Raw genomic sequence first — 57,671 nt, forward strand, 5'->3', positions numbered from 1 at the left:
AATATCTAATTCAGATCTACGTTTCGTATCCAGTTTTCAGGGAGTAAGACTTCCTGAACTGATTTTAGGCTGCATGTCCTTTCTAAGGATGGATATTTTGCTGGTGAGTAATCATTGAAGCAAGCGCAGCGCAAAAATCCTGTTTGGTGGCGATGGCGGAGGGGTTCCACGCGTACCCATCCCGAACACGACCGTTAAGCCCTCCAGCGCCGATGGTACTTGGACCGAAGGGTCCTGGGAGAGTAGGACGCCGCCAAGCAACACAAAGAGCACTGCCGATAACTCGGTAGTGTTTTTTTATATATGTAAACAAGTAGGGGGTACATTGCACCCCTACTTGTTTAGAATACTGGTACTACTTAGTTGCTTTGCGCCCGTACTTTATTGCCGATAGCTTGCAGCAGACTCTTGTCCAGATCGGTCGTATCTTGGGTCAGTTCCCAAATCATCACGCCGCCCAGATGATCGAGGGCATATTGCGTCTTGCGCTCAATTGTCGGAATGCCGTTATAATGGGCTTGCATTCCGTTAATCATTGAAACATCGGTGTTGTAAGCATTGGGGTTAGCTTGCAGGATATCTCGATAAGACGCCCAGGATGGACGTCCATAGAAAGGAACGCCCAGGACAACCTTCTCTGCAGGCATATTGCGAGTTTCTTTCCAGTACTTAGCCGATAAGACAGCAAAATCATAAGTGGAGTGGCGATCACCATCTCCTCCGTCATAAGCCATCACGTTAAACCAATCAACGGCATTGATGACCGCATTCGTATGAGCCGCCGCATCCCAATATATAATGCCTTCCGGCGTCACGCCGCTGAGCACGGCGGAGGTGAGCAGCATATTTTCCTTCTTCAGCTCTTGGCTCAAATATACCATCAAGCTTTCATATTGCTGTTTGCTGGATCCATCGCTTCTTGGATGCTCCCAGTCCATATCGACCCCGTCAAAGCCGTATTGCTTGGCCATCGCGATGATTGCATTGCCGAATTGCGTGACTTTTTGCGGTGTACTGGTGGCAGCCATGAACGTGTTCTCCAGCGGAGTTCCATTATATGACCAGCCTCCCACGGCAAGCAGAACCTTCACGTCTTTGGCATGGGCGGTTTGAATAATTTGAGTTGCCGCAGCGGGATTCTCCAGCGGTAACAACGATCCGTCACTGGTAGGAATCGCAAAGGCATAGTTGATATGCGTCAGATTCTGATATTGAATCGTTCCGATTTTGCCAGGCTCCCAACTTGGATAGTAACCAACTACCTTGAAATCGCCTGAAATCGGTGGATCGTCTGGCCCTCCTGGATTTGGATTCGGGTTGGGGTTCGGATTTGGATTCCCGGAGATCAGTTCCCAAACTGCAGCAATTCCCGGGATTTCCCCCAAGGTCCACCATTTTGCTTTGTAGAGCTGATCATTATATGAAACAATGTCGTTGCCGACATATGCCTTGCTGCTGCTCCATACGGGATATTCCCCGTTTGATGGAGGAACCAGTTCCCACACCTCGGTTTCTCCCGGAACATCTCCCTGAGTCCACCACTTGGCTCTGTATTCGTTTCCATTATAAGAGACAATATCATTAGCAAGGTAGACGGCATTGCTATCCCAAGCAGAATGAGCGGCTATAGTTACATTTTCACTGGCATCCAGAGCGATTGCTGCCTGTGTTGCTTGTGCATCGAACGGGAGCGGGGCAAACAGGGTGATTAATAGCGCCAAAATAGCCAAGATTGAAATTTTTCCTTTACGCTTCTGCATCATCAATTCATCCTCTCTTAAATGTAAATAATAGATTTGTAGAAGGCACGGTTAAAAATAAAAAGCAGCCTTCGAACGCCAAGACACCTCCCCTTGACAGAATAGTACAGGCGCCCGAATGACCTATCTTTATTTCTCTTAAATGTTAAATATAGGCACTCTATACAATTAATACTTTGATAGAGTTGTTAGATTTTGTCAATGACATTTTATAAATCTGTCGATTTATCTCGCTGTTTTGCAAAATAGTGAAAAAATGCGCATATCTCCTGAGTAATTCATGTAAAATAAGAGTTGTGGAATTTTCATAATTTGCACGGAAAATGATGTTGGAGGTAGCTTGCTGGAATGAAGCCAATTTTGGAAGTAGCCGGATCCTTCGGGATCGAGGAACAATATGTGGAAATGTACGGGCGCTATAAAGGTAAACTGGATTTGAGCATTAACCGTGATTTGCGAAACCGTCCTGATGGAAAATTAGTGCTGGTGACAGCAATGAATCCAACACCGGCCGGGGAAGGCAAGACTTTGACGACCATCGGACTGGCTCAAGCGCTGAATGCAATTGGGGAACCAACAATAGCTGCGCTAAGAGAGCCATCTCTAGGTCCTTGCTTTGGTATGAAGGGTGGAGCGACAGGAGACAACCGGGCTCAAATCGTACCTCCTGATGAGATTAACTTACATTTTACCGGGGACTTGCATGCTATTACCTCTGCGCATAATTTATTGGCTGCGATGATAGATAATCATATATTTCAAGGAAACTCTTTGCAGATTGATTTAAGTCGAATCGTGTGGAAACGCGCCATGGATATGAATGACCGGAGCCTGCGGCAAATCGTAGTCGGAATTGGCGAAGGGAACGGCAATGTTCACGAGTCTGGCTTTATGATTACTACTGCCTCAGAGGTTATGGCTGTCCTCTGTCTGAGTGAGGATCGGGATGATCTGAAGCAGAGGCTGGCACGGATGGTCGTGGCTTATACCATCTCTGGGGAGCCCGTTACAGCGGAGAGCATAGGAGCTGTTGATCCTATGACTGTCTTGCTGAAAGAAGCGATCAAACCTAATTTGGTTCAGACTATCGAAGGTACGCCGGTTATTGTACATGGAGGTCCTTTTGCGAATATTGCTCATGGCTGCAGCAGTGTGATTGGTACGAAAACCGCATTGAAGCTGGCAAAAATTGTAGTTACAGAAGCAGGATTTGGCGCCGACTTGGGTGCGGAGAAGTTCTTTGATATCAAATGCCGCCAAGCTGGACTAAGCCCGGATGCTGCGGTGCTGGTAGTGACTGTCAAGGCGCTTAAATACAATGGAGGAGCGCCAAAGACAGAGCTGGATCAGCCTAATCAACCCGCGCTTATATCAGGGCTGGCGAACATGCGGCGTCATCTTGAGAATCTCGTGAAATTCGGGGTTCCTGTCATGGTGGCGATTAACCACTTCAGCAATGATTATGATGATGAAGTAGCGCTTATTATTGAAGAGTGCGAGCGTCTGGGGATTCAGGCTGCAGTATCTGATGTATGGGCAAAGGGAAGCCAGGGCGGAGCGGAAATGGCAGAAGCGTTAAAAGAGATGCTTAACAGCAAGACTGCGAGCTATGCGCCACTATATCCCAATGATTTACCTCTGCTGGATAAAATTGAGACGATTGTACACGAGATTTATCGTGGAGCAGGGATCAAGCTTTCGGCCAAATCCGAAGCAAAGCTTAAGGAGTTGGAAAGCGGCGGTTACGGGACTCTGCCGGTTTGCATGGCAAAGACACCGTATTCCTTCTCGGATCAGCCAAGTCTACTTGGCGCGCCGGAGAATTTTACAGTGCAGGTTAAGGACGTAACCCTCTCGGCAGGAGCCGGCTTCGTAGTCATTCACACCGGCAATATTGTAACGATGCCGGGATTACCTAAGGCACCTGCGGCGCACCGAATTCATCTTGATGAGCAAGGACAAGTTGAAGGTTTATTGTAATATATAATATATAGAGGAATTCAGACGACGAAAAAATGCGAAGGAGGCGACATGATGAGTAACGCTCAGGAAATCCGGCAACTCACGCCGGAAGAGTTCGATGTAAGCATGGAATTATCCCAATATGCCTTTCAATATAAGGTGAAGCCAGAGGAGCTTGAAGAGCGGCGGACTAAATTCAAGGCCGAGCGCTTTTGGGGTGTATTTCAGGAAGACGAACTGCTGGCCAAGCTAACCTTACTGCCTCTTAATCTTTACATTCAAGGCGAGGCCGTTCCTATGGGCGGCATCGCGGGTGTAGCAACCTGGCCCGAGAATCGGCGCGAAGGCCTGGTCGGCCGGTTGCTTACGCATATGTTGGCACATATGAAGGAGCAGGGCCAAGTATTATCATGCCTGCATCCGTTTCTGATCCCTTTTTACCGGAAATTTGGCTGGGAAGTGTATACCGATTATAAGAAGTACACCATTGAGGTGGCTAACCTGCCCGTCAGAACAGAGCTTCGCGGCGGCACAGTGAAGAGAAATGTGAAGGATATAGCGTTACTCGACTCCGTCTACCATAGCTTTGCCCCAAGATATAACGGCACACTCGTAAGAGATAGCGAATGGTGGGAGCAGATGGTGCTGGGAGACGAGAGTCATACTGCAGTATTCTATTCTGACTCAGGAGTTGCCGAGGGATACATTCTGCATCAGATCAAAAATCAGCAATTCCTCATTGACGAATTCGTGTATTTGAATGAACATGCCCGCCAAGCGCTATGGACTTATGTAGGCAACCACGATTCCATGGTGAAGCAAGTTGTTGTCGATCATGTGCCGGCGGATGACCTATTACCGTTCTTGCTGCGTGATCCTCGCTGCAAGCAGGAGACGGTTCCCTATTTTATGGCACGAATTGTAGATGTGCCGTCCTTTTTGCAATATTATTGCTTTAACCCCGGGGCCTCAGAAATGAGACAACTTCGCTTCAGCATCAAGGACGAATATGCGCCTTGGAATGAGGGGGAATGGGACCTGAGTATATCTCCTGACGGATCAGCACGCATGGAACGTGCAGCAACTTCCGGGCCTGGGCAAGACCTGCTTATGATCGACATACAAGCCTGGACAGCAATGCTGCTTGGCTATAAAAGACCGCTTGAGATGCTTGCCTATGGGCGCCTGAATGGACCGCAGAAGGCTGCCGAGCTGCTGGAGCAATGGATTCCTGTGAGCAAGACCGCATTGCTTGATTTCTTTTAATCGCTTGATAACGTTATGGAGTATAAATTTATTCAATGGGCCAAGCCAAAGAAGACATCTTCCTCTTAGAGGTTGATGTCTTCTTTGCTTAACAATGCTGAATATTGGACGGCCCGTATCCAGAAAATTGACTTGTTACGGTATGCAGCAGATTATAGCCGGGACCATGCCCGATACAAAATAACTGCGGCCTCTGCTCGCGTAAGTGCGTCTTGCGGAGCAAGCTGGCGGTTCTTTCCGTTAATAATGCCGAGACTGATTAGTGCAGCTGCACTGTCCCGGGCATATTCCGGCACGCTTGCCGCATCGGAGTAAGTTGTCAATTGCGCGTCACTGCTCTGTTTAATACCTGCTGCAGCCAATGCTTGGGCTGTCAGGACGAACATATCCTGGCGCGTGATGACGGCATCGTTAGTCAGTGCAGTGAAGGCTTCTGCCTCTTGCGCATTCAACCCTAATGCATGGACCAGGGCTGCTGCGAATTCACTGCTGGTGACCGCTTGTGCCGGGGAGAAAGCCCCGCTGTTGTCATTCCCCGCAAGAACGCTGCGGGCTGTCATGGCTCCTATGGCTTGCCCGGCCCAATGCGCTGGCTGCACATCATTGAAAGCAGGGGATATATAGGCGGAAGCATAATTACCTAATTCGTCTGTCTCAAATACGATCTGGTCGGTGGCTTGATTAAAGCGGCCGTTCACAATAGGGATTGTCTGCATGTCTGCCTGCTGGTCAATGAACCAGACGACCAATCGTTCCGGATGCTCTTGGTCCGCAGCAGCAAGTGTATAAGGCAACTTCACAATGACGGGCCGCTCTAGCTTGCTTACAGTCTCGCCGCTATATTCAAGCATGAAGCCTATAGTTGGCCGGTCCCCAACGTAAGCACGGTCGGCTGCGGACAGACCGGATAATGTGGCACGGCTGATGTGAATACGGAGGGCTCCCTCAGAATCTGTGCCTGATTTCAGTAAATTTGCAGGGATATCCAACTCGGCATAATCCGTAATGATCAGAAGCTCAAAGTCTCCCAAGGCTTTCATGCTTTGTTCAGGAAGTTCTATTTCGTAGCTGTCTACATTGGCCTGTGCCGGGAACTCAATGGTCAGTGTCTTTGCTCCACTTATTTTGGCTTGTGCCATAGCCTTGTTTAGCAACGAGGAGGAAATTAGGGCTTTAGCCCGCTTGGCGGAGGTTGTAATTACTGGCTGAATAATCACATTTCCGTTTTGCAGAAGCACATCCTCCGATGATGAAGCTGAGGGATTGGAAGGGCTGGCCGCATTGTTATTGCCCCCGCTGCCCCCGTTACTGCCGCCGTTCCCGGGTGTGCTGCCAGGCTTGCCGATCAGAGTCAGTACTCCATAAACCGAGGTATCCTGATATCCATTGCCTGTCGTATCGTTCCAGGCTGCGACACTTTGGCGTGCGCCATCCTTGGCGTCGTTAATTTGAACATCAAAGCCAATCTTCATCTGATTCGCAGGCGACACTGTCTTGAACGGCAATTTCGCTTCAACAGTATAACTGCTGCCGCTAATCTTTGTTGCCGATACGAAGCCTTCTGACAGACTGTCAGGATTAAAGGAAACTTCATTATCGAAGTTGATTCTGTACTGTCCGTCATCTGCCTGATAGAACGTCGTTCTCGCCTTGTTTTCATCCAGGAAGATTTCAACAGAATCCTGCTCCCAGGCATTCGTATTTGTCTTATCCAGTTGAGCATCATTGACTTGGATCAGCACGTACAAATTTTCATCGTCCCATAATACCCTGGCCGTGCCGCTGGCTCCTTGCCAGGCCATCTGGTACTGATCAATCGGGACGGCCGGCGTATCATTCCAGATCGCATCGGCAGCGCCATCTATTACAGGCGTCGCGTACTTGGCGGTTGATTTGCGGGCTTCGGATGAATCGGGTTGATGCTCTGCTATAAATTTAGCCGGATCAATGACCGCGTAGTAGGCTGGCTTGGCTTGAAGATTCTTGTCAAACAACAGCGGATTAGAGGAAGCGCGCCAGCTTGTTCCGTCGTCCTGCCCCCAGAACGTTACGCGGCTGACCTGTTCACTATGCTCCTTGTACAGTTGCATTAGTTGGGCATACAAATATCCTTGTGCTTCGGCCTGCTTTTCAGATAATTGATAATCGCTTCCAGCCTGAATATCTAACTCGGTCACTCCGACCTCGACTCCTAATGAAATGAATTGCTCAAGGGATATTCTGACATTCTCAGGGTTCGTATTAATGCTGTAGTGACCTTGCATACCAATACCATCGACCAGCAGCTTGCCGGGATGTGTATCGGCATACTTCTCATTAAGTTCCTTGACCATGCTGTAGATTGCGGTTGCTTTGTTGCGGTTGTCATCATTGTAATCATTATAGTACAGCTTGATGTTCCAATCCGGATGGTCATCCAGCACCTCGCGGGCGGCAAGGAAGGCTTGCTCCAAATAATCAGGTCCGATGGCCTGATACCAAGGTGATTTGCGAAGAGCGTTCTCCCAATCGGCCGGATCGGATGGATTATCATTCATCGCTTCATTCACAACATCCCAAGAGATCACCCGATCACCAAAATGCTCCATGACAGTGCGAATATGTGTGCGCAGGTTATCCAACGCTTCTTCCCGCTGGAGCGGAGAACCGTCCGAATTCATATTTAGCCAGCTCGGAGATTGCTGGTGCCAGACGAGCACATGACCATGCATTTGCATGCCGGCATCCAGAACCTGATTCACCATGGCATCTGCGCTATCGAAGGTGAAGCTGCCTTTGATTTTTTGAAGCGCATCCGGCTTCATCGCATTGCCTGCGGTAACCAGTCCGTGATGCATCTTCAGCAGTTCAAATCGAATTCCCTCCAAGTCTTCCGCTGTGATCGCATTTCCAATTAAAAAGTCCGAGGCGTAGACATCTTTGATCGGTATCAGATCACGTTCGATATCAACGGAGCCTGAGCCCGTAGCTTCAAAGGAGATATCGTCAATATAGAACGAGGCGTCCTTGCTGCCGGAGCTTTCCACATAGAGCGTCAGGAATTCGTTCCCTACACTGTTATACCGATAGTTCCCTTCAAGCAGGACCCATCCATCATCAGCACGAATTGTTTTTGGCGCAAGGACAACATAATTGGCACTACTGCCTTCGCCGATTTGGGTGGATAATTGCAGCTGTGAGCTTTCAGGTGAAATCAGCTTGACCCAGGCGGAAATTTTATATTCATGCCCCTTGTCCACATATTTCTCCACTCTGATGGTTGGTCCATGCCAGGTATCGGAACGCCCCTCTACCTTCAAGGCGTAACCTCCGCCTTCCGTATGGTTGGCTTCGCTGGTGATGCTAAGCGTCTCTGAACCCGAACGGCCCGTAAATCCGCCTGTCAACTGATCCTCAAAGGTGATCGTGGGAAAAGGCAGGGCAGGGTCTCTAGAAGGATTCTCCTCACCTGAAGAGTTTGCGCCTGTAATATGGATATCTCCGATATAGAATGGCACTTCTGCTCCGGCGTCATTGGATTGTACTCTTATAGCCGAATCCTTGGCGGTATCAACAGTAAATTCCTTGGTCAGTGTAATCGCGCCGCCGCTAATTGCGTTTTTGCCATCCAGCCATCCATAGCTGTTAACGGTCTGCAGCGCAATTTGCGCGCCATTAGGCACGATGGTGTCAACGCCGATGTACACAGATACGGTTACAGTGTAGGTCTGACCATTCGTAAGCCCGATATCGGCGAAGCGAAAATCCGCGCCATCCCAATTATTCATCCGGTTGCTGACGTATAATGCGGCGCCATCCTCGTTGCCGTCAAAATGCTTATCCGTCACCGGAGTCAAGGATGAGCCGCCTGCTTGGATTGCAGAACCCTTTCCGGTTGCAAAATCCTCATGATATACCGTGATAGTATCATTAATACCGGATGATTCGGCTCTCGCATGGCCTGGCAGCAGCCCTGATGGAAGAAGCAGGGTGAGGGCCAGACTAAATGCAAGGGTCTGCTTGATCATCTGTGATTTCACATGCTCACGTCCTCTCGATATTTTCCTGCGAATAAAGCGCTTACAAATATTAAGCTGGGAAATCCTCCTTTCTGGAAGTCATAGTAACATGATCCCAAACCGTTTGTACTTCTCCAAATTAAAGAACCTTACTGCATTTTTTTAGTTGTTTCGAATTCGGAAGCAACGGCAATCAGAAGAATCTCCACCATAAATCGCAAAAATGCCTCCTCAAAAAATGAATCCGTTTCCATTAGACTGAAGATGAAAAATATGGAGAACAAGAGAGGGGTAACAAGCAATGAAGAGAAGCAAGCCACTTGCGATTCTGCTCATCGCTGCCTTAATGATTCTTTCCTTGGCAGCCTGCGGAGGCAACGGTAATAATGCCTCAAACAATGGAGGCAACACACCGGCACCTTCCACAAATGAAAGCACCGGAGGCGATACCAGCGAGCCGGCCGAGAGCGCAGAACCCGTTGTATTATCCTTCTGGTCGCTCGGTACGACAAACTATGAGGAACTGGCTAAGGAATATACGAAAGAGCATCCGAACGTTACATTCAAGTTCCAAAATACGTCGGACCAAACTGCTCATCATAACAACCTGACAACGGCATTATCCGCAGGTTCGGGAGCGCCTGATATTTTCATGCTGGAAATTGCATTTATCGAACGCTTCATTAATAACCAAGACAAATTCTATAACCTTTATGATCTTGGAGCAAAAGATATCGAAAGCAACTACCTCGACTGGAAATGGAAGCAAGCCACATCGCTTGACGGCTCCTTCCAGCTTGGACTTCCAACTGACATTGGTCCTACTGTCGTATACTACCGTACCGACCTGATTGAGCAAGCAGGACTGCCAACGGATCCGGACGGATTCAGCGCAGCGATCGATACCTGGGATAAATTCGCAACGGTGGCTAAGGATTTCAAGGCTAAGACCGGCAAGCCTTTCACCGATTTGACGGACCTGCTCTATAACGGTCTTCGTGACCAATCACCAGACCAAATCTACTTCAGCACAGAAGACGGTTCGTTCATCGGCGATACAAATCCGCAAGTGAAGAAAGCTTATGACTTTACCGTAAAAGGCATTCAAGAAGGCTGGGTGGGCAACTGGACACTGTGGTCTCCGGAATGGCAAAAAGCAATCAATGACGGCGACTTCGGCGTTCTGCTCGGACCGGCCTGGATGGCAGGAACCATCCGCAATGGCACGGACGGTTCAGGTAAATGGCAAATTGCACAGCTTCCGGAAGGCGCAGGGAACTGGGGCGGTTCCTTCCTGACCTTGCCGAAGGAAGGGAAGCATCCGAAAGAGGCTTACGAATTCATCTCCTGGCTCGTAAGCAAAGAAAACCAGTTGAAGTCCTTCAAGGCGAGCGGTCTGTTCCCGTCGATTCCGGCAGTATACACAGAGCCTGCTTTCTCAGAGGATAAGGATGATTTCTTCGGCGGGCAAGTGATCTCCGAAGCTTACGCCAAATCGGCAGAACGCGTAAAACCGGTTTACTACGGACCATTGCATGACCAGACAGATGCTTTCTTCAAGAATGCACTGAAGAATGTGCTTGAGAAAAAGGCTGATCCTGAAAAGGAATGGGAAAGTGCAGTGAAGCAAGCGAAGACGCTGGTAGATCGCAGCTAAGCAATTCATAGGTAATCTCAAATCCGAATCGCATCAGGGAACCCTCCCTCCATGCGGTTCGGATTTATCAATGACTTCACGGAGGTGCATTCATGCCAGAACTTGCTACCGCGCATCCGGAGCCGAACACTCCACGTAAGAAACCTTTTCTGACGGAGACACGGCGGAGCCGGATTACGGCGTATACGTTTATTTCACCGTTTTTTATTCTTTTTTCTATATTTGGACTCTATCCAATTCTGTTTACCATTTACTTGTCCTTTTTTAAATGGGATGCATTAGGCCCGATGAAGTATGTAGGTCTGAAAAATTACAGACTGGTCACGGAAGACCCGACCTTCTGGATTTCCTTTAGCAACACCCTCATCATGGCGATCATGGGGACACTTCCCCAGTTGATCGTGGCTTTGCTGGTTGCCATCATGCTGAACTCGGCACTTAACCGGTTCAAGAACACCTTCCGGGTGCTGTATTTTATGCCGAATATTACGTCCATCGTGGCGGTTACGCTGGTATTCAGTACGATGTTCGGCAATAACGGGATGATCAATTGGATCTTGAATAATTTCGGCTTGGAAAGTGTGCCGTTCAATTCAGGCTGGTGGGGAGTCAAGATTGCGATCTCCACGATGGTTATGTGGCGTTGGATGGGATATAACGCGATTATATTCTTGTCCGGTCTGCAGAGTATTCCCAATGATATTTATGAGGCTGCCAAAATTGATGGTGCCAACCGTACCCAGCAGCTGCTGCATATTACGTTGCCGATGCTTCGCCCATTCATCTTATTCGTCACGCTGGTATCCACGATTGGATCCCTGCAATTATTTACAGAGCCTTATGTCTTCCTTGGACAGGGCGGTACAGGCTCGACGCGTCAGGAAGGGATCACGATGGTAACGTATTTGTACAATGAAGCATTCAGTAACGGATTTTTTGGAACGGCTGCCGCAACGGCTGTGCTGCTGTTCATTGCTACCATCCTGTTCTCAGTGCTTAATATGGCCTTATCCAGCCGGATGGGCGGAGATACGGGAGGTGGAGCATGAATCTGATTGCTCGTATGCGTCGTAAACCCGATGAGCCGGGAATCATAGGCAAGCTTTTCTTTTACCTGTTCCTGATCATCGGAGCTCTGGTATCCGTATTCCCGTTCTATTGGATGTTTGTGGTTGCGACCAATGACAAGAATGCAGCCTTTCATATTCCTCCGCTGTTAATCCCGGGTGGGGAGTTCTTTAATAACTTTGCTCGTGTGCTGGAACGCACGGACTTTTTCCGGTCCATGTTTAACTCGCTGGTTGTGGCTACTTCAGTCACTGCATCGGTTGTATTCCTGTGTACATTAGCAGGCTTTGCCTTTGCCAAGTACGAGTTTCCGATGAAGAAGACCTTGTTCGTATTTGTTATAGCGACGATGCTTGTACCGGTTCAGCTTGGTGTATTGCCGCAGTACGTTATTATGGCGAAGCTGCACTGGATCGACTCCTATAAAGCGCTGATTGTCCCTGCCATGGTCAATGCGTTCGGTATTTTCTGGATGAGGCAGTATATCTCTTCAGCAGTCCATTCCGAGCTGCTGGAGGCCGGACGTATTGATGGGGGAGGACATTTCCGGATTTTCTGGAACATTGCGATTCCAGTAGTAACACCGGCAATGGCTACCCTGGGTATCCTTAACTTTATGAATGTATGGAATGATTTCTTCTGGCCGCTCGTTGTTCTGAAGAACCGTGAGAACTATACGATTCAGCTTGCGCTGCAGCAGCTCTTTACCAACAAGGACGGCATCGATTTCGGGATGATCATGTCCGCAACCTTTACGGCGACGCTGCCGCTTCTGGTCGTCTTCCTGCTCTTTAGCCGCTGGGTCATTGCAGGTCTGACGTCCGGTGCGATCAAGAGCTAGTCATTCCAGGTGAATGGCAGTCTGCACAAGGAGTTAGCCTCCTATATGAAGAATAATAGATGCAGTAGATCAAAGGGGGAGAGCCATTCATGAAGCTCCGTCGAAAAATCCTGCTGGCTATTATTCTTCTTGTGTTTATACCGGTCATTCTTATGGGCTCGGTATCTTACTTCAGTTACTCGAAGACGATGGAGCAGAAGTCCAGCAATTTTTATTGGGTATCCCTGCTTGAGACGGATCGGAAGCTGAATTATGCGCTGAACGAGATTACTACGGTGTCTAATTCCGCCATTACCCAGAAGCAGATTCAGCGGATCCTCAAGCAAGCAGGCAGCCCTGTTACTTATGAGCAGCGGCAGGAAATAAATAATTTGTTCAATCATTCCATGATTCTTTCCTTCGACATTTACTCCAAGGAGCAGCTGGTCTATTCATCCGCCAATTCGATGTCCTTCGAGCAGATGAAGCGTCAGAACTGGCATGAAGCCATGGAGGCAGCGGAGGGGAGGCCGATCTGGTCCGGTCCCGGAGAGAACGGCAGTGCGGAGGAAGGCAAACCGTTGCTGATTCAGGCCCGAATCATTAAAGATTTTTATTCTCTTGAGGATATCGGAACACTGGTTATCTATGTGAAGCCGGATATCCTGGATCAAGTATTCTGGGACGCGGCTACCCTTAAGCAGGGAGATATTTTACTGGTGAACCGCCAAGGGAATATCGTCTTTGATAAATCGGGTGAGCATATTGGAGAAAACACGGCATTTCCTTTCCTGTCCGTAGCGGACGGCAGCGGTAAAGGCGACTATGTGGACAAATATGCCGGGGAGAGCTCGCTCATTACGTATTTGCCATCCCATAATAAAGAGTGGTATCTCGTTGCGATCACACCGCGTAAGCTAATCAACTCAGAGTCGGTAAAAATACGCAATATTGCCGTTGTTCTGGTGTTGCTCTCGTTAATCTCGGCTTTTCTCTTCGACCGTTACTTCATCCGGAGATTAGTCAGCAGCATTATTAGCGCCGTAAACGGGATGAAGCGGGTACAGCAAGGGATTTTCATGCCAATTACGAAGCCCGTACCGGCTTTGGATGAGCGGGATTTGCTGATTGATGGCTTTAATCGGATGAGCCGCCAAATCTCGGAACTGATTGAACAGGTACAGATCGAGCAGGCACGGAAAAAAGAGGTAGAGCTGCAGGCGCTGGTGGCCCAGATCAATCCCCATTTTATATATAACTCTCTGGAATCTATCAACTCGATGGCCGTTTTGGAGGGGAATAAGAATATTAGCAAAATGGTCGTTTCTCTGGGTAAACTGCTGCGGATCAGTATCAGCGAGAGCCAGCAATTAGTTCCTCTTTCGACGGAAATGGAGCATGTTAAGCATTATATGGATATTCAGAAGTTCCGTTTTGAAGACAAATTTTCATACCGGATTGAATTGGCCGAAGAGCTTAAGTATTACAAGACGCAGAAGCTGATCGTACAGCCGATTGTGGAAAACGCGCTCTATCATGCAATTGAACCAATGGAGGGCCAAGGACAGATTTCAATTATTGCCCATGACGGCGGGGGAGATATACTAATCGATGTGGTCGACAATGGCCCGGGCTTCGATCAGGACACGTTATTGGGGCTTTGGAGCAAGGATTGGGAGCATTTGAAGAAGTATCGGGAGAACGGCGTTGGTCTGAAAAATGTGCATGAACGGCTTCGAATCCGATTTGGAGCGTACTATGGCATCATGATCTGCTCCACTCCGGGATATGGATCAATTATTCGGATACGTATTCCAAAAATCGGGTCATAGGGGGCAGCATCGTGAAAAAGTGGATTTTGAATTGGGGCTGGCTGGCCCTCTATGCAGTCGTATTAGGAATATCGGTCTGGATCATCACCTTGAATGGCCCGGAGCCCATTGAGGAGACACAGACAGAGAAGATTACACTGACCTTCCGGCACTTCTGGATTAAAGAGCATGACCGGAATATGCTGAACATCTTCGAGGATGTGGTCGACTCCTTCCAGCAGTCACATCCTAATATCAAGGTGAATTTTGAGGGCATGGATCAGACGGTGCACCGCGAGCAGAAGCTGAAGAGCGAGATGGTGACGGGGACACCGCCGGATATGTTTGTTCTATTCGCAGGTGCAGAAATTGAGCCCTATGTCCGTTCAAACCGCCTGATGGATTTAACGGATTACATGAATACAAACCAGATTGCAGGAAAATTTCGGAACCTGGACGCCTGGACCTATGACGGAAAAGTATACGGGCTGCCGATAGAAGGAAACGCTGAACCGCTCTTTTACAACCGGGACATCTTCGAGAAGCTGGGAATTGAACCGCCAAAGACGATTGCAGAGCTGGATGAAGCAGTACGAACACTTAAAGAGAACGGAATTATTCCGTTTGCGCTTGGGAATGAGGAGCGGTGGCCCGCAGCCATTTTCGCTCATTATTTAATGGACAGATATGCCGGTTCAAACCTGATTAACGAGCTGACCCGGGGAAATAGCACGGCGAGCTTCAATAACAGCGCTTATCTTCAAGCCTTGGTTCATTTTAAGGACTGGGTAATAGAGGGGGCATTCAGCGATCCTGCCAACGACCTGTCGACAGAGGATGCGATCGATCTGTTTACTTCAGGACGGGCGGCCATGTATTTGAACGGAAGCTGGGATATCAATTTGTTTCATTCCGCCTCGGGAGGGGAGGATTTCTCGGAACGGGTAGGCGTTATGTCATTTCCGACGGAAAAGCTGGGCCAACAAGCTGCTTTGGCGGGAGGCTATACGATAGGAATTGCACTATCAGCCAACCTGGAGGATGCTAAACGGGAAGCAGCGCTGGAATTGCTCCAGGCTTTTTATACAGAAGAAGTACAGAGACGCATCGTATATGAGGGACAGCGTATTCCCTCGATGGACATTACGTTTGATGCAGAGAAGACCGGGCCTGTGTTTGAACAGGTGCTTGGATTGATTGAGCAAAGCAACCATATCTTCTTGCCTTATGATAATGCTATGTCTCCGGAAGTCAGCCAGGCCTTCTTGAAGGTAATCGGAGAATTAATCACCGGCTCCGTATTACCTGCGGATGGGCTGGATGAGATCCAGTCAACCTCGGAGCAGTATTGGCAGCTTCGCGGCAGCTCGATATCCGACTAATCAGGAGGGGTGATGTATGGAGGGCGGAGAAGTAAAGTATCGCGTAATTCTGGTTGATGATGAGCCGATCATTCTGCGCAGTCTGAAGGTGGCTATTCCATGGGAAGAGATGAACCTTGAGATTGTGGGAGAGGCGCGAAATGGTGAAGAGGCGCTGCGGTTGGTTCGGGAGCATGCCCCGCATATGATTATCAGTGATATTCGCATGCCCGGTCTGGATGGAATCAGTCTGATGAAGGAAGTTATGGCCGAGAATGCCAAGAGGTTATTTATCTTTATCAGCGGCTATAGCGAGTTTGAGTATGCAAGGGAAGCGTTACGGGAAGGCGCATTCGATTATTTGCTGAAGCCGATCGACCATGATGAACTGATAGAAATGATACAGCGGGCAATCAAGAAGCTGAACAAGCAGGAAGAGAACGAGCATTTGCTGCACTCGGCACAGGTGCTGTCAGAGCTCGCGCGTGAGCGAATGTTCGCTGAGCTGATCGAAGAAGGCGAAGGCGGAAGCCATCTTCGCCATATGCAGTGGCTTGAAAGCGGGAAGCTGCAAGAAGGGTATTTCGTGGCGGTTGTTCAGCTTGACCATTATTTAAAGCTGGCAGATATGTGGCCGCCGCATGAGCGAAGATTATGGCTGTTTGCCATCCGCAATATTCTGAATGAATGGTCGCTCTCTCAGGGTGCGCTTACTGTGTTTCCATTTCACAGCGGAGAGTGGATTATTTTGTTCCCCGGGGGACTGCTCATGAACAGGGAGCAACTGGGGCAAGATTTAATCTCACAGATCAAGCTTCATACCAAGCTTCCTTGCTCCATTGGCTTCAGTCCGCTTGCAGCAGGGATAACACAGCTTGGAGAAGCTTATCAGCAAGCAGGCAAGGCGCTTTATCAAAGATTCTATCGTGATAGCGAGGGCGTCTTTGTAGAGGAACTGGGGAGATCGGGAGATCGGTCTGCGGACGCTGCCAAATATCCGAAGCATTTGGAGGAGCAGATGCTTGAATGCATCCGGACGCTGGATGATCAAAGGCTAATGAAACTGCTCGAAGAGACTAGGGGCTTCATTGAAGGTCATGCGGTTGCAAGGGAGTCCGCTCAGCGGATGCTGGTGGAATTGACGGTAGTCCTCTACAGGGAATTTGAACATATGAAGCTGCCCCTGGAATGGTCGCTGGAAGGCCTGCTTCAAGAATTGCATGCCTCTGAGACGCTGCCTGACATCATCGCTCTGCTCGGCCGTATCTTCGGTGAGGGCATCTCTGCCAGCAAATTATCAGAGCCGAAGGAGCAAATTCACCGGCTGATCGAAAAGACTCGCGAATATATTGCAAGTCATTATCACAAGGACTTGTCCATTGAAGAGGCTGCAGAATTTGCAGGGCTGAGCATCAGCCATTTCTGTCTGTTGTTCAAGCAAGAGACAGGATATACCTTCCTGGAGTATCTGACAGAATGCCGAATCGGCAAGGCGAAATATATTCTGAAGAATAGTCAGGTCAAAGTGTACCAGATCGCCCCGCTGGTGGGTTACCAGGATCCAAGATATTTCACTCAGGTATTCAAGAAGATGACAGGGATGACACCGAGCGAATATCGGGAGAGCCCAAGCGGGGATGAATAACTTGGTACAGATACCAACAAAAAGCCAGTGCCCGGGTTAAAAACCTAAGGGCACTGGCTTTGTCTAAATTCACGTTCAATTATGGATTAAGAACGTCCTCTTCGCATCGAGCCCATAATCAGACTCACGATAAAGACGAGAACAACGGCACCGATTAATGCCGGGATGAAATAGAAGTCTCCTATCACCGGTCCCCAGTTGCCCATAATCAGACTACCGAGCCAAGCTCCAATGAAGCCTGCAATTATGTTTCCGATTACGCCGCCGGGAATATCTCTACCCATAATAAGACCGGCCAGCCATCCGATGATACCGCCAATAATTAATGACCACAAGAAACCCATCATTTATCACCTCTTAAGTAATTAATTTTCTTGTCGTTTACTATTAACCAAAGGTGATGTTTTTAAACATGAGAGTAAGCTGATCGCACATTCCTGCGCGGTATCCATCAGGGTTAGGCGGTCTTCCTTACCATCTCTTTCTTTTGAAAAAGGCCACGAAACCAGCTGCTAATAGTAGGAAGAGAAGAGATGCTCCTGTTGCAATCGCTCCCTCTGTAGAAGCAGCTCCGCGGCGGGCGCCGTTCTCTTGCCCAAAGCCAAAGTCGAAGTTAAAATCTCCGCGTCCGCCCCCGCCCGGGAATCCTCCTTCGGGCATTTGCATCTGCTGTCCGTCTGCTCCTCCCTGAGGCATCTGAAAACCGTCTGCTCCGCCAAAGGCAGGCATGTCTCCGGAGGGGGCAACGCCATCCGGTGCTGTAAAGCCGCCGTCCGTTTGTCCGTTCCGGCCCGGAATTTGTCCCTCGGTCTGTCCGCTTGGAGCCTGACCCTGAGGCATTTGTCCGCCAAACGCAGGGAACTGTTCTCCCGCTTCTCCTTGAGACGTTGTTGTATTATTCTGCCCGCGATTGCGGTTCATGCCGCCCCCGCCAAAGCCGCCCATACCTCCACCGCTGCCGCTGCCATCACCGGCGGAAGGAAGTGTGCCGTCAAGCTGTTGGGAAATGTTATCCACCTGTGAAGCATTCGTAGCAATCAGGCTTGGCACGGCCGCTTGGAATTCCTCGTAACTATAGAACGCATTAGGATCCGCTTGCACGTAAGGCGAAATCATGGCTGCGAGCTCGTTTACTCTGGCTGTAAATATGTCATTGGATAGGTATCCGTCAACCGCCTCCTGAAGAATGGAGTGGTAGAGCTCCTTGTACTCCTGAACCTCCAGAAGCTTGGCCACAAGCGGCCGTTCAGCTACCGCCCCTTGTGTCGGCTCATCAATCAACAGACTGCTACCTCCGCCCATGGCCCCTCCCATGCCGCCAAAGGCCATATTGTAATCCCAGGGCAGAATGGAGAAGATTCCGTCGTCTTCATATAGGTAATAGTTTTGTTTATTTTGCCCGATGTAGCTGTCCATGTTGTTGGTTGCCACATTGAGCGCAATATATTTAAGCGATTCTTCAACATCAAGAACCTTCTCGTAATCACTGCCATTATTCAGCTCATTGATCATATCAATAAGAATGCCATCATTCGTCGTTTTAGACTTGAGCGCCAATCCGGTATAAGCTGAAGGGTCGTCGCCAAGCCAGGTCAGATCGCTGCCGCTGCCGGTCATCTCGCCTTTATACAGCGCGCCATAGGAATTGCCGAAGTGACGGTTCAAATATGCATCCCCGATCTGTTCGATGGCGAGATAGAAGCCCCACAATTCATCATTGATGTACACATTGACATAGGAATATTTAGGTGTGGGAAGACCCATCTGTTCGGCCAGCTCATACGTTAAAAATTCCCGTATGGAGGAAGCGTCGCTATAGTTGTTATTCAGATTGATTTTGCTGATTCCATCCAGGGTCTGGTCCACATACTCGTCGAACGACAGCTTGAAGCTGTATCGGTCGGAATCGGACATTTGCACGACGCTGCGCAGGGACAGGTTCCCTTTGGTACGGATTCCGATGTGCTCGAAATGCTGGCCATTGTACTCTACGGATGCCTCCTTGTATTCCTCGGCACTGGCATTATCGAGTATATCCTGGAAGTCCTCGCTGTCGATCGTGATTTTTATGTCTACGACCCTGTCTTTAGGGAAGACCTCCTCATCCAGCTTCTGCTCTGCCTTGGATACCGTTCCCTGACCCCCTGAATCCTGAATCGTGGCCGTAGTTGCCCCTCCGCAAGCGGTCATACCCAGGATCAGAAGCAGCGAGCAGCAGGACAGAAGCAGCTTGGAATATCTGCTCTTCATGGTAGGTACCTCCATCTGAGATTAGGATACATAATCGCCGTTATAGCTGATCAGAACCGCATTTTTCACGCCGCCAAGCTCACAAATTTGATTAACGAAGCGGCCTTCGCCGTCACGCAGGCGAACCTCTAGTGTCATTTCAATATTGTGCTGGGTTACATTTTTCTGCTTCACATTGTACCGCTTCACAAGCTGCTTCATCTGATTGTGAACAAGCTGCTCGCTCTCATCGCTGTCGCAATTAACGACGAGCAGGTAGGGAGCGTCTGCCGAAGTATTCTTGATGAACAGGAACAGGACAAGACCGACGACGGCCGATCCGATCGCGGCAAGCGAGTAGAATCCGGCGCCGGTTACAATCCCGGCCGCAGCGGCCCAGAACAGAAAGATCAGGTCGGTAGGGTCCTTAATCGGTGTTCTGAAGCGAACAATGGACAGGGCGCCTACCATCCCCAGTGACAGCACGAGGTTAGAGTTGACGGCAATAATCACTACTGCGGTAACCATAACCATCCCGATCAGAGAAACGTTGAAGCTTTTGGAATAGAGCACCCCGCTGAACACACGCTTGTACAGGATAAAGATGAATAATCCGATTAAAAAGGCAACGCACAGTGTGATAATGATATTGGAAATGCTAATATTCGATGAGAAATTTTCCAGGATCGAATTTTTGATAATATCGCTAAAGCTTGTCGAAGATGAATTCGCCGTTTGCATAAATTATTGATCCTCCCAATTATTATTTTTAAGATATTTACAGCAGATGACGTATTTGGATGCGGCTTGCTGGTGAAGACCCTCCATTTGCACGGCTGCCTTGATATATTCAGGCAAATACTCGTCGTATTTGACCTCCATAATGATGTGCTGTTCATCAAGGGCCGGTACGGGATTTAATGACTGATCGAAGAGATCCGTCGCATGCAGCCCGGTTCGAAGCTCCTTATCGAAGGTAATCCGGACATTGCCGTTCTCGCATACATAAGGCTCCCGCACATAATCGACGATGACTCTTGGACGAAGGAGATGCTGCTTCATTTCCAGGTACAGCTCCATGGCAAAGGGGTTGTCCGGTTGATGCAGAACCTCATAGTTTCCGTTTAAAATAGCTTCATACATGTCCCGGTCCAAGGGCTCCTTCAGCTTGGCGATGTAATCTCCGCATTTGATCTTTTTCTCAAAAAGAATCAGCCGGTCGCTGCGGTTATAAACGCGGATCCGGTATTTATGACGATCGCGGAAGCCGCCGAGCTTCTCGGAAAGTGCAGAATTCTCATAATCGTCGAAGTAGAGGCTGCGAATATGGTACTCGCCATTCGTGGAAGCATATTTATCCGGTCGAACCAGATTTTTAAGACGCTGGCGAATAATGAAGTATTGATGCCGATTGATCATAAACTTTAGCTCATGGCGAAACTTCAGGTTGTTGTATGCCGTGTTCACTAATACACCTCATTTCATTGGCGAAGTAACTGAACACATCCTAGCAGGCTTTGCTGATTATAGACTTAACGGAAACTGAATATAGCCTGAATGTTTTTACATTCGCTTGACATATGGAAGTATCTAGTAAAAAATGCTGTGTATGAGCCTGATGAACAGGAGGAAATAGAATGAATGATGGAATCGGCCTGAAGCTCGGCTGGGCGGCACTATGTATATTCCTCGCGGCTGCTCTGGTTCTGTTTTTGTTGCAGTACAAGCCGGGCAATACCGGAGCGGGACGCGGGGAGCAGACTGACCGGGACACGGCAAGTCTAAATGTAAAATCGGTGGTAACCACATTTCGGGGAGATCCGCGCACCTCAAGAGCCTTTACCTGGTATTCCGAGACGAAGACCGCAGGCATTCTTCAAGTGGCCCGAGGGAATGCGCCGGATGCTTTCGACAGTGAAAAGACCGTGATTTACGAGGCTCAGACTACGATCGTGAATACGAAGAAATACGGCAAGCAATATTCACACAAGGTTGAGGTGACCGGTCTGGAGCCGGGATCGGAATACATATACCGGATTGGAGAAGGAAAAGAGGGCGAATGGAGAAATGCGGTAGTATTTAGGACAGAAGGAGTGGAAGAGGAGACATTCACTTTCCTGAATGTAACGGATTCGCAAGGCATGAATAAGGAGGATTTTGTCGTGTGGGGACGCACGCTTGATAGCGCTATTGCACAATTTCCCGATGCGTCCTGGATTTTGCATAATGGAGATTTAACCGAGGATCCGACAGATGAGAAGGCGTGGGATTACTTCTTTAGTATCCCGTCGGACTGGCTAAGCCGGCTTCCGTTGATGCCTGTGACGGGCAATCATGATGAGATTGATGGTGAATCAGACCGATTTACAGCTCATTTCTACGTTCCCGATAACGGGGAGCAGAATTCTAATCCCGGCACGACCTATTCATTTGACTACGGCCACGCCCATATTGTCGTCTTGAATACCGAATCCAATCTCAAGCAGCAGGCAGCATGGCTTAAGCAAGACCTGGAGAACACGGATCAGACCTGGCTGATCGCAGCGATTCACCGCCCGGCTTACGGGGGGAACATGTACAAAAAGCTGGATGACTGGATAGCCGTATTTGATGAATATGGGGTCGACCTCGTCCTTCAAGGGCATAATCACGAGTATTCCCGGTCATTCTCTCTTCGGGGCGGGGAAATCGTGCAGCCGGAAGAAGGCACGGTCTACGTTACGACCAATGCCTCCGGCCGAAAATTCAACGAGAAGAAAGAGGATCAATTCTATCATGCGGTCCATTTTCAGAACGGGCAGCCGATGTATGCGGGCATTACGGTCAGTGAAGATACCTTGACCTATCGAGCCTTTGATATTGACGGCAAGCTGCAGGATGGATTTGTACTGGAGAACCGGAAGAAATAAGGTCTTGGCAAGAATGGATTCTTATCGCTTGGCAGGGCGCTTCGGTGCCGGCTCTTTAGCAGCAATAGCAGACAGAATGGCAATAGCACGGCCAGAATTGCCAATCCCCACAGCATATCGCTCCCTGGATACATCGATATGGGCATCAAAAAACTGAAGCACAAGCTGCATCACATGCTCACTCCTCTAATTCGCGGTCTTTACGGCGGTTAATCCTTAAGCACTGTACGTGTCATTCGGCTGGCGGGCTTTGCGGTTGGTGACGGATAAGCCGCTTCCCGGGGGTTAACTCCGCAGAGCTCGGCGCACTCGCGAAAGGCAAAATGCCGGCAGCCAAGACAATGGTCTTTGTTCAGATTCGAGAGCGCCGCATTGATCGCTTCTCCGGTATGCTCGAATAGATGCTCCTCACCGATAAGCTGAAGTCCGCCTGTCTTGGTGAGCAGCCTTCTTGGCTGCGCCCGGAGCGAGGTGACATGAACCGTTACCCCTAAGTGCTGAAGCCGCTTGATCAGATCCATCAGGTGAGCTTCTCCGGTTGTATCCATGAAGGGGACGTTGCGCATTCGCAAAATAACCGACTTCAGCTGATGTCCGCTCTCGATCCAGTCGGAGAAGGCGGCGAAGCTCTGAGAGGCGCCAAAGAAGAGAGGTCCCTCTACTGTGAAAATAGAGCACTGCGGACAGTCATGTTCTGCGGATACGATGTCTGCGGATACCTTCGCTTTGCTGGACGAGAAGTCAGGCAGCACCTTGCGGACCGTCAGCATCTCGCTCATCCGCTTGATGAAGAGGAGAACGGCAACAATCAATCCGACCTCTACGGCTATGGTTAAAGTTGTAAACACGGTGAGCAGGAAAGTCAGCACCAGCACGATACTGTCGCTTGTCCGTGCCTTGACGAGCGCGGCAAATGCTTTGCGCTCACTCATGTTCCAGGCGACCATCATCAGAATCGGAGCCATGCTGGCAAGCGGAATTGCTGAGGCATACGGGGCAAACAATATGACGATAAGAAGTACAAAGAAGCCATGAATGATGCCTGACATCGGGGATACCGCACCATTTTTAATGTTCGTAGCCGTGCGTGCAATCGCTCCTGTCGCGGGAATCCCCCCGAAAAATGGAGTAACTATGTTGGCAATTCCCTGACCGATCAATTCACGATTGCTGTTATGACGAGAGCCGCCCATACCGTCTGCCACAACAGCAGAGAGCAGGGATTCGATACTGCCGAGAAGCGCGATGACGAGCGCAGGCTGTATCATTGCCGTTATTCGATCCCAGGATAGATCAAGGCCATGAATGTTTGGTAGGCTGGCGGGAATAGCACCATAGGCAGACCCGATCGTGGCAACTTTGTCAGGGAACAACCAGACGGCAACCAGTGTGGACAGAATAATACCCACCAGAGAGCCCGGCACCTTGGGCAGTACCCTTGGCGTTACAATCAGGGCAGCAAGACAGATGGACGCAATCAGGATGCTGTAAATATTCAGTGAAGGCAAGCGAAGCACGATTTCTTTCATGCTATCGTAGAAGTACTCGTGCCGCTCCATATTTTGAAGCCCAAGAAAGCTGGCTATTTGTCCGCTGAAGATTGTCACAGCAATTCCTGCGGTAAATCCGATCGTAACCGGCCTGGGAATAAACTTGATTAATGCCCCGAGCTTAAACACACCCATTAGCACCAGAATGATGCCTCCGAGGAATCCGGCAATCAGCAGATTTTCATACCCATACTGCATAACGATAGCAAGGAGAATCGGGATAAATGCTCCGGTAGGCCCCCCAATCTGGAATCGGGAGCCTCCTAGCAGCGAGATCAGAATCCCCGCGATAATTGTCGTGTACAACCCGTATTCGGGCTTCACTCCCGAAGCAATGGCAAAAGCCATGCCGAGCGGGATTGCTACAATACCTACGATACATCCTGCAACAATATCCTTACGAAATGCTTCCTTCGAGTAACCGTTAAATCTCCCCGACCACTTCATCCAATAACCCTTCTTTTCTAATTATTAGCTCTTCCGAATACCTTTTAATAGTGAGATAGACTCTACAAGATGATTATCAAAAATCTGCCGCGCCACGGCGAGCAAGTCTTTGATTAACGGATCCCGCAATGAATATACGACGGTTGTACCTTCTTTTACGGTGTTGACCAGATTCTTCGCACGCAGTACAGATAGTTGCTGGGATACAGCGGAACCCTCAGAGCCAAGAATCGCCTGAAGCTCGTTCACGCTCTTTTCCCCGTCACATAGCACCTCCAGAATCCGGATTCGCATCGGATGGGCAAGTGCTTTGAAAAATTCGGCTTTAAACTGCTGCAAGTTTGTATGATCTTCCATATCAGACCTCCTAGCATTCAAAAATTCAAATATTCAAAGATTTGAATATTCAATACGAATAAGATCATACCATATCGAGGGATGTCCGGTACAGCTAAAAAACACACATTCCTCTTAATTGACAATGATAATTATTATCAATAAAATAGATAGATATAGTTGAAAGACTCCCATCCATATGGAGACATTCACAGATCGAAAGTTAAGGAGGCAGATATACATGTTTATCATGACAAGAACAATGACCATAGAGGCAGGCAATAGCGACAAGGTTCTGGAGCGCTTCAGCTCAGATATGGCAGTAGATACCATGGATGGCTTAATTGATCGGATCGTCATGGTCAATACCAAGAGCAAGGAGCATGAAGAAGTCGTTATGATCATCCGCTGGGAGTCGAAGGAAGCCTGGAAGAATTGGGAGAAGAGCGATGTTCATATCCAGGGACACCGGGAAAAGCGGGGACAGCAGCCCCCAGCTTATATTATCAGCACAGATGTCAAAACCTACGATGTTCATGCTGTGAAGAAGGGAAAAGCTTCTGTTTAAGCGTAGTGAATGCGCCGCTTTAAGCATACGGAATGCGCCAATACCGCCGAGGTATTGGCGTTTTTGCTTTATAAGGAACGATATAGGAAATAGGCCGGCCTGTTGACAGACTTTTTTCATAAAAGGTAGACTTTTAGCAAGGGAAGAGGAGGCGTAATGCTATGAAACTAATTTCATGGAATGTAAATGGGCTGAGAGCCTGTGTCAATAAAGGATTCAATGACTTCTTTGCCGGAGAGGCTGCCGATATTGTCTGTCTGCAGGAGACGAAGCTTCAAGATGGGCAAATTTGTATGGAGATCGGCGAGGAATATGAGCAGTACTGGAACTATGCGGAGAAAAAGGGTTACTCCGGAACCGCGGTCTTCACGCGGCTCAAACCGCTTAGCGTCCGGTACGGAATAGAGGAGGACTCCGAGCCGGAGGGGAGAGTGCTCACCCTGGAATTTGAACAATTTTTCCTGGTAAATGTCTATACGCCAAATGCCAAGCGCGATTTATCAAGGCTGGCGTACCGCATGGAGTGGGAGGACCGCTTTCGTGCCTACTTGCAGGGACTGGATTCAGTGAAGCCCGTGATCGTCTGCGGAGACTTGAATGTGGCGCACCGGGAGATTGATTTGAAGAATCCGAAGCCGAACATCGGAAATGCCGGATTTACCGATGAGGAGCGGGGGAAAATGACAGAGCTGTTGGAAGCGGGCTTTATCGATACCTTCCGCTATTTTTATCCCGACCGGGAAAATATGTACAGCTGGTGGTCGTACATGCCGAAGGTACGTGAGCGGAATGTGGGATGGCGGATTGATTATTTTCTGACATCTGAGCGCCTGGCTCCACAGCTTGAGGATGCACAGATTTCTTGTGAAGTCATGGGCAGCGACCACTGTCCGGTGGTGCTTTATCTGAAGGAAGGCAGCGTCGCTTGATCCGGCCGGTTCTGATACTGGATCGAACCCATGCTGCCTTGGAAGGCGACGTGCTTGAGCATTTCGCATTGGACGAGCTGTTATGCAGGCATACTGGAGAGGGAGGGCCGGCGGTTTGCCATTTGTGGAGACATGCCGGCTCCTTTGTCATGGGCTCGCGTGACAGCCGACTTCCCCAGACCGGTACCGCAGTAAGGGCTCTGCATGCCAGCGGGATCGATGCCGTCGTAAGACATTCCGGCGGGGCGGCGGTTCCATTGGATGCCGGTGTGATCAATGTTTCTCTGATTCTTCCTATTCCGGAGTGCATCCATCGACAAGATTTTCGACAGGATTTTCAAATGATGGTCAGCTTGATTCAAAGGGCTGTGGTGCAGGCATGCAGAGCGGCTGGCGTGGAGGAGGCAGAGGTGGCAGCGGGTGAGATTGAGGGGGCATTCTGTCCGGGAGACTATGATTTAAGTGTCGGAGGACGCAAGTTTTGCGGAATAGCCCAGCGCAGGCAGCGTAAGGCTTTTATCATTCAGGCATTCGTCATTGTAGAAGGCTCTGGAAGTGCAAGGGCGAGACTGGTTCGATCCTTTTATGACACGGCAGCCGCAGGTGCTGATCCGGGACAATATCCCCTTGTCATCCCTGAATTTACAGCAAGCCTTGAGGAATTGACCGGTATAGGAAGTGGGAAAGCGTCCATTGCCCGATTTATCGAAGGTGTGAAGCATGTCATTCGTGCTGAGGATGCCGAGCAGGTTATGAACCCGGACGCTGTGGAGCTAATCTTAGCCGATAAGACCAGAATTAATGAAACTGCCGCCAAGCTAAGGCAGCGATATGAGCTACCCTAGTCTGACGGCAGAAGGATCTTAGCTTTTCATTTCCAGCATTAGGGGATGTTAATGGTGATCGGGCCAGCCTTTTTAAGGCGAAGCCATTTGAAAACTTCCGAACCGATATCAATCAGTGTGATCAAAATAATGAGATAAATCAGGTTTCCGGTGACCGTCTCCCAGATTCGGCTAACAGGCTCGAAGAACTCATTGCCTGCTTCAATGAATATGCCAGTTGCCTGCAGTTGTTCCATAAAGGCAGGATTCCAGAAGCCAGGCTCTGACAGCAAGAATCCGGCAAAAATGACGCCTGCTACGCTGAATATAATATGGTATGCGAGCAGTCCTGCCGTCCGTTGACGAACCAGCATTTTATAGATTTCTTTTCCAACGCCTGCAACACCGAAAGCGACGATGAATGGCCAGAAGCGGTATAGAACATCAAAGTTGATAAAGGGTACGATGCTCAATTCGCCGCTCGCCGTCGTATAAATGGCAAGGAGCTCAGCACCGCTTAGCAAGACAATGGTGAAGAGAACCGTGAAAATAATTCCCGCAATCGGTTCGCTCAGCTTGATCTCGGCACGGGAGTCGGGAATCGGAGGCAGGTCGGAAGGCCGCCATGACATTGAACCGTACTCGCTAGGCGTCTTTTTGCGGATTCCGTATTCGATCATCGCGAACACCACAGTTACCCAGACAAAGCCTTGAGAAGCCGCACTGACGATAGAAGTAATGTAGCTTGTAAACTGATCTGTAATCTCGTTCGGCCGAAGCGCGGTCTCAACCACAAAAATAACCGATAAAGATGCGATAACAGCGATCATTACAACTTTGATGACAGAAAGATAAGATTCGAACAATTGCGGACCTACCAAATAGCGTTCATGCCCCCGGTATTTAGCCGCCATGGCAGCGGGGTGGCCTAAATGCAACAACACTTGCTCGGCCTCTTCGGGAGTGGGAACCGGACCAGCGGCTTGTTCCTCCAGCATATCTTCAATCAGACCATGGAGCTCCTTGCGAATATCCTCCCGCATACCCTCAGGCAACCTGCGGATCACCGCATGCACATAACGATCAATAACCTCCATACATTCATGCCTCCTCTGAATTCATTATTTTTGTCATGGCTTCATTAAGCGCCTTCCATTCCAAGCAAAGTCCCGCATATACCTCGCGTCCAAATGGAGTAATCACATAGTACTTGCGGGGGCGCGCTTCATTCGTGTCCCAACTGCTTGCCAGCAGCTCCTGCTTCTCCAGTCTTCTAAGCAGCGGGTACAGCGTTCCGGGATCGACAGGGATTCCCTTGTCTTCAAGTACTGTTACTAGCGAATATCCATATTGCGCTTCCTCCAGTTGGCTTAGTACACCGATGATGATTGTACCTCTCCGCAGTTCGCTCAGTATTGTCTGTATAGTTTCAGCTACATCAGCCATATGATCAACTCCTTGATTCCACTATACTGTATGACACACACTATTGTAAATAGACCAATAATATATTTCCGATAATAAAAACAAGTACTCAAAACCCAATATTGACAATGATAATCATTATCAATTATAATGCGGATGTTGATTCCACATCGCTTAGGTCGATAGTGATTAAGAATAACGAGGGATGAGAGAGATGAGCAGAGTACTGATTGTATATGCGAGCCTGACGGGGAATACTGAAGAGATGGCCGAATTAATTGCGGAAGGAATCCGTGCTGCGGGTTCTTCGGCAGATTTGAAGGAAGTAGAGCAATGCAGTGCTTCAGAACTGATGCGCTATGAAGGTGTCCTTCTGGGGGCCTACACATGGGGAGACGGAGAGCTCCCGGATGAATTTGAGGATTTCATCGATGAGATGGAGGAATTGGAGCTTGAGGGCAGGAAGGCGGCTGTATTCGGAAGCGGGGATACGACCTATCGCCTTTACTGCGGCGCTGTTGATGTCCTGGAAGAGAAGCTGCGGGAGTTCGGCGCTGTTGTGGAGCAAGAAGGATTAAAGGTGGAGTATGGACCCAATGCAGAAGAGAAGCAATTGTGCAAGGAATTCGGTGCACGTTTTGCCCAAAGCCTGCTTGGCGCCTCCTGATTCTTCAATGATGAGAAGAGTAGTGGATTATGAGCTTGAGGCATGGATTAGAGCACAGACCGGGCAAGGCTGTGCATGCTCATGTGCTTGGAAGGGCTCGGGTCAAAGACAAGGCCAAGGACAGCCCCATTTCTCCTGGAGACAGCAGGTTCAATACGCAGTGGGGCATACCGTCAATGACTATTTGGAGCTTACTCCGGAGGTACGGGCGCACACACCCATTCAATATTTGCTGAATCGGCGCTGGCCGCGAAGCCGCCACTTGTTCGACGACCCGCTCCATTATTGGGAGATCTATCATCGAATGACGGACCAGCTGACTCACAGCCTGTCTCCGCATCTAGAGGATTACCCGACAGCGCTGTATGAGCAATGGGAGACTCGATTCACTGAAATGGAAAGCCTATCGATGATTTTTCAGGCGGTTTGGAAACAGCAGGATTCACAATCCGCCAAGGAACAGATCACCGTTCAGAAATGGCTGGTGGAGGAGAATGATTGGCTGGCGGAAGCATTTGTTCATATGACCACCGTATTTTGGTTCAGCGCCTTCGGTCAATTGCCTGATGTAATCGAGATTTTTGCATTAATGGAAGGACGCAGAATGGTTGTGACTCGAGCTGAACTGGAACTTCAGCAGTCACTCGATTATGTACGTCTGTTGAATCATGTCTTTGAGGAAAGTTCCGCGCGCACGGACAATCGTCTCGAAACGGGCTATACAGATATGATGCGGGGAGAGTCTGCGGAAATTTTAAATTGAGGCGGATGATTTTTTGAATTGCCTCTTTAAGTTCATGGCTTGCAGGGCTACAATAACATAAAAGTGCGTGTTCAAAAAGATGACTTTTTGAACAACCTCAAAAAGCGCTGTGTTATGAAGGAGTAAGGCTAATGAACTTACAGACATTAAGACATCACCGGCAGCATCCGGATAACATTGGACAGGAGACTGCCCGTTCAACCTATGACCGCGATTATTCGCGGTTAATTCATTCCCCCACCTTCCGCCGGCTTCAAGGAAAGTCTCAGGTATTCGGGGCAGGGACCGGTGATTACTACCGGACCCGGCTAACCCATTCCCTGGAGGTGGCGCAGATTGCCCGGGAGGCGGCTCGAAGCTTGCTGCGGGCCTATCCGCAGGTTGCGATTGAACAGGCGGAGCATCCCGGGCTCGTTATTGATCCTGAAGTGGTGGAATGTGCGGCGATATGCCATGACTTCGGGCATCCTCCCTTTGGTCATAAGGGAGAGGAAGTGCTCGGGCAGATCCTTGACAATCTGATCGAGCGCAAGGCGCAAGAGGCCATGTCAGGTAGAGATAATCTATCGCCGGATGTGCAGCAAGAGCTGTATGATGCTATGCGGCGGAAGTACGAGCATTTTGAAGGGAATGCCCATAACTTTCGGTTGATGATGTTTCTTGAGAAAAGGGAAAACATAGACGGACTCAACCTGTCGGATGCGGTTCTGCTTGGAACGAACAAGTACCCCTACCCCGGAACCCTCAACAAAAAGGGACTCTATCGTCATGAATGGCAATATATATCACAGATCCGGGAACGATGGGGAATGCCGGAAGGCAAAAAGACGTTTGAGGCGCAATTAATGGATTTGTGCGATGATATCGCTTATTCGGCGCATGATCTGGAGGACGGAATCAAAGCGGGAAAAATTGAAGTACATGAGCATTTCCTGTTTGATTCCCACATTCAGCGGCTCATTGTCGAGAAAATTACGACGCTGGATGATTTTTTCTGGGAGGGCTGGATGCCCGAGCAGATTGAGATCAAGGTCATGCAGGTGTTGAACCTGTTCCTCGACGTATGGAATGCAAAGATGCCGATATGCGATCACGATTACTCCAGAACCCGTAGAGAGGTAAAGGCCCATTGGGTCAGCCTGTTTGTCGGCAGCCTTGGGGTGGTCGAGGAGGAGAATTGGCAGAAGGTTACGTTCGTCAAGGAAGGCCGGGAAGACGAGGATATGCTGCGGACGGTCAGTGTGCTGAAAAGCTTCGCTTGGGTGACGATGATCCGGGATTTGCGTGTGCAGCGGCTTCAGAAGCGCTCCTCCTGGGTCATCAAGCGGCTCTGGGACGCCTTTGTCGACCCGGTTACCTCCAAATCCATTATTCCCGGAGACTGGCTGCGCAGGTTCGACCAAGATCAGAAGAAGTCCGATCCGATCTGGACCTGGGAGCATATGATTATTGATTATATTGCCGGAATGACTGATGCTTACGCGGAGAAAATATATAATGAGCTCTATGGACTCAAGGTAGGGACGATTTACGACATGGATTAAGTTAAGCCAATACATTAAAAGGGGCGCCGAGTCATCAATATTGATGATTCGGCGCCCCTTTTGATGCGGGCTGCTACGTTCTAGCTATAGCGGCGGATTGGCATGACATTTGCGGCAGACCGGATAGTAGGATTCATTTCCGCCGATCTGAATTTGCTCGCCTGTATAGACAGGCTTGCCGTTTTCCACGCGCAGATTCATCGTCGCCTTTCGGGCACAGAACCAGCAGATGGTTTTCATTTCCTCAATTTTATCGGCATAAATGAGCAGTTGGCGGCTGCCCTCGAACAATTGATTCTGGAAATCATTCTTCAAGCCGAAGGCCATCACCGGGATGTCCAGCTCATCGACAATCCGGACCAACTGCCGGATGCTCGATTCCCCGAGGAATTGACATTCATCGATCAGAATGCAATACAGCTTCGGGGTATGATCGCGAACGATGGCGAAGATGTCGGTATCCTCATAGATCGGAATCGCATGCCGGCGAAGGCCGATCCGGGAAGAGACATATCCAATCTCATCGCGGTTGTCTACAGCGGAGGTGAAGATAAGGACAGGCTTATTCTGTTCTTCGTAATTATGGGCAACCTTGAGAATCTCGATAGATTTCCCGCTGTTCATTGCTCCGTATTTATAAAACAATTGTGCCAATTCGGGACGTTCCTCTCTACAGTTCTTTTCATTGCTAGCAGGTTCTATTTTAACATAAATCGCCCGCCGGGTTTACCGATAATTTACGAAGAATTGCATCATTTTGATCGGGCGGTCATCTCGCCGAGCTTCTCGCTGACTTGACGGACATCCTCCATTTCTTTATGAATGGACACGATCCGTTCGTTCTGATCCTCAATAGAAGAAAGCATCTGCTCCGTGGTTGCGGAATGCTCCTCCGTAATTCCGGCAATCTCGCTGATTTGGTCGCGAATCTCGACGAATTGTCTCTTCATCGTATCCATCGCCGCGGCTTCGTCCCGGATTAGTGCACTAATTCCGGTGAAGCTATGCTCGATCATCTTGAATCCGTCTCTGAAGCGTTCGGCAATAAGGAAGCCCTGCTCGGTCGCAGAATAGCCTAGTTGGACATCATCCAGTGCGGCTTGGCTCACGGTGGACAGCTTTTCCACGATGCTCTGGATTTGCCCGGTCATTTCGCCGCTTGTAGCAGCCAGCTTACGAATCTCGGATGCGACAACCGCGAACCCTCTGCCGGATTCACCGGCCCGAGCGGACTCAATTGCTGCATTCAGGGACAATAGATTTGTCTGATTGGATATTTGGGAAATAGATAACAGGATTTCACGTATTTGCTGCATTTCCCCGTGCATGGCGGTTACAGCGCCAAGGGCCGATTGGATTGCCTTCTGTACAACCGAAATCCGCTCCGCCAGCTCCTCAGCCTCGACGTTACCTTGGCTGACCAGCTCGCCAACCTGGGCGGACTCTGACAGGGTAGATGCCGAGCCTTGATGAACTTGCTGAACGAGCCGGTCAACCGTGGCAATCGATGCATGAATATCATTTAGATTCGCGGCCTCCTGCTCGATGCCTCTCGCAATCTCCTGGACAGCCAGCACAACCGTTCCGCTGATACTGCGAGTTCCGGAAATGCTCTCATTACTGCTGGTTACACTCTCGTTTAACCGCTTCGTGTATAAGGAGATCTCCTCAAGTGTAGTCTCCAGTGCAGCGGAGAGATCGGAGGCGGCTGCCTCCCGGCGGGCGCTCTCATCCATGAGGTTCTTGCCCCAGGTTGTCAGGAAGAATAAATAAATCGCCGTACTGTTCAGAAAGGCGAGACGCATGATGAAATCAGATAGTTCCCACTGTATTCCCAACAAGGAAGAGGGATCAAAAATAAAGAAAAGTATAAGGAGGACATTCAGCAGCCCCGTAAACGTTAACAAAACATCTTTCCTGAAATACATAGCTGAGGAAACGATGGTGACAGGGAAGATGAGGAAGAAGCGAAAGGCGCCTTGCTCGAAATACAACAATGCAAGGGTGATAACCGCAGGCGCAAGCGGGATTAATGCTCCCACGAGCACCTCGGGCAGCCAGGCTTTCAAATGGGCCAAATAGATGAGACTGCCGATTACACAAGTAATAATCATGATGAGCGAGATCCTGAGTCCGGTTTCTCTGCCGTGCACAAAGGGGGCCTCCAGGGCGAATATCGTCGAGAAGGCCAGCAAGATGAAATAATTGATTTTGGTAACCTGGTGAAAGCTGAACCTGCCTTGCAAGTGCATGAACACTTCATCCTCTCTGGTAGGGGTATAGATCAACTTTTCTATGTATCCATCCATGTAGATAGAAATGGTGGCCTGCATTCTATTATAGATTCTATGTGGGGGTTTTCACATGATTTTTTTAGATTAGGGATAAAAGCGGATACTTCTTGCGGTGTAATTGAATTCATTGATAGGGCGTCCAATCCCTTGTACTATAGATGGAATAAGAGAGATGGGAGAAGCGGCGATGAATGAGCAGCAGAAGTATCAAATCCTTCTTCACGGCATAACAGGCAATAATGTCTCCCGCACCTGCCGGGAATTCGGTATCTCCAGAACGCTATATTACCGCTGGTATAAAGCCTATGCGGAGCAAGGAATGGAGGGGCTGGCTGAGGCTCCAAGGAGGCCGGTCATGCCGAATCAGGTAGATCGGAGGACGGAGAAGGCCATTCTGGCGCATGTAGCTCGCCACCCGCAGGATGGTCCTAAGCGGATCAGCTATGAGCTGGAGAATGAAGGGATTATCGTCGGAGAGACTGGAATCTATAATGTTCTGCGGCGACAGGGGCTCAATTGCCGGTCGGAGCGCGAGCGTTTTGCCAGAGAAATAAAGGAACACAGGAAGAAGGGGAGGCGGTCGGAGGCGAAGGCTTCCAGGACGGAGGCTGCGGGAAGGAACGTACCGAGGCAGAAAAAGCTCGACTACAAGCTGAAGCTTCAGGAGCATGCAAGACCCGGTTATATTTGCTATCAAGCCATTCAATATCTGGGCAAGCTTCCTGGAGCGGGCAAGGTATATCAATACATCGTGCTGGACTCTTATTCCCGCCTGGCCATTATGAAGCTGTATCCTCGCAGGTCGGCGGATGACCTGATGGATTTCATGAAGATGAGGATCATTCCCCTGCTGAAAACCTTTGATCTTAGCATTGATCATCTGGTGACAAACTCTGGTCAGGAATTTGCTACATCCTGGGAACGGGGTAATCATAAGTATACGAACTATTTACATAAGCTTGGAATCACCCAGGAGGTCTTTGCGGCTGGCAGACAGGACGTGTTTCAGCCTTTGCATGAATTTACGGCCCTGCTGGCGCGAGAATTCTATAAGCCGCAGATTTCCCGTCTTGCTTCCGAGGAAGAAGCTGTCTCGTTGGATCGGCTTGAACAGCGGCTGAATGAATATCTGAACTTTTACAACTATAATCGGCCGTTAGATCAGGGGGCCAATCGAGGCAGAATTCCGACAGATATTGTACTGGGTTTCCGGGATGCCTCCGAACCGTTGCCGTTATGGCTGTTCACAAGGAGATGATGTGTCTATGGACAGGAGCATGAGAATCGGTATCGTCGGTGCAGGCATTTCCGGAGTAACCCTTGCACATGAGCTGGTCAAGAAGGGGTACCGGCAGGTGACGCTTCTGGAGAAGAGTGACCGTGCGGGTGGAAAGTGTCATTCTATCGAATATAAGGGAAAGACCTATGAAATGGGGGCGCTCATCGGGCTTCCCTCCTACAGGCACACATTGAAGCTGATGGAGGAATACGGCTTGTCTGAACGGGGGCCTCTATTGGAGCGAGCCTTCTTTAATCCGCAAGGAGCCAAGATTTCGCAGATTCCGATGGAACAAATGAGCGAATTTGCACGAGAATTCAAGCGGCTTCCAGAATTGTTTGGACGATATGAAGCTATTAAGCAGCCAGGCTTTGGAGATATTCCGCCGGAGCTGTGTCGGCCCTTCGCCGTCTGGTGCGAGCAGAATCAATTGCCGGTGCTTAAACAGGTGTTTATGCATTATTTCAGCGCCTTCGGCTTCGGCAGTATCGAAGAGGTTCCGGCTGTCTATGTCATGAAGCTGCTCAATTATGAGAATTTGATCTCTTTCATCGAGATTACGCATATGATTAGTTGGCCGCAGGGCGTGAGCAAGCTGGTAAAGGTTATGGCTGATGCCGCACCGGATTTGAGATTAACCTGCCGGGTCCGGTCGATTCATCGTGACGCCTCCGGCGAGATGAGGGTGGAGACGGATCACGAGACCTTGCATTTTGAACGTGTGATTTATACGGCACCGCTGCGAGGGCTCCGGAATAAGCTCCAAGGAATGGAGCCGCAGGACCGGGGGCTGCTGGAGCTGATCACGCATGAACCCTTCCGGGTATATGCCTACCGGGCAGAGCGGTTGCCGAAGATGTCGGGTTATATTCCAGGGAATATGGGGGATGCACGGGCAGGCCAAATGATGGCCTGGTATTATCGGTGGGGGGATCTAGCCGAGAATGACCTGGTCACGGTGTATGTGAAGGAGAATGGACGTCTGTCCGATCCCGAGATTAGGGCCAACATTGAAAGCACTCTGGCTGGACTTGGCGGCAAGGAGATTCGGCTTCATATGATGAAGCGCTGGGATCACTTTCCTCATGTAGGCACCGCTGCGCTGGAGAATGGCTTCTATCGGAGGCTGGAGGAGCTGCAGGGAAAATATGGCGTTTATTTTGCCGGAGAAATTATGAACTTTCCCACCCTTGAGAACTGTATCGCTTACGCAAAGACACTGATCAGCCGGTATTTTTGAAGTTATTTTACATTCAAGTTAAGTTGACAGCTAAATCGGAGGAATGCCGTGCTGCGACTCGGTTTATTGAATAAATATCATTGGGAAGCCGTATGTAAACTCAACTTGAAATGGATGTTGCTGAACCCTTGATACAGCAAGGGTTTGAGTGGATTGAAGCTTTTCTTTCAGCAAGCTATATTCAGGATAGAAAGCGATTTCAACTCATCAATGCTGTAGGAGGGTAACCTATGTTTTTATTTGAGGCAATGCCTTGGTATTCTATTTTAATGTGGTTCGTGGTGCTCGCGGGCCTGATTCTGCTCAATGAAATAGCCCGTAGAAGCAAGTGGGCGGCTCTGGTATTCTTTGTGGCGCTGCCGATCGTATTGACGATCTTTGTCTGGCCGAACACCGCGGGCGAAGGCTCCAGTACGGGAACCTGGTTCCATTGGGTGAAGGTCTACTCCGCTCTGGCCGGCTGTCTGGGCTTCATGGCGCTCCGGTATATCAAGGGTTGGGACAGGAACAAATATGTGCTGATGTTCCCGGCCATTATTCTGGCGGTCAATATTCTGGAAGCCGTAATCCGGGACTTCGAGGTCTATGGATTAAACGGCATCGTAGACGGTGTGACGATGATTGGCGGTCCGTGGAACATTATGAACGGGATCGCAGGGATTCTGAACATTATTACGATCTCCGGGTGGATGGGAATCCGGGTCAGCAAGGATAAGTCCCGTGATATGATCTGGCCCGACATGCTCTGGTTCTGGATTATCGCCTATGATCTCTGGAATTTTGCTTACGTCTACAATTGTGTATCCGACCATTCGTTCTACGCGGGTGCCGCACTGCTGATTTCCTGTACTATTCCTGCCTTCTTTATGAAAAAGGGAGCTTGGCTGCAGCATCGTGCACAAACGCTGGCCTTCTGGATGATGTTCACCATGTCGTTCCCCGCCTTTGTCGGAGAATCCCGCTTCGCCGTCCAGTCCTCGCATAGCGAGACTGCACTGTGGATAGTCAGCGGCTTGTCTCTGGCAGCTAACATTGCGGTGTTCGTCTACCATATTTACAAGATTGCTAAGCATAAGCGCAATCCGCTCAAGGTGGAGGTATATTCTGACCTGAAGGCATATGAGCAAGTTGATAAGATCGATCCGAAGCCGCAAGCTGTTGCTTAATCGTTGAAGCAGCTTGGATGCAGAAGGCCACCTAATCAGGTGGCCTTTGCTATATAGTGCATATCTGCAGGAGAGTGTGCAACAGCGGAGGGCAGTTGAACATTAGGGGGGCGAGTTGGATGGGGCAACGTGTGAAGGGTTGCTACGATCGCTGTTGTTCGCGGATTTCTCTGATTGGACTAAGTTCTGACAAGGGAGAAATCCGCTCACAAAGGCGACCGCTGGCGCTTCTTCACAACCCTTCACACTTATGCCCTGATCACTTCGCCTTTGGAGATCAACTGCAATGCAGTCTGCACATGGCTGAGCCGAAACTGCACTGAATTAAGCTGCACTGCAATAGTTTGCCACTTGCGGCATGTCAATGTCAGCAGGATATGCGCGCAAGCCTTGGGCACAGGGCGTGTATCGGCAGCTTGCGCGCTTCGCTTTACGCGCGAACGCGAGGGCATGAACCTCCAAGATGACTCTTTTTTACAATAATTTTACATTCTGCTGGCTTGTCGTTATCAATTCTAAGTTACACTCTCCATGTAAGTTCAAATTAAATTCAATGATTCTGGAGGAGATGGAGAGGATGAAAAGGTACGGCAACGCTACGAAGCTAATCATTGCACTTGCACTTACTGCTGGTATTACAACAGGCGGAATCTCGCCAGTCCAGGCAGCGAATGAGACGAAGCAGATAAAGAATGTGATTATCCTTATTCCTGACGGCATGCCTGGTGATGCCACGGCATTGGCTAGATGGTATAAGGGATCGGATCTCGCACTGGACGAAATTGCGAGCGGCCTGGTCCGCACTCATTCCGCTGATGCGCCGATTGCGGATTCGGCTCCGGCTGGAACAGCACTGGCCACCGGACACAAGTCGCATACCGGCTTCGTAGGAGTCCTGCCGGATGAAGCGAACATGCCGGGAGAGGATCCGATTGCACCCAGTGATGCCAGAAAGCCGGTAGCTTCGGTACTGGAAGCCGCCAAGCTGGCAGGCAAATCGACGGGCATTATTGCAACTTCGGAAATTATGCACGCTACTCCGGCCGATTTCACCTCCCATTATCCGAGCCGAAAAGAATATGATATTTTGAGCAAGCAGCAAGTATACAGCGGCGTCGACGTGGTGCTTGGCGGGGGAAGCAGCTTCCTGTCTCCGGAAGGAAGAGCGGACGGCGACAATCTGATCGCTTCCATTAAGGCGCTCGGCTATGAATATGTCACGACGCCTGAAGCCATGGCGAAATCCAGCTCTTCGAAGCTGTGGGGCATGTTCTCTTCCACGGCTATGGCTTATGACATGGACCGGAACCCTGTTGAACAGCCGAGTCTGGCAGAGATGACAGCCAAGGCAATTGAAGTATTGTCCAAGGACGAGGACGGCTTCTTCCTGATGGTAGAGGGAAGTAAGGTAGACTGGGCAGCTCATGCCAACGACCCCATCGGTATCCTTAGCGATGTGCTTGCCTTTGACGATGCGGTTAAAACCGCTCTCGACTTTGCCAAGAAGGATGGCGAGACCGTTGTGGTTGCCGTGACTGACCATGGCAATGGCGGATTGACAATTGGCAACAGTTCAACCACCGGAACCTATGACACCGAGCCCCTCTCTACATTCATTGATCCGCTTAAGCGGGCGAAGCTGACAGGAGAAGGATTGGAGGCCAAGCTGAACAGCGATCGCACCAATATTCAAGCTGTAATGGCGGAATACTTCGGGATCACAGACCTGAGCAACGAAGAAATTCAGGCCATCCGTGATACGAAAGCGGGCAGCATGAATTATACGGTTGGACCGATGATCAGTAAGCGTTCCGGCATTGGCTGGACTACAGGCGGACATACTGGCGGAGATGTTGTTCTATATGCATACTCTCCAACCAATGACCGTCCAAGCGGTGTGATCGACAATACGGATGTGGCCAAATACATGGCTCGTGTGCTCGGTCTGGACCTTGACGCAGTATCCAGCCAATTGTTCGTACCAGCCAAGCAAGCTTTTTCCGCCAAGGGAGCGGAGGTTGTGCTTGACCTGAATGATGCCAAGAACCCGAAAGCGATCATTACCAAAGGCAGCACGAAGCTGGAACTGCAAATTCACAAAAATATCGCGGTTCTAAACGGTGCCAAGAAGACGCTCAAGGGCGTTATCGTCTATAATGGCTCGGATCTGTTCGTACCGCAGGATGCCGTCGATCTGATCAAGTAATCTGGATTACGCCGGTTCATTCCGATACAGGCACCCTTCGCTCAACCTAGCGGGGGGGCCTTTGCGTGCCAAGGAATTTCTCTCAGCAGTCTCTTCTGATATATAATGAATGGAACAGATCATCGCGGCGATGTGATCGGGAGAGGAAGTGCGTCATGAGTCATTCGGGGAAAAAAGCGCTGATCATAGGAGCGACAGGTCTGGTTGGACGCGAATTGCTGACTGAATTGTTGAGGGATGAACAATATGAGGCGGTTTATGCTATTGTCCGCAGACCACTTACATTCAGTCATCAGAAGCTGAGAGAGATCGTAAGCGACTTCGAACGATTGGAGGAGATTAGCGAGGCCTATGCCGTCGAGGATGTATTTTGCTGTCTGGGGACGACGATCAAGAAGGCTCGAACCCGCGAAGCGATGTACCGGATCGACGTAACCTATCCGCTGACGGTGGCGAAACTGGCCAAAGAGCAGGGGGCGCGTCATTTTCTGGTAATTAGTTCCGCAGGTGCGGATGCCAAATCAAAGATCTGGTATACGAAGATGAAGGGGGAACTGGAGCAGCAGCTTAAGTCCATCGGCTACAAGGCGTTGTCCATTCTCCATCCGTCCTTGCTGCTCGGTGAACGTGAGGAGCATAGGCTCATGGAAAAGATATCCGGGAGTGTGGTTCGCGGCTTGTTCCAAGGAATCAAAAAGCCAGTACCGGCGCAGCTTGGCATCGAAGCAGGAGTCGTAGCCCGGGCGATGCTGGCCATTGCTGCGGAGAACCCGGAGGGAACGATTACATACGGGTCCAAGGCGATTCATTCTTTGGGAAGTCAGAGGTAAGTAGAAATATCCGGAAGGAGACTTATTTATGTCCAATCAGGTGTTAAGCCCATTGCCCAGAAAGAGCCCGGAGGAATTGGGGGTATCCCCCCTCAAAGTCAGCGATTTTCTCAATGAGATGAAGTCACGTTCAATTGAGCTTCACAGCTTTATGCTGCTTCGGCATGGATGCGTTGCGGCGGAGGGCTGGTGGGCGCCCTATGAACCACAGCTTCCCCACATGCTGTTCTCGCTCAGTAAAAGCTTTACTTCCACAGCCATCGGAATAGCGGTGCAGGAAGGAAGGCTTAGTGTAGAGGATCAGGTAATCTCCTTCTTCCCGGAAGATTTGCCGGAGGAAGTCTCGCCGAATTTGGCAGCCATGCGCATCAAGCATTTGCTGATGATGGGCACGGGGCATGCGGCCGATACGACGGACGAGCTTCATAGCTCTACGGACGGGAATTGGGTGCGTGCTTTTCTAAAGCTTCCGGTGGAGCATGAGCCGGGTACTTTCTTCATGTACAATACGGGGGCGACTTATATGCTATCGGCAATCTTGCAGAAGGCTGCCGGCGAGACCCTGCTGCAGTATTTAGAGCCAAGGCTGTTCAAGCCATTGGGGATTATGAATCCAACCTGGGAGAGCTGCCCTCGAGGAATCAATACCGGAGGATATGGTCTGAAGATTACTACGGAGGATATTGCCAAGTTTGGCCAGCTCTACTTGCAGAATGGCATGTGGCAAGGTGAGCGCTTGCTGAGTCTGGCGTGGATCGAAGAGGCTACTTCGAAGCAGATTGAGAACGGAGCGGGTGGAGACAGCGACTGGGCGCATGGCTACGGCTATCAGTTTTGGCGTTGTCAACACGGGGTATATCGGGGAGACGGAGCGTTCGGCCAGTTCTGTATCGTTCTGGAGGACCTGGATGCCGTTATTGCCATTACAGCTGGCACCAACGATCTTCAAGGCGTGCTTAATGGGGTGTGGAACCATCTGTTGGGTGCGTTCGGGATTGCAGGTGAGCCGGAGTCGGTGGTAGTCGAGACATCGGGCGAAGAGTTAAGAATTCAGCTCGCGGACCTTCGGCTGGAGCCGCCAAGAAAAGCTCTCGAGTCTAAGCCGGACACCAGGCACGGAACTCAATGCTATCGTCTGGAAAAAAATGAGTTTGGCATAAAGCAACTTCAATTTACCTTTGGTGGTAGTGCTGCTGTACTGGATATTACAAACGAACAGGGCGAACATCGGATTGAGCTGGGAGAGCAGGAGTGGAGAATTGGAAGCACCTCTTTATTTGGAGTCCATGAGCGAATCGCGGGTTCCTTTATCCAGGAATCTCCCGAGAGGCTCGTCTTGACCCTTCGCCAGATCGAGACACCGTTTTTTCTTACGATTGAAACCCGGATTCTGGAGCAGGAGGTCGAGCTTCAGTTGAAGTTTAATGTCTCATTTGATAGCCGTGTGCCTGCGCCGATAAAGGGAGTTATAATTGCATAGAGATAGCAAAAAAATAAAATTCTAGAGAATCAAGGACTTTCATATATTCAGAAGAGATGTTATGATAGGACATATCAATCGACTCCAAAGGGGAGTAGCTGCTACAGTAAAGTCGTCATTACGGGACATGTTCCTCGGCTTTATTGGCAACGTTACGTTGTTAGCGAGACCTTTGCCTATTGAGGCAAAGGTCTTTTTTATGGGCCTTTACCGAATAGGTAAAGGCCTTTTTGATATAGAAGATTGATTATACTACATTGGACAGGAGTGTTAGCATGGATTTATCTATCTTTATGGAGTACGCCTGGGTATTGATTGTACTGATCGTGCTTGAGGGACTACTGGCGGCAGACAATGCGCTTGTACTGGCGATTATGGTGAAGCATTTGCCTGATGCCGAACGTAAAAAGGCACTGTTCTACGGGTTGGCCGGAGCATTTGTGTTCCGCTTGCTCTCGTTGTTTGTTATCTCGTTTCTGGTGAACGTATGGCAGGTTCAAGCGATCGGGGCTCTCTACCTGTTCTTTATTTCCCTGAATCATATTATTCGCAAGGTATTCATCAAGAAGGCCACGCCTGCGGAGAACGTGGTAATGGACGAAGTAAGAGAACCGAAGAAGGCAAGCTTCTGGATGACGGTATTAAAAGTAGAGTTAGCCGACATCGCCTTTGCAGTCGACTCCATTCTTGCAGCCGTAGCCTTAGCCGTGGTTCTGCCGGATACGCCATTGCCAAGCATTGGCGGAATGGATGGGGGACAATTCCTCGTCGTATTCCTCGGCGGATTTATCGGACTAATCATTATGCGTTTTGCGGCGAATTTGTTTGTAGGCCTTCTGCATCGCAAACCGGGACTGGAAATTGCAGCTTTTGTCATTGTGGGCTGGGTAGGTGTAAAGCTGGCTGTGTATACTCTTTCACATCCGTCTCTTGCGATTATTCCGGAGACCTTTGCGAAGAGCACCGGCTGGAAATTGACATTCTACATTGTACTGGTATCTATTGCGTTGATTGGCTGGTTCCTGTCCAAGGATAAGGAAGAGCCTGCGAAGGTACAAGACGTGCTCGAGACTCATGGGGTGAAGGAGCAGGTCTGATCATCAGGTTCCTTATCCCATCTAAATAAATTATGAATTCAGGGTGTTCAAGAATTTCTCTTGAACGCCCTTTTTATATGCACTGCGGAAATCCTTTGAATGCTTTCAATAGGGTTAGAAACTTTATTCCTGTCTGTCACTTGACAGAAGAAATATTCGTTATATAATTTATGTTATATAACGAATGATATATTAAATGAAGGAGAGGAACAATCATGCCGCCAAAACCGAAGATTAGCCGTGAAGACATGTTGAAGGGCGCGCTTGATTTGGTGCGTGAGCAAGGCTGGGGCTCAATAAATGCCCGAAATCTGGCTTCTCGGCTTGGGTGTTCAACGCAGCCGATCTTCAGCCATTTTGCTACGATGGAGGATTTGAAGGCAGAGGTCTTTCATGAAGCAGAGCAGCTTTATAACACAGCAATGTGGGCAGGATTGCAGGCCAGTGGAGAGGATTTTCTTGGCATGGGGATGGCTTATATAGACTTTGCGCGTACCGAACCGCAATTATTCCAATTGCTGTTTATGTCCAGTTCTATTGTCCAAGGAGATCTTGCAGGCATTGCAGGCACGACTGAGGGAGACGACCAGGTGATTGCTTTTCTCAGCAGTAAAACGGGGCTTTCGCTTAACGAAGCGCAAAAGCTGTATACGACGCTCTGGTTTGCTGTGCATGGCATAGCCTCCTTACTGGCAACGAATGGGTGCAAGATTGACGAGCAGGAGGCCAAAAGTGTATTGCGTCACACCTTTAAAGGCGTAATTTATTCTTTGAAACAGGAACGGGAGGATGTCCATTGATGAAAATGCTCAAAAATTCATATTGGCCAGCTATTGGAGTGGCTGTGCTATGTACCTTCTTTACAGCACTGGGATCAGCTATCGCAGAAATAATGGAGGTCGAGGAAGCTGCAGCCTATTTGATCATGGCAGGAGGTGTCGCCGTATCGGCGCTTCTGGGGCTGCTTATCATGAAACGGTCAGGGAACGCAATGAGGCAGTACGGATTTCGTCTTCCCGAGCGTAACGGCATAGGGCAAGTGTGGATGTATGTGCCTCTATTACTCCTTGAGCTTGCCCCGATCTTGATCTATGGGTTCCATTTTAATAAGCAACCTATCGTATACGCAGTATTGCTGCTGTTCACGCTCCTTGTAGGGCTTAACGAAGAAATGTATTTTCGCGGATTAGTGTTCGGTTACCTTAACCGGATCAGCACAAAGACTGCAATCATCGGTTCCTCGGTCATTTTTGGGGTTCTGCATGCAGTGACCGCGCTGAACGGGAAGAATATGGGGCTGGTGCTTTTGCAAGTCGGCTTTGCCTTTCTCGCCGGGGTGGTGCTGGTGCAAATTGTTGTTCTTACGAAGAGCTTGTGGCCGGGGATCCTGTGGCATATTGTACATAACTTTCTCTCCTTCTCAACGGAAGATGTGTTTGACGAGAAGGCCATTATAGTTGTCAGCATACAAGTGTTTCTTTTGCTTGTGTATGCAATCGGAATGGGAATAAGCTTATCGAAACGGCAAGCACTGGAACAGCCGTCAACGATAACCATGAGATAATTCCAAAGGAATGAGAAGAACGGCAGCTTATCTCCCGTGAGGGAGCACGGGCTGCCGATTTTTTTGTTATAAGGCAGAAGCATCAGCGAAGGCTGGATGGAGCTCTTCCCCGGAACTGTCTGAAGGCGCGGTTGAAGGTACGGACATTCGTAAATCCGCATTCCAGCGCGATATCGAGCATGGTAAGCTCCGTTGTCCGGATGAGCTCCTCGGCCTTATCTATCCGAATACTATTGAGATAAGCGGTCAGGCTCATGCCGGTGGTACTCTTAAAGGTCCGGGAAAAATGATATACACTCATATGCGCTTGCCGGGCAGCCTCCTCCAGCGTGATGGTTCTGAAGCATTGGGCTTCGAGATAATCAAGCACCTCTCGCATAGCCTGTCGTCCGCTGCCGAGCCGCCTGTCCTTGCGAAGATCTAGGGGTTCATTCGGAGCGTATCGCAGAATTAACCCGCTGAGCTCGTAAAGAAGTCCTACCAGCAGGGTGTCGTAGTATTCGGGCTTCTCAATCATTTCTGTCAGCATCCGTTCTATTAGAAGGGCAGCTTGAGCGGATAGCATTTCCCGGGATCCGCCCAGTTCTTCCGCGCTCGTGATTACGGGAGAGACAAGATGAACATCACCCGGCCATCCGCTGGGGCTGCCTATGAGCCTGGGATTAAAGATGACAAGAATAATCTCGGATTCCAGATCCCTGCCATCATAATAGTGAATATCTCCACTGCTGCACACGGCCAGGTCGCCCGCCCTTAGCAGCCAGTTCTCCGAATTGATTCCGACCCGGATTTCGCCCTCTCTAACATAAATGAGTTCAACATCGTTGTGCCAATGAGCCAGAAATGAAAAGTTATGCAATTGCATCACACTGATCGGCAGGTCGCTGCCATAGTGTCGTTTCTCGTGATAAGCCTTCATTTGCGCTCTCCTGTCCGCTGATATGCCCGAAATAAAACATTCAAGACTAAAATAGCAATAAGTGTCCGATTAAGCAATGGAAATGACGAGCCTGCAGACCCTTAACAGCTTACAATCGGAGTATGCAGATTGGATAATCACTGCTGAGAGTGATGGGAAGGGGCAGGCAGACATATGGCAAAGAAAGCATTGATCGTACAGGGCGGATGGGACGGGCACGAACCGGTTCAGGTTGCGGAGAGATTTGCCCGTTTACTAGCTGGTGAAGGGTTTGAAGTAGAAGTCTCGGATACGTTGGACCGTTTTGAAAATGAGGAGGATTTGAAAAGTCACAGTCTAATCGTTCCTATCTGGACAATGGGTGAGATCACGGAAGAGCAGCTTAAACCTGTGCTGCGTGCAGTAGAGTCTGGCGTAGGGATTGCCGGCTGTCACGGAGGGATGTGCGATTCGTTCCGCAATTCAGTTGAATGGCAATTTATGACCGGATCTCAGTGGGTGGCTCATCCGTTTAATGATGGGGTCGAGTATGAGGTGAACCTGGTCAAGAACAGCTCCAGCCCGATTGTAGAAGGTATCCAGGACTTTGCAGTGAAGTCCGAGCAATATTATCTCCACGTGGACCCGTGTGTTGATGTGTTGGCAACAACCTCGTTTGCGATTAGCGAGGGTCCTCACTCGGCAAACGGCGTTATCAAGATGCCGGTTGTCTATACCAAGAAATGGGGACTGGGCCGCGTATTTTACAACTCACTAGGTCATCATGCAGATATTTTTGATATCCCCGAGGCCATTGAATTGATGCGTAGAGGATTTCTATGGGCCGCAAGATAAGCAGATAAGAACAGCGCTTATTCATAATAGGTCTGATGACAAGCAGATAGCCTAAACTAAGCTAAAGGTGGGACAGCTCTTGATGAAAGTTAAAGTAGGGATCGTAGGCTGCGGTAATATCAGCGGAATTTATATGCAGAATCTTTCAACTATGTTTGCAAATACGGAGGTTTTTGCCTGTGCAGATATCGTGTCTGAACGGGCGGAGGCGGCCGCAGAAAAATACGGAATTCCTCATGTATGGACAACAGAGGAGTTGCTTGCATCGCCAGAGATAGAGATTGTGATGAACCTGACAACGCCGATCGGCCACTACGAGATTTGCAAGGCGGCATTGCTCCATGATAAGCACGTATATGTAGAGAAGCCGCTGTCCCTGTCGCTGGAGCATGGGGAAGAGTTAACCAGGCTGGCCCGGGAAAGAGGGCTGATGCTTGGGTGTGCTCCCGACACCTTCCTGGGGGCCGGGCTTCAGACCTGCCGAAAGCTGATTGACGACGGCTTCATCGGAGACCCGGTAGCCGCAACGGCCTTCATGCTTAACCATGGGCATGAGGGATGGCATCCGGATCCTGAGTTTTATTATCAGGAAGGCGGCGGCCCGATGTTCGATATGGGGCCCTACTATTTGACCGCGCTAGTGACCTTGTTAGGCCCGGTAAAGACCGTCTGCGGCATGGCCAAGACGTCTTTCCTGCAGCGGACAATTACAAGCGCACCGAAGTTCGGGCAGACGATTGATGTCAAAGTGCCTACACATGTGGCAGGCACGCTTGAATTTGCTTCAGGACCTGTAGCGACGATGATCACAAGCTTCGACGTATGGGACAGCACGTTGCCAAGAATTGAAATATACGGCTCAAGAGGAACATTGATCGTTCCTGATCCGAATACATTTGGCGGGCCCATTTTGTTCAAGCCGGCAGGCGGAGAAGGCTTCGCGGAAATTCCGGTCCTCCACAATCACGCAATGAATAGCCGGGGAATCGGCGTGGCGGACATGGCCGCATGTATTACTAGCGGAAATATACATCGGGCAAATGGTGAACTGGCGAACCATGTCCTTGAGATCATGCATGCCTTCCATACCAGCTCGGAGAGCAAGCGTTATGCGGAGCTCGTTACAAGCTGTGAACGGCCTCGTCCACTGGCTCCGGGCCTCATTCAAGGCATTGTGGATTAACTTGAGCTAGCCCCATGTTCTGGCAGCACCAGAGCTTGGGGCTTGTTATTATACATATCCAAGCCCAAGGAGTGAGGAATGAATGCCTGCTTTTTAATTGGATAGCATACTCAGCTTCTGATTGAAATACGAATTGTAATTTTGGAAATGAACGATTTTTGGTTCTTCAGCTAATGCATGCAGAATTGCCAATGCTCTCTGGGACTCCTGTCTGGCGGCAGGCGAATTGCCGCTCTCTGCATAGCATTCGCTCAGTTTTTCCATCATCTGAAGTAGTACTTCTATGGAAATCCACTTTTGTTTTTCCGCTGCCTCAAATTTCACCGCACCAGTGGCGACAAATGCCAGTTCGGACAGCTTGGAAAAGTACAGTTCAGGGACTTGCTCCAAAGCTGCTATAGCATGCTCCGTCTCCCCTTTAGCCTTATAAGCATATGCGAGAAACGCAGTGCATCATATTTGACAGCAATATCGTTCGTTAAAGAAATGAGCTTGCTTGCAACAGAGATGACATAATCCGGTTCTTCCGAGGTGCTGCATACATAGAGAAGATGATTTAACAGGAGGTCATCATCAGGGTAGCTCATTAGCCCATTCTCGATAAGGGTTCTTGCTTGAGAAGGATTGCTCTCCCGAAATACATAGGCTTGGTCGCAAATCTCCTTGATTTTTTGTGTCTTCTCATTAAGATGATGGCCGAACAATTCGTCTATGCTCACGTTAAAAAAGTTGGCAAGGGGAGGGACCATGGTGATATCCGGTAATGCAATATTATTTTCCCATTTGCTCACGGCTTGCGTGGAAATGCCCAAACTTGCTCCCAGCTGTTCTTGGGTGATCCCTTTTTGCTTGCGCAGGCTTCGTATTTGGCTCCCAATAAGTAAATTTATAACTTTCACCTTCTAGTCAATAGAGTAAAGAGCGCTCTTCCTGCTACAAGTATAGATTAGAGCTTGAGACTTACTCAACAACCGCTTAAGTGACTATATATCAACTGCAGGTTGAATTTACACAGATAATCATGCAGGTAATGCACAGGTAAGGGAGCTCAATTCGGAAGCCTGGCTTCGGCAGAATTTAACAACGCTGCAATGGACTGCTCATATTTCATGATTTTTTGCTGAGAGGTCTGTATTTGCTTCAAAATATCCACAATAACTGCAAGCTCGGCCTTGGCGGCATGTGCATCTCCTTGCTTGATGGCTGCTTTGTACCGTTTATTCACTTCTGTCTTGCGCTTGTTCAATGCTGTAACCTGTTGATTTTCAGCGGTAATTTGCTTCTTAATGGCAGGAACATTGACGATTGCATCCTTTACAAGCTTTGCTTTGGCGGCTGTTTGCTTCTTGGCGGCGGAATATCTCTCTTGCTTTTGCTTGATGCTTTGCCGGGCAGATGCAGCTTCAGGCTTGATACGGTTTCGCTTGAGGTCGTAGAGAAGAGCTGTCTTACTGTCTTTGTTCTTCCTTGCTTCGCTTGCTTTCTTTCCAAGAGCGGTATACTCCGCTAGAAGAGGGGCGTGCTTCTGGCGAATCGAAGCGGCTTCTGCCTTCAGGTGATCCAGTTGAGCCTTGCCGATCAACTGAACCCGGGTATTTATCGATTTGAGTCTCTCATTGTTTTCTTTCCGTAGAAGCTGAACTTGTTGCTTTGTTGCTCGGTTAGATGACTCCAGAGATTGAGATGAGTCATACAGCTTATCAATGCTTGTAAGTGCTTCGTCCCATGAGGAGGAGACGGCCGCATAGGAAGGAAAGGCACCCGCAAAGGAAAGAATCAGACTCAGAAGCACAAAGCAAATAACAGCTCGAATACGGCAACTCTTGAAGAGAGAATAGGACATAGAATGTCAGCTCCTTTAGAGAAAAGGAAAAAAAGCACCTGCAAGATAGGCCAGTAGGCCATCCTGCGAGGTGCTTCTCTCGCTTTTTCGCTTATTTTGTAAATAATATACAGAAACAAAATGAAATTGTCAACCAAAAAGAGAACGTAAGTTCTTGTTGAGGGAAATGGTCAAACCTGCCCATCCCATTCAAGATAGAAGCGTTCGACGTATTGCTCCATATAGCGATGCCGCTCTTGGGCGATTGCCTTTGCTGAAGCTGTATTCATAAGATCCTTAAGCTTAAGCAGCTTTTCATAGAAATGATTGATAGCGGTTGTTTTCCCGTTTCTGTATTCCTCAGCGGACATCGATTCCCGTGGCGGCAGGCCCGGATCATGAATCGGATGCCCCTTCCAGCCTGCATATTGAAACGCTCTTGCAATCGCAATAGCGCCGATCGCATCAAGACGGTCTGCATCCTGAACCACACGGCCTTCCAACGTTCGTACAGGGGGGTTCGTTCCGGCATTATAGGACATCGTGGAAATAATCTCGATAATATGCTCCGTATCTTCGCCCTGAAGCTGTTGGCCTTCCAGCCAGCTGCGTACTTTGAAAAGTCCGCTTTCCTTTGAATCGTTCAGCTTCTCATCGGCAACATCGTGCAAAAGGGCCGCTACAGTGCATATAAAGGGATCGGCTCCTTCCTCGTGGGCCAAACGCCGGGCCATCTGCACGACGCGATGGATATGCCACCAATCATGGCCGCTGGTGTCGTGCTCTAATTCGGCTTTGCAAAAGCGTTCTGCTTTCTGGATCAAATGAATTTGTTCTATAGTCAGATTATTGTATGAGGCTGCACCATTCTTCTGAATCATTGAGTATCTCCCTCTCACTTTTTGCCGCAATCCTGCATGGTGTAGTTTTATTTAAAGTGCCTTCTTTAAGCCGAGCATTGATTCCAATATACTACGAAGTAAATTAATCATGGAAAAGAAAATTTTTGGAGGGAGGTGACAATGCGTACCAGTGTAATAGCAGGAGGAACCGATGGGATGGGAAAGCAGTTGACCTTGCAATTGCTTCGTAATGGGGCGCAATAAAGCAACATCTCGGAGAGCTGAGAATAATGACCTATCTGCGACGCATATGCTTAATCCTTAATCTTCGTAATCGATCTAATTCCGCATTATTCCACTATAAATTGAGGGATTGACAAATCAGAGAAGTGGACGTAAAGTTTTAATAGCAAAAATGATAATGATTATCACTATCATCAAAACAAAGTTTAAAGGGGACATAGTAATGAAAAGATGGTTATTACCTTTGCTCGTCGTTGTTGTTATGGCATTGAGCGCCTGCGGCAACACTGCGGACAATAATTCCGCAGCAGGAACCAACAATTCCGCTTCCGAGTCCAACGCGAGCGCAGATAACGGCGGGTCGGCCAATGCAAGCTCAAGTACAAACAGCTCTGCCGACGAAAGCAGTGCGGATACGATTACTTATCAATCCGAAAATGGGCCGATCGAGGTGCCGGCAAATCCTCAGCGCGTAGTCATTCTTTCAGGCAATGCGGGGAACTTGCTGAAGCTGGGCGTGCCTATTGCCGGGACAGACTCCTGGGCTAAGGCAAACCCTAATTTTAAAGATCAGCTTCAGGATGTTCCCGAGGTATCTGAGGAAAACATAGAGAGTATTTTAAACGTCAAGCCTGACCTGATTATTGCCAGCTCGGACATTCAGAATGCCGATAAATTGAAACAGATTGCCCCGCTGGTTACTTATACTTACAATAAAGTGGATTATCTGACCCAAGTTCTGGAGATCGGTAAGGCAGTGAACAAGGAAGCGGAAGCGGCCGCCTGGATTGCCGATTTCAAGGAACGCGCCCGGAAGGCGGGAGAAGAGATCAAAGCCAAGATTGGTGCTGACAGCACGATTTCTATCATCGAGGGAGATTCAAAAGCACTGTACACCTTCGGAGATGCTTGGGGACGCGGCACGGAAATCGTATATCAAGCCATGGGTTTGAAAATGCCGGATAAAGTTAAGGAAATGACAGCTGAAGCGGGTTATTATGATCTCTCTTTGGAGGTCCTGCCGGAATATATGGGTGATTACGTCATTTACAGTAAAGATCCGAACGCGGATGCTTCCTTCCAGGAAACCAGTACCTATAAAAATATCCCGGCCGTCAAAAATAATCGAGTCTTTGAGGTCGATGCTACCGGATTCTATTTCAATGATGCTCTGTCGCTGGATTACCAGCTCGATTTCATCACACAATCGCTGCTTGGATCCAACTAATCCATTTTGTGGACATGGATGAAGAAGGAACGCCTATGCGTTCCTTTTTTGCAGACTGAATTAGGAACGGATGGTTGAAATGATAAACAAGTCGCGACAAAAAACAAATCTATCCTTTACGCTTAAGCTGCTAACCAGCCTGGTGTTGTTTGTGGCGATGTTCGCTCTGTCGATTATGCTCGGTGCGAAAAATGTTTCGCTAGCGGATGTCTGGAGTGCGATCGCAAATCCGAATGCCACCGGAGATGATATCTCCATCATCCGCGAGCTGCGTCTGCCCCGGGAGGTTGCCGGTATTCTGGTAGGCTCGGCACTGGCCGTAGCCGGAGCCATTATGCAAGGACTGACGCGCAACCCGCTGGCTGATCCCGGACTGCTGGGCTTAACCTCCGGTGCAAATGCGGCCTTGGCCGTTACATTCGCCTTTTTACCGGCTGTCGGGTATTTTGGCACAATGATCGCCTGCTTTATTGGCGCGGCCCTTGGAGCTATGCTGGTGTTCGGCATTTCCGCCCTGCGGCGGCAGAAGCTGTCGCCGCTGCGCATGGTGCTGGCTGGTTCGGCCGTATCGGCTCTGCTCTCGGCATTTGCGGATGGCATTGCCCTCAAGTTCAAGATTTCCAAGAGCGTCACGATGTGGACCTCGGGCGGATTGATCGGTACGACATGGGGGCAGATCGAGACGATTGCGCCGGTGGTCGGAGCAGGGCTTATTGCAGCTGTTGTCTTATCCCGTCAGTTGACGATCCTCAGCATGAACGAAGGGACAGCGGTTGGTCTTGGCCTGAAAACAACGCAGATCAAAATGATTCTGTATGTGGTGATCACACTGCTCGCCGGCGCGGCGGTAGCGCTTGTCGGCAATCTGGCGTTTATCGGGCTGATGATCCCGCATCTCGTGCGCAAATTTGCCGGAACAGATTATCGCACCATCCTGCCGCTTTCCGTCATAACAGGAGGCACCTTCATGCTGTTCGCCGATTTGCTCGGGCGGATGATCAATGCTCCTTATGAGGTGTCGGTCGCCGCCATTGTGGCCGTGCTCGGCTTGCCTTTCTTTCTGTTCATTGTTCGTAAAGGGGGGCGCTCTTTATCATGAAAATGATCCGCTCGCTTCGCAAACAGCAGGTCGTTCTTGCCTTGCTGGTTCTTCTAATGCTGGTGACCGTTCTGGCCGGTCTCAGTGTCGGGGCCTCGCCGGTTTCCATTAACCGCCTGCTTCCGACTATATTGGGACACGGATCCTTTGAGGACAACTTTGTTCTGTTCTCGGTAAGGCTGCCTCGTATTCTGGTCACGATGCTGTCAGGGATGGCGCTCGCTTTGTCAGGGGCCGTGCTTCAAGGCATCACCCGTAACGAGCTGGCTGATCCGGGGATTGTCGGCATTAATTCCGGTGCCGGGGTCGGAGTGACCGTGTATTTCCTGTTCGCGCCGATTAACGTCGAGACTTTCGCTTACGTCATTCCGCTGATAGCCTTTGCCGGCGCTTTGATTACTGCGGTATTGATCTATGTATTTTCCTATGCCCGCGGAGAAGGCGTTCAGCCGATTCGGCTGGTACTGGTTGGTGTCGGCTTCTCGATGGCCCTATCGGGGATGATGATTGTCCTTATTTCTTCTGTGGACCGGACAAAAGTCGATTTTATCGCCAAGTGGCTCGCCGGCAATGTATGGGGAACGGACTGGCCGTTTGTGCTTGCCTTGCTGCCTTGGCTGGTTATCCTCGTTCCTTATGTGCTGCTCAAATCCAGGGAGCTGAATTTGCTTGCTATGAGCGAGTCGACGGCAATCGGCACCGGGGTTGTAGTCAATAAAGACCGGATTCTGCTCATGCTGGCTGCCGTTGCTTTGGCTGCTTCGGCGGTTTCGGTTACGGGCGGCATTGCCTTTATCGGCCTGATGGCGCCGCATATTGCCCGGGCCTTGGTTGGCCCCAGACATCAGCAATTTGTGCCGGTATCCATTCTGATCGGAGGATGGCTGTTGCTGCTCGCCGATACGATCGGCCGCAATCTGGTACAGCCGAGCGGGATTGCAGCCGGAATTATGGTAGCATTCATCGGGGCCCCGTACTTCCTATATCTGCTGTTAAAAGAAGAACGCCAAGGCGGAATCTGAAGCTTGTTTTTGCTTTCTGCTTTGTTGTAAGGGTTGATGCAAAAGGCATGTTCCGCGGTTGGAAGCGGAACATGCCTTTGTTCAGTTGCCGGGCAGACCTAGCGCCCGGCCAATCTCTGCGTCCGCAAGCAGATCGCTGCGGACGCTTGGCGTGAACGACGCCGGCACCACAATGCGCCGGGCGTCGTCCACAGGGAAGCCGCCTGCAATCCAGGCGGCGAACCCCCCGTCCATGACCGTGACCAGGTCATGGCCCAGCCAGCGCAGCAGCGCCCATAGGCGTGCTGCGCTCCTGCCGTCCGAGTCGTCATAGGCTACGACTCGGACGGCATTGCCAATGCCGGCGCGACCCAGGGTCAGCGCCAGCTCCTCCGGCCGCGGCAGCCCGTCGCGGCCATCGCTGTCCGGAGCGGACAAGTCCCGCTCCAGATCAAGATAGACCGCCCCTGGTATGTGGGCGGTCTCGTAGGCCAGCCGTCCGGCTTCCGGTTCTCCGGACTTGAACCGGCAATCCGCGATGACGAGATCGGGCTCGTACATTCTTGCAAGCACCCATCTGGGGCTTACCACAGCTTCCATATTATTTTCCTCCCTAAATTAGCGATACAATGAAGTCCCAGGCTTTGTCTGTATGCGACTGAATTCACTCCCGGACTGCACGGAATTCCCCTCTAAAAATAGCAGTTGCCGTTCCATCAACAGCTCAGCTATACTATGGAGCGGACTATAAAGTTGAACTAAACTTTAGTTCAACTTTATAGAACCACGAAGAAAAGCACCAAGCTGTACTATGCGATGAGAGGAACCTGATGAATTAATGAATTCCGCCACGAAAGCTTCACTCAAGTATCAAATCCTGTTTGTAATCGGCATTATTGCGATTTCGTTCTCGTCGATCTTCATCCGATGGTCAGACGCCGAGGCGTCGGTGATCGGTATGTATCGGCTGTTCTTGACGAACCTGATTATGCTGCCGTTTGTATGGAAATCCCGTAAAGAGATGTTTTCTCTAACCGGAAGACAATGGGGCTGGCTGCTTCTGTCGGGAACGCTGCTTGGCCTCCATTTTCTGTTCTGGATCGGCTCCTTGTCCTATACAACGGTAGCCAGCTCCACGGTGATTTTAACGCTGGAACCGATTTTGGTCGTCATTGCTTCCTATTTTCTGTTCGGCACACGAATCAACCGGACCATGATGCTCGGCATCGGACTGGCCCTGATCGGATCAATCGTTATTGGTGCAGGCGATTTTCAGGTATCCGGATCGGCGCTGCATGGTGACTTGCTATCCTTGCTGGGAACATTTGCAGTAGCGGCCCATATGCTGGCAGGCAAGCAAATATTGCAGAGCATGAGCGCGTTTGTCTACAATTTCTGGGTGTTTTTCACGGCTGCCTCGCTGCTGGCCGTTTATAATCTTGTTCAAGGCTATACCTTCACCGGATACTCGCCCAAGGAATGGGGAGTCTTCTTGCTGCTTGCGGTCGTTCCTACCTTGTTCGGACACTATCTCTTTAATTGGCTGATGCAGTATATGAGCGCTTCCGCTGTATCCATGGCAGTACTGGGGGAACCGGTTTTCGCTTCTTTGCTGGCCTGGTTATTGCTTAAAGAAAGCCTGTCGGGGCTTCAGCTTGGAGCCGGGGTGGTTATTTTGGCTGGAGTATGGCTCTTTATTACTTATAACAAGGAAGCGCCGAAGCCGGCGGCAGAACCTGAGCGACATAGGAAATCTGCCTGAAGCCGGGTGAATGCTTTGTTTCTCTTTATTTTTTGACCTCAAAAAATTGACAGTCACGGCGTGAGTGATAGGTAATATCGCTCACGCTTTTTTGCGTGATGACCGTATCTCCATCGAGCCGGATAATGACCGTCCCGTTTTCCACCAAATGCTGTCCTTCGAATACCCGAATACGGAGCTGGCGCTGAAGCGCGTCTTCAAAATCCTGCTCAGTGAGCAGCTTGCGAACGGTTGGCACAATCGTTGTCTCCTCTGATCCTCAGTTTATTTTCTGACGGCGGAATTCCTTTGCCGCTATCAAGAGCATATCGCCGTCAATTCGCTTTGTCCAGCATGCTGCGCCCAGCCGAAGCGGCCATCACCTACATAGGATGAAGCATGTATCGTCGTGCCAGTAATCAGGCGCGGGTCTGAATGAGGAGGAGATTGAAATGGGGAAAACGAGCGGAAAATCATGCAAATCTGTTCGCCGCAGCGGTCCGAGAAAGCCAACAGCAGCGTTGCTTCGGGTCACGGCAGAGAGCATGCTGCCTTTCCTGCGGACAGTAGCCCGAAACCGCAGGTTCGCCGCAGCCTGGAGCAAAGCAATCGTAAAGGGGGATCTTGACCGGATGATCACCTTGCTTCGTCCGGTTGCTCCAAATTTGATCCGAAACGGACTGGGCACCAACGGGATCGGTTATTTCTTTTCTTGCCCTAAACCTTGGTCGGAGTATAGCTGTGGCACCACGATTCCTCCGGGATCGGTGCAATTTCATTTCAGTCCGGTCATGCATCGGCGGATCGCGGCGTTGTTGATTCCTTATTATCGGCGGTTGCTGAAGCAGCCGGTATATGCGGCCGCGCTTGCCCGCGCCATCCGGCGAGGGGATCAGCACGCAGCGGAACGGCTCATTAAGCGGGAGATTTGTTCTTCTCTGCTTCGCTCCGTCTGTGTGAAGGATGGCGAGCTCCGGCTGACCTTTAAAGCGCGCAAAAGCAAATATGTGTACGCGCATTTGCTCTTTCCGTTTCTGGATTGATGGAGATGGGATGGTATAATGGAGGATAGTCAGGAAAGAGGTAGTTCAAAAAGTCATCTTTTGATCACGAAGTGATCCAAGGGGTTGATTCGGCGTCGAATCTTGCGTTCACCCTAGAAGTCCGGTACTCATGTAGGCGCTGCCTACACTCCGTTCCTCCTTCTTAGGGTTCTCACAACCTTCTCGGTGCTGAAAAGCTGACTTTTTGAACACGCACAGAAAGGAGTGCTTATGTTCGTTATGAAAACTTTGGTGTTAGCGGAAAAACCGTCTGTAGCCCGAGAGATTGCCCGGGTGCTGGGCTGCCGGGATAAACATAAAAGTCATTTGGAAGGTCCGAAGCACGTAGTCACCTGGGCTCTGGGCCATCTGGTCGGGCTCGCGGAGCCGGAGGACTATGACGGGAAATACGGGACCTGGTCGCTGGAGGATTTGCCGATTCTTCCTGGCTCCATGAAGCTGAAGGTGCTGCGGGAGAGCAGTCATCAATATAAGGCGGTCCAGCAGTTAATGCGTCGTCAGGATATCGGTGAGCTGATCGTAGCCACGGATGCTGCCCGGGAGGGGGAGCTGCTGGCACGCTGGATTATGAGCATGGCCAAATGGAATAAACCCTTCAAACGGCTATGGATTTCGTCGCAGACCGACAAGGCGATCAAGGAGGGATTCGCATCCTTGAAGCCTGGAAGCCAGTTTGACCGGCTGTATCAGTCGGCACGCTGCCGGGCAGAAGCCGATTGGATGATCGGATTGAATGTAACCCGCGCCTTGACCTGCAAGTTCGGATCCCCATTATCTGCGGGCCGTGTCCAGACGCCGACGCTGGGTATGATAATGCAGCGGGAGCGGGAGATTACCTCCTTCCGCTCCGAGGAATTTCATTCGCTGCGCGCCGACCTTGACGGATTTGAGGTCTTGTGGCGCGGATCGAACGGCGACTCTAGAATCTTTAATGCAGAGCAGGCTGGACAATTGCAGCGCAAGCTGGAAGGCAAGACCGGCATCATTGTGAAGCTGGCCA

Annotated in this window: 52 protein-coding genes and 1 rRNA gene (1 of these 53 running past the window's edge); 33 read left to right on the forward strand and 20 right to left on the reverse strand. The window is 49.8% G+C overall.

Features of this window, described 5'->3' with window-relative positions; all coding sequences use genetic code 11:
* Positions 1-142 precede the first annotated feature (142 nt).
* Positions 143-259: ribosomal RNA gene (gene rrf, locus KQJ23_RS03885) — 5S ribosomal RNA — on the forward strand.
* 100 nt (positions 260-359) lie between these two features.
* On the opposite strand, the gene KQJ23_RS03890 is transcribed toward rrf, so the two are convergent.
* Entirely contained in the window at positions 360-1,760 is a 1,401-nt protein-coding gene (locus KQJ23_RS03890; protein ID WP_216477378.1) for a glycosyl hydrolase family 18 protein, read from the reverse strand.
* 348 nt (positions 1,761-2,108) lie between these two features.
* Between KQJ23_RS03890 and KQJ23_RS03895 the strand changes: the two genes are divergently transcribed.
* Both KQJ23_RS03895 and KQJ23_RS03900 read left to right on the forward strand, forming a co-directional pair.
* Positions 2,109-3,740: a formate--tetrahydrofolate ligase gene (locus KQJ23_RS03895; protein ID WP_216477379.1), complete on the forward strand. Its 1,632-nt coding sequence runs from the start codon at positions 2,109-2,111 to the stop codon at positions 3,738-3,740.
* Between the two features lie 54 nt (positions 3,741-3,794).
* Positions 3,795-4,988 (forward strand): GNAT family N-acetyltransferase, encoded by a 1,194-nt coding sequence (locus KQJ23_RS03900; RefSeq protein WP_216477380.1) that lies wholly within the window; start codon positions 3,795-3,797, stop codon positions 4,986-4,988.
* Positions 4,989-5,140: 152 nt separating this feature from the next.
* On the opposite strand, the gene KQJ23_RS03905 is transcribed toward KQJ23_RS03900, so the two are convergent.
* Positions 5,141-8,995, reverse strand: a complete 3,855-nt coding sequence (locus tag KQJ23_RS03905; RefSeq protein ID WP_216477651.1) for a glycoside hydrolase family 10 protein — start codon at positions 8,993-8,995, stop codon at positions 5,141-5,143.
* A 292-nt stretch (positions 8,996-9,287) separates the two neighbouring features.
* On the opposite strand from KQJ23_RS03905, the gene KQJ23_RS03910 reads away from it, so the two are divergent.
* The 6 genes from KQJ23_RS03910 (at position 9,288) to KQJ23_RS03935 (ending at position 17,348) form a co-directional block, all read left to right on the forward strand.
* Positions 9,288-10,643 carry an ABC transporter substrate-binding protein gene (locus KQJ23_RS03910; RefSeq protein WP_216477381.1) on the forward strand — a complete coding sequence of 452 codons (1,356 nt, stop codon included), beginning with the start codon at positions 9,288-9,290 and terminating at the stop codon, positions 10,641-10,643.
* Between the two features lie 92 nt (positions 10,644-10,735).
* Complete coding sequence (locus KQJ23_RS03915; RefSeq protein ID WP_212938990.1) at positions 10,736-11,692, forward strand: carbohydrate ABC transporter permease; 957 nt, start codon at positions 10,736-10,738, stop codon at positions 11,690-11,692.
* Positions 11,689-12,552, forward strand: coding sequence for a carbohydrate ABC transporter permease (locus KQJ23_RS03920; protein ID WP_216477382.1), 864 nt, complete (start codon positions 11,689-11,691; stop codon positions 12,550-12,552). The genes KQJ23_RS03915 and KQJ23_RS03920 overlap by 4 nt, the downstream gene beginning before the upstream one ends.
* An 89-nt stretch (positions 12,553-12,641) precedes the next feature.
* Positions 12,642-14,363 (forward strand): cache domain-containing sensor histidine kinase, encoded by a 1,722-nt coding sequence (locus tag KQJ23_RS03925; RefSeq protein ID WP_216477383.1) that lies wholly within the window; start codon positions 12,642-12,644, stop codon positions 14,361-14,363.
* A gap of 11 nt (positions 14,364-14,374) precedes the next feature.
* Positions 14,375-15,724 (forward strand): ABC transporter substrate-binding protein, encoded by a 1,350-nt coding sequence (locus tag KQJ23_RS03930; protein WP_216477384.1) that lies wholly within the window; start codon positions 14,375-14,377, stop codon positions 15,722-15,724.
* Between the two features lie 16 nt (positions 15,725-15,740).
* Positions 15,741-17,348, forward strand: coding sequence for a response regulator (locus KQJ23_RS03935; RefSeq protein WP_216477385.1), 1,608 nt, complete (start codon positions 15,741-15,743; stop codon positions 17,346-17,348).
* 86 nt (positions 17,349-17,434) lie between these two features.
* On the opposite strand, the gene KQJ23_RS03940 is transcribed toward KQJ23_RS03935, so the two are convergent.
* The 4 genes from KQJ23_RS03940 to KQJ23_RS03955 form a co-directional block, all read right to left on the reverse strand.
* Positions 17,435-17,692, reverse strand: coding sequence for a GlsB/YeaQ/YmgE family stress response membrane protein (locus KQJ23_RS03940; protein WP_216477652.1), 258 nt, complete (start codon positions 17,690-17,692; stop codon positions 17,435-17,437).
* Positions 17,693-17,819: 127 nt separating this feature from the next.
* On the reverse strand, positions 17,820-19,598 hold the full coding sequence (locus tag KQJ23_RS03945) for a CotH kinase family protein (protein WP_216477386.1): 1,779 nt from the start codon (positions 19,596-19,598) through the stop codon (positions 17,820-17,822).
* 21 nt (positions 19,599-19,619) lie between these two features.
* Complete coding sequence (locus KQJ23_RS03950; RefSeq protein WP_216477387.1) at positions 19,620-20,318, reverse strand: DUF4956 domain-containing protein; 699 nt, start codon at positions 20,316-20,318, stop codon at positions 19,620-19,622.
* Positions 20,319-20,321: 3 nt separating this feature from the next.
* On the reverse strand, positions 20,322-21,044 hold the full coding sequence (locus KQJ23_RS03955) for a polyphosphate polymerase domain-containing protein (RefSeq protein WP_346779340.1): 723 nt from the start codon (positions 21,042-21,044) through the stop codon (positions 20,322-20,324).
* Positions 21,045-21,214: 170 nt separating this feature from the next.
* Between KQJ23_RS03955 and KQJ23_RS03960 the strand changes: the two genes are divergently transcribed.
* Positions 21,215-22,486 carry a purple acid phosphatase family protein gene (locus KQJ23_RS03960; protein WP_216477388.1) on the forward strand — a complete coding sequence of 424 codons (1,272 nt, stop codon included), beginning with the start codon at positions 21,215-21,217 and terminating at the stop codon, positions 22,484-22,486.
* Positions 22,487-22,507: 21 nt separating this feature from the next.
* Here KQJ23_RS03960 and KQJ23_RS03965 read toward each other — a convergent pair whose 3' ends face one another.
* The 3 genes from KQJ23_RS03965 to KQJ23_RS03975 are packed head-to-tail and all read right to left on the reverse strand — an operon-like array spanning position 22,508 to position 24,840.
* Positions 22,508-22,657, reverse strand: coding sequence for a hypothetical protein (locus KQJ23_RS03965; protein ID WP_216477389.1), 150 nt, complete (start codon positions 22,655-22,657; stop codon positions 22,508-22,510).
* Between the two features lie 38 nt (positions 22,658-22,695).
* A complete protein-coding gene (locus tag KQJ23_RS03970; protein WP_216477390.1) occupies positions 22,696-24,483 on the reverse strand; it encodes a SulP family inorganic anion transporter in 1,788 nt (595 codons plus the stop codon).
* Between the two features lie 24 nt (positions 24,484-24,507).
* Complete coding sequence (locus tag KQJ23_RS03975) at positions 24,508-24,840, reverse strand: ArsR/SmtB family transcription factor (protein ID WP_216477391.1); 333 nt, start codon at positions 24,838-24,840, stop codon at positions 24,508-24,510.
* Between the two features lie 220 nt (positions 24,841-25,060).
* Here KQJ23_RS03975 and KQJ23_RS03980 point away from each other — a divergent pair, with 220 nt between their 5' ends.
* From KQJ23_RS03980 to KQJ23_RS03990, 3 genes are all read left to right on the forward strand, one after another.
* Complete coding sequence (locus tag KQJ23_RS03980; RefSeq protein ID WP_216477392.1) at positions 25,061-25,387, forward strand: antibiotic biosynthesis monooxygenase; 327 nt, start codon at positions 25,061-25,063, stop codon at positions 25,385-25,387.
* A 161-nt stretch (positions 25,388-25,548) separates the two neighbouring features.
* On the forward strand, positions 25,549-26,316 hold the full coding sequence (locus KQJ23_RS03985) for an exodeoxyribonuclease III (protein WP_216477393.1): 768 nt from the start codon (positions 25,549-25,551) through the stop codon (positions 26,314-26,316).
* Positions 26,313-27,161: a lipoate--protein ligase family protein gene (locus tag KQJ23_RS03990; RefSeq protein ID WP_216477394.1), complete on the forward strand. Its 849-nt coding sequence runs from the start codon at positions 26,313-26,315 to the stop codon at positions 27,159-27,161. The genes KQJ23_RS03985 and KQJ23_RS03990 overlap by 4 nt, the downstream gene beginning before the upstream one ends.
* A 38-nt stretch (positions 27,162-27,199) precedes the next feature.
* Here KQJ23_RS03990 and KQJ23_RS03995 read toward each other — a convergent pair whose 3' ends face one another.
* Entirely contained in the window at positions 27,200-28,237 is a 1,038-nt protein-coding gene (locus KQJ23_RS03995; RefSeq protein ID WP_216477395.1) for a hypothetical protein, read from the reverse strand.
* 4 nt (positions 28,238-28,241) lie between these two features.
* Positions 28,242-28,586, reverse strand: coding sequence for a PadR family transcriptional regulator (locus KQJ23_RS04000; protein ID WP_216477396.1), 345 nt, complete (start codon positions 28,584-28,586; stop codon positions 28,242-28,244).
* A 193-nt stretch (positions 28,587-28,779) separates the two neighbouring features.
* Between KQJ23_RS04000 and KQJ23_RS04005 the strand changes: the two genes are divergently transcribed.
* The 3 genes from KQJ23_RS04005 (at position 28,780) to KQJ23_RS04015 (ending at position 31,539) form a co-directional block, all read left to right on the forward strand.
* Complete coding sequence (locus KQJ23_RS04005) at positions 28,780-29,232, forward strand: flavodoxin (protein ID WP_216477397.1); 453 nt, start codon at positions 28,780-28,782, stop codon at positions 29,230-29,232.
* A gap of 10 nt (positions 29,233-29,242) precedes the next feature.
* On the forward strand, positions 29,243-29,995 hold the full coding sequence (locus KQJ23_RS04010) for a hypothetical protein (protein WP_216477398.1): 753 nt from the start codon (positions 29,243-29,245) through the stop codon (positions 29,993-29,995).
* 131 nt (positions 29,996-30,126) lie between these two features.
* Positions 30,127-31,539 (forward strand): deoxyguanosinetriphosphate triphosphohydrolase family protein, encoded by a 1,413-nt coding sequence (locus KQJ23_RS04015; RefSeq protein ID WP_216477399.1) that lies wholly within the window; start codon positions 30,127-30,129, stop codon positions 31,537-31,539.
* 84 nt (positions 31,540-31,623) lie between these two features.
* Here KQJ23_RS04015 and KQJ23_RS04020 read toward each other — a convergent pair whose 3' ends face one another.
* Together KQJ23_RS04020 and KQJ23_RS04025 are read right to left on the reverse strand one after the other, a co-directional pair.
* The gene (locus tag KQJ23_RS04020) at positions 31,624-32,193 is read right to left on the reverse strand and encodes a thymidine kinase (RefSeq protein ID WP_216477400.1); all 570 of its coding nucleotides are present in this window, start codon (positions 32,191-32,193) and stop codon (positions 31,624-31,626) included.
* 98 nt (positions 32,194-32,291) lie between these two features.
* Entirely contained in the window at positions 32,292-33,872 is a 1,581-nt protein-coding gene (locus KQJ23_RS04025) for a methyl-accepting chemotaxis protein (RefSeq protein WP_216477401.1), read from the reverse strand.
* A gap of 148 nt (positions 33,873-34,020) precedes the next feature.
* Here KQJ23_RS04025 and KQJ23_RS04030 point away from each other — a divergent pair, with 148 nt between their 5' ends.
* The 9 genes from KQJ23_RS04030 to KQJ23_RS04070 all read left to right on the forward strand — a co-directional run bounded on the left by KQJ23_RS04030 (position 34,021) and on the right by KQJ23_RS04070 (position 44,695).
* Entirely contained in the window at positions 34,021-35,091 is a 1,071-nt protein-coding gene (locus tag KQJ23_RS04030; RefSeq protein WP_216477402.1) for a helix-turn-helix domain-containing protein, read from the forward strand.
* Between the two features lie 7 nt (positions 35,092-35,098).
* Positions 35,099-36,352, forward strand: coding sequence for an FAD-dependent oxidoreductase (locus tag KQJ23_RS04035; RefSeq protein ID WP_216477403.1), 1,254 nt, complete (start codon positions 35,099-35,101; stop codon positions 36,350-36,352).
* Between the two features lie 230 nt (positions 36,353-36,582).
* On the forward strand, positions 36,583-37,518 hold the full coding sequence (locus KQJ23_RS04040) for a DUF5692 family protein (RefSeq protein ID WP_216477404.1): 936 nt from the start codon (positions 36,583-36,585) through the stop codon (positions 37,516-37,518).
* A gap of 577 nt (positions 37,519-38,095) precedes the next feature.
* Positions 38,096-39,724, forward strand: a complete 1,629-nt coding sequence (locus KQJ23_RS04045; RefSeq protein ID WP_216477405.1) for an alkaline phosphatase — start codon at positions 38,096-38,098, stop codon at positions 39,722-39,724.
* 155 nt (positions 39,725-39,879) lie between these two features.
* Positions 39,880-40,554 carry an oxidoreductase gene (locus KQJ23_RS04050; protein WP_216477406.1) on the forward strand — a complete coding sequence of 225 codons (675 nt, stop codon included), beginning with the start codon at positions 39,880-39,882 and terminating at the stop codon, positions 40,552-40,554.
* A gap of 28 nt (positions 40,555-40,582) precedes the next feature.
* A complete protein-coding gene (locus KQJ23_RS04055; protein ID WP_216477407.1) occupies positions 40,583-42,034 on the forward strand; it encodes a serine hydrolase domain-containing protein in 1,452 nt (483 codons plus the stop codon).
* Between the two features lie 275 nt (positions 42,035-42,309).
* A complete protein-coding gene (locus KQJ23_RS04060) occupies positions 42,310-43,131 on the forward strand; it encodes a TerC family protein (RefSeq protein ID WP_216477408.1) in 822 nt (273 codons plus the stop codon).
* Between the two features lie 215 nt (positions 43,132-43,346).
* Positions 43,347-43,931 carry a TetR/AcrR family transcriptional regulator gene (locus KQJ23_RS04065; protein WP_216477409.1) on the forward strand — a complete coding sequence of 195 codons (585 nt, stop codon included), beginning with the start codon at positions 43,347-43,349 and terminating at the stop codon, positions 43,929-43,931.
* A complete protein-coding gene (locus KQJ23_RS04070; protein WP_216477410.1) occupies positions 43,931-44,695 on the forward strand; it encodes a CPBP family intramembrane glutamic endopeptidase in 765 nt (254 codons plus the stop codon). The genes KQJ23_RS04065 and KQJ23_RS04070 overlap by 1 nt, the downstream gene beginning before the upstream one ends.
* Before the next feature lie 82 nt (positions 44,696-44,777).
* Here KQJ23_RS04070 and KQJ23_RS04075 read toward each other — a convergent pair whose 3' ends face one another.
* Positions 44,778-45,614: an AraC family transcriptional regulator gene (locus tag KQJ23_RS04075; protein ID WP_216477411.1), complete on the reverse strand. Its 837-nt coding sequence runs from the start codon at positions 45,612-45,614 to the stop codon at positions 44,778-44,780.
* Between the two features lie 174 nt (positions 45,615-45,788).
* Between KQJ23_RS04075 and KQJ23_RS04080 the strand changes: the two genes are divergently transcribed.
* Both KQJ23_RS04080 and KQJ23_RS04085 read left to right on the forward strand, forming a co-directional pair.
* Positions 45,789-46,448: a ThuA domain-containing protein gene (locus KQJ23_RS04080; RefSeq protein WP_216477412.1), complete on the forward strand. Its 660-nt coding sequence runs from the start codon at positions 45,789-45,791 to the stop codon at positions 46,446-46,448.
* Between the two features lie 79 nt (positions 46,449-46,527).
* Positions 46,528-47,631 carry a Gfo/Idh/MocA family protein gene (locus tag KQJ23_RS04085; RefSeq protein WP_216477413.1) on the forward strand — a complete coding sequence of 368 codons (1,104 nt, stop codon included), beginning with the start codon at positions 46,528-46,530 and terminating at the stop codon, positions 47,629-47,631.
* 93 nt (positions 47,632-47,724) lie between these two features.
* Here the strand turns inward: KQJ23_RS04085 and KQJ23_RS04090 are convergent, their stop codons facing one another.
* The 4 genes from KQJ23_RS04090 to KQJ23_RS04105 form a co-directional block, all read right to left on the reverse strand.
* Positions 47,725-48,021 (reverse strand): hypothetical protein, encoded by a 297-nt coding sequence (locus tag KQJ23_RS04090; RefSeq protein WP_216477414.1) that lies wholly within the window; start codon positions 48,019-48,021, stop codon positions 47,725-47,727.
* 5 nt (positions 48,022-48,026) lie between these two features.
* A complete protein-coding gene (locus tag KQJ23_RS04095) occupies positions 48,027-48,530 on the reverse strand; it encodes a helix-turn-helix domain-containing protein (RefSeq protein ID WP_346779341.1) in 504 nt (167 codons plus the stop codon).
* Positions 48,531-48,679: 149 nt separating this feature from the next.
* The gene (locus KQJ23_RS04100) at positions 48,680-49,474 is read right to left on the reverse strand and encodes a hypothetical protein (protein WP_216477415.1); all 795 of its coding nucleotides are present in this window, start codon (positions 49,472-49,474) and stop codon (positions 48,680-48,682) included.
* Positions 49,475-49,644: 170 nt separating this feature from the next.
* On the reverse strand, positions 49,645-50,334 hold the full coding sequence (locus KQJ23_RS04105; RefSeq protein WP_216477416.1) for an HD domain-containing protein: 690 nt from the start codon (positions 50,332-50,334) through the stop codon (positions 49,645-49,647).
* A gap of 427 nt (positions 50,335-50,761) precedes the next feature.
* Here KQJ23_RS04105 and KQJ23_RS04110 point away from each other — a divergent pair, with 427 nt between their 5' ends.
* The 3 genes from KQJ23_RS04110 (at position 50,762) to KQJ23_RS04120 (ending at position 53,887) form a co-directional block, all read left to right on the forward strand.
* Positions 50,762-51,766: an iron-hydroxamate ABC transporter substrate-binding protein gene (locus KQJ23_RS04110; protein ID WP_216477417.1), complete on the forward strand. Its 1,005-nt coding sequence runs from the start codon at positions 50,762-50,764 to the stop codon at positions 51,764-51,766.
* Between the two features lie 79 nt (positions 51,767-51,845).
* Positions 51,846-52,865 (forward strand): FecCD family ABC transporter permease, encoded by a 1,020-nt coding sequence (locus KQJ23_RS04115; protein WP_216477418.1) that lies wholly within the window; start codon positions 51,846-51,848, stop codon positions 52,863-52,865.
* Positions 52,866-52,867: 2 nt separating this feature from the next.
* On the forward strand, positions 52,868-53,887 hold the full coding sequence (locus KQJ23_RS04120; protein WP_216477655.1) for a FecCD family ABC transporter permease: 1,020 nt from the start codon (positions 52,868-52,870) through the stop codon (positions 53,885-53,887).
* 81 nt (positions 53,888-53,968) lie between these two features.
* Here the strand turns inward: KQJ23_RS04120 and KQJ23_RS04125 are convergent, their stop codons facing one another.
* A complete protein-coding gene (locus KQJ23_RS04125) occupies positions 53,969-54,466 on the reverse strand; it encodes a sulfurtransferase (RefSeq protein WP_216477419.1) in 498 nt (165 codons plus the stop codon).
* 238 nt (positions 54,467-54,704) lie between these two features.
* On the opposite strand from KQJ23_RS04125, the gene KQJ23_RS04130 reads away from it, so the two are divergent.
* Positions 54,705-55,628, forward strand: coding sequence for a DMT family transporter (locus tag KQJ23_RS04130; protein WP_216477420.1), 924 nt, complete (start codon positions 54,705-54,707; stop codon positions 55,626-55,628).
* Positions 55,629-55,653: 25 nt separating this feature from the next.
* Here the strand turns inward: KQJ23_RS04130 and KQJ23_RS04135 are convergent, their stop codons facing one another.
* Positions 55,654-55,866, reverse strand: coding sequence for a hypothetical protein (locus KQJ23_RS04135; protein ID WP_216477421.1), 213 nt, complete (start codon positions 55,864-55,866; stop codon positions 55,654-55,656).
* A 193-nt stretch (positions 55,867-56,059) separates the two neighbouring features.
* On the opposite strand from KQJ23_RS04135, the gene KQJ23_RS04140 reads away from it, so the two are divergent.
* Complete coding sequence (locus tag KQJ23_RS04140; RefSeq protein WP_216477422.1) at positions 56,060-56,650, forward strand: hypothetical protein; 591 nt, start codon at positions 56,060-56,062, stop codon at positions 56,648-56,650.
* Positions 56,651-56,890: 240 nt separating this feature from the next.
* Positions 56,891-57,671, forward strand: partial view of a DNA topoisomerase III gene (locus KQJ23_RS04145; protein ID WP_216477423.1) — the 5' end (the start) only. 1,343 nt of this gene lie beyond the right edge of the window; the window shows 781 of its 2,124 coding nt (coding positions 1-781); the start codon lies at positions 56,891-56,893; its stop codon lies off the right edge, out of view.

The organism is Paenibacillus brevis (genome assembly GCF_018919145.1).
In the GTDB taxonomy this organism is placed as follows: Bacteria; Bacillota; Bacilli; order Paenibacillales; family Paenibacillaceae; genus Fontibacillus; species Fontibacillus brevis.

Excerpts from the sequence above, each read along its gene's own strand:
- KQJ23_RS04025 (WP_216477401.1), bottom strand. The coding sequence starts at position 33,872 with ATGCAGGCCACCATTTCTATCTACATGGATGGATACATAGAAAAGTTG.
- KQJ23_RS04110 (WP_216477417.1), top strand. The coding sequence starts at position 50,762 with ATGAAAAGATGGTTATTACCTTTGCTCGTCGTTGTTGTTATGGCATTG.
- KQJ23_RS04140 (WP_216477422.1), top strand. The coding sequence starts at position 56,060 with ATGGGGAAAACGAGCGGAAAATCATGCAAATCTGTTCGCCGCAGCGGT.
- KQJ23_RS04000 (WP_216477396.1), bottom strand. The coding sequence starts at position 28,586 with ATGGCTGATGTAGCTGAAACTATACAGACAATACTGAGCGAACTGCGG.
- KQJ23_RS03950 (WP_216477387.1), bottom strand. The coding sequence starts at position 20,318 with ATGCAAACGGCGAATTCATCTTCGACAAGCTTTAGCGATATTATCAAA.
- KQJ23_RS03985 (WP_216477393.1), top strand. The coding sequence starts at position 25,549 with ATGAAACTAATTTCATGGAATGTAAATGGGCTGAGAGCCTGTGTCAAT.
- KQJ23_RS04060 (WP_216477408.1), top strand. The coding sequence starts at position 42,310 with ATGGATTTATCTATCTTTATGGAGTACGCCTGGGTATTGATTGTACTG.
- KQJ23_RS03895 (WP_216477379.1), top strand. The coding sequence starts at position 2,109 with ATGAAGCCAATTTTGGAAGTAGCCGGATCCTTCGGGATCGAGGAACAA.
- KQJ23_RS04100 (WP_216477415.1), bottom strand. The coding sequence starts at position 49,474 with ATGTCCTATTCTCTCTTCAAGAGTTGCCGTATTCGAGCTGTTATTTGC.
- KQJ23_RS04105 (WP_216477416.1), bottom strand. The coding sequence starts at position 50,334 with ATGATTCAGAAGAATGGTGCAGCCTCATACAATAATCTGACTATAGAA.
- KQJ23_RS03940 (WP_216477652.1), bottom strand. The coding sequence starts at position 17,692 with ATGGGTTTCTTGTGGTCATTAATTATTGGCGGTATCATCGGATGGCTG.
- KQJ23_RS04030 (WP_216477402.1), top strand. The coding sequence starts at position 34,021 with ATGAATGAGCAGCAGAAGTATCAAATCCTTCTTCACGGCATAACAGGC.
- KQJ23_RS03890 (WP_216477378.1), bottom strand. The coding sequence starts at position 1,760 with ATGCAGAAGCGTAAAGGAAAAATTTCAATCTTGGCTATTTTGGCGCTA.
- KQJ23_RS04070 (WP_216477410.1), top strand. The coding sequence starts at position 43,931 with ATGAAAATGCTCAAAAATTCATATTGGCCAGCTATTGGAGTGGCTGTG.
- KQJ23_RS03960 (WP_216477388.1), top strand. The coding sequence starts at position 21,215 with ATGAATGATGGAATCGGCCTGAAGCTCGGCTGGGCGGCACTATGTATA.
- KQJ23_RS04055 (WP_216477407.1), top strand. The coding sequence starts at position 40,583 with ATGTCCAATCAGGTGTTAAGCCCATTGCCCAGAAAGAGCCCGGAGGAA.
- KQJ23_RS03965 (WP_216477389.1), bottom strand. The coding sequence starts at position 22,657 with ATGCAGCTTGTGCTTCAGTTTTTTGATGCCCATATCGATGTATCCAGG.
- KQJ23_RS03975 (WP_216477391.1), bottom strand. The coding sequence starts at position 24,840 with ATGGAAGATCATACAAACTTGCAGCAGTTTAAAGCCGAATTTTTCAAA.
- KQJ23_RS04120 (WP_216477655.1), top strand. The coding sequence starts at position 52,868 with ATGATCCGCTCGCTTCGCAAACAGCAGGTCGTTCTTGCCTTGCTGGTT.
- KQJ23_RS04010 (WP_216477398.1), top strand. The coding sequence starts at position 29,243 with ATGAGAAGAGTAGTGGATTATGAGCTTGAGGCATGGATTAGAGCACAG.
- KQJ23_RS04045 (WP_216477405.1), top strand. The coding sequence starts at position 38,096 with ATGAAAAGGTACGGCAACGCTACGAAGCTAATCATTGCACTTGCACTT.
- KQJ23_RS04050 (WP_216477406.1), top strand. The coding sequence starts at position 39,880 with ATGAGTCATTCGGGGAAAAAAGCGCTGATCATAGGAGCGACAGGTCTG.
- KQJ23_RS03910 (WP_216477381.1), top strand. The coding sequence starts at position 9,288 with ATGAAGAGAAGCAAGCCACTTGCGATTCTGCTCATCGCTGCCTTAATG.
- KQJ23_RS03900 (WP_216477380.1), top strand. The coding sequence starts at position 3,795 with ATGAGTAACGCTCAGGAAATCCGGCAACTCACGCCGGAAGAGTTCGAT.
- KQJ23_RS04005 (WP_216477397.1), top strand. The coding sequence starts at position 28,780 with ATGAGCAGAGTACTGATTGTATATGCGAGCCTGACGGGGAATACTGAA.
- KQJ23_RS03970 (WP_216477390.1), bottom strand. The coding sequence starts at position 24,483 with ATGAAGTGGTCGGGGAGATTTAACGGTTACTCGAAGGAAGCATTTCGT.
- KQJ23_RS04115 (WP_216477418.1), top strand. The coding sequence starts at position 51,846 with ATGATAAACAAGTCGCGACAAAAAACAAATCTATCCTTTACGCTTAAG.
- KQJ23_RS03980 (WP_216477392.1), top strand. The coding sequence starts at position 25,061 with ATGTTTATCATGACAAGAACAATGACCATAGAGGCAGGCAATAGCGAC.
- KQJ23_RS03920 (WP_216477382.1), top strand. The coding sequence starts at position 11,689 with ATGAATCTGATTGCTCGTATGCGTCGTAAACCCGATGAGCCGGGAATC.
- KQJ23_RS03995 (WP_216477395.1), bottom strand. The coding sequence starts at position 28,237 with ATGGAGGTTATTGATCGTTATGTGCATGCGGTGATCCGCAGGTTGCCT.
- KQJ23_RS04065 (WP_216477409.1), top strand. The coding sequence starts at position 43,347 with ATGCCGCCAAAACCGAAGATTAGCCGTGAAGACATGTTGAAGGGCGCG.
- KQJ23_RS04015 (WP_216477399.1), top strand. The coding sequence starts at position 30,127 with ATGAACTTACAGACATTAAGACATCACCGGCAGCATCCGGATAACATT.
- KQJ23_RS04035 (WP_216477403.1), top strand. The coding sequence starts at position 35,099 with ATGGACAGGAGCATGAGAATCGGTATCGTCGGTGCAGGCATTTCCGGA.
- KQJ23_RS03905 (WP_216477651.1), bottom strand. The coding sequence starts at position 8,995 with ATGATCAAGCAGACCCTTGCATTTAGTCTGGCCCTCACCCTGCTTCTT.
- KQJ23_RS03925 (WP_216477383.1), top strand. The coding sequence starts at position 12,642 with ATGAAGCTCCGTCGAAAAATCCTGCTGGCTATTATTCTTCTTGTGTTT.
- KQJ23_RS04130 (WP_216477420.1), top strand. The coding sequence starts at position 54,705 with ATGAATTCCGCCACGAAAGCTTCACTCAAGTATCAAATCCTGTTTGTA.
- KQJ23_RS04075 (WP_216477411.1), bottom strand. The coding sequence starts at position 45,614 with ATGAAGGCTTATCACGAGAAACGACACTATGGCAGCGACCTGCCGATC.
- KQJ23_RS03935 (WP_216477385.1), top strand. The coding sequence starts at position 15,741 with ATGGAGGGCGGAGAAGTAAAGTATCGCGTAATTCTGGTTGATGATGAG.
- KQJ23_RS04080 (WP_216477412.1), top strand. The coding sequence starts at position 45,789 with ATGGCAAAGAAAGCATTGATCGTACAGGGCGGATGGGACGGGCACGAA.
- KQJ23_RS03915 (WP_212938990.1), top strand. The coding sequence starts at position 10,736 with ATGCCAGAACTTGCTACCGCGCATCCGGAGCCGAACACTCCACGTAAG.
- KQJ23_RS03945 (WP_216477386.1), bottom strand. The coding sequence starts at position 19,598 with ATGAAGAGCAGATATTCCAAGCTGCTTCTGTCCTGCTGCTCGCTGCTT.
- KQJ23_RS04040 (WP_216477404.1), top strand. The coding sequence starts at position 36,583 with ATGTTTTTATTTGAGGCAATGCCTTGGTATTCTATTTTAATGTGGTTC.
- KQJ23_RS04125 (WP_216477419.1), bottom strand. The coding sequence starts at position 54,466 with ATGGAAGCTGTGGTAAGCCCCAGATGGGTGCTTGCAAGAATGTACGAG.